This is a genomic window from Gottfriedia sp. NPDC057948 (assembly GCF_042887255.1).
In the GTDB taxonomy this organism is placed as follows: domain Bacteria; phylum Bacillota; class Bacilli; order Bacillales; family Bacillaceae_G; genus Gottfriedia.
Window position 1 is genome coordinate 205,241 of record NZ_JBHVPN010000003.1, and the last position, 57,157, is coordinate 262,397.

General features: G+C 31.2%; 63 protein-coding genes, 1 pseudogene and 1 riboswitch (2 of these 65 cut by a window edge). Of the genes and pseudogenes, 14 read left to right on the forward strand and 50 right to left on the reverse strand.

The window, feature by feature from the left end; all coding sequences use genetic code 11:
- The 9 genes from ACFVRR_RS07550 to ACFVRR_RS07590 form a co-directional block, all read right to left on the reverse strand.
- Positions 1–902, reverse strand: the 5' portion of a protein-coding gene (locus ACFVRR_RS07550; RefSeq protein ID WP_387326556.1) for an MFS transporter. 328 nt of this gene lie to the left of the window's left edge; the window shows 902 of its 1,230 coding nt (coding positions 1–902); its start codon is at positions 900–902; the stop codon falls past the left edge of the window.
- A gap of 235 nt (positions 903–1,137) precedes the next feature.
- Positions 1,138–1,752: a TetR/AcrR family transcriptional regulator gene (locus tag ACFVRR_RS07555; RefSeq protein ID WP_387326559.1), complete on the reverse strand. Its 615-nt coding sequence runs from the start codon at positions 1,750–1,752 to the stop codon at positions 1,138–1,140.
- Positions 1,753–1,925: 173 nt separating this feature from the next.
- A complete protein-coding gene (locus ACFVRR_RS07560; protein ID WP_387326562.1) occupies positions 1,926–2,237 on the reverse strand; it encodes an MTH1187 family thiamine-binding protein in 312 nt (103 codons plus the stop codon).
- 255 nt (positions 2,238–2,492) lie between these two features.
- Entirely contained in the window at positions 2,493–3,422 is a 930-nt protein-coding gene (locus ACFVRR_RS07565) for a D-2-hydroxyacid dehydrogenase (RefSeq protein WP_387326565.1), read from the reverse strand.
- 410 nt (positions 3,423–3,832) lie between these two features.
- Entirely contained in the window at positions 3,833–4,555 is a 723-nt protein-coding gene (locus ACFVRR_RS07570) for an amino acid ABC transporter ATP-binding protein (protein ID WP_098428921.1), read from the reverse strand.
- Positions 4,552–5,208, reverse strand: coding sequence for an amino acid ABC transporter permease (locus tag ACFVRR_RS07575; protein WP_387326569.1), 657 nt, complete (start codon positions 5,206–5,208; stop codon positions 4,552–4,554). Before ACFVRR_RS07575 ends, ACFVRR_RS07570 begins: the two co-directional genes overlap by 4 nt.
- A gap of 63 nt (positions 5,209–5,271) precedes the next feature.
- Positions 5,272–6,081, reverse strand: a complete 810-nt coding sequence (locus ACFVRR_RS07580; RefSeq protein ID WP_387326572.1) for a basic amino acid ABC transporter substrate-binding protein — start codon at positions 6,079–6,081, stop codon at positions 5,272–5,274.
- Positions 6,082–6,387: 306 nt separating this feature from the next.
- Positions 6,388–9,468 carry an AAA family ATPase gene (locus tag ACFVRR_RS07585; RefSeq protein WP_387326575.1) on the reverse strand — a complete coding sequence of 1,027 codons (3,081 nt, stop codon included), beginning with the start codon at positions 9,466–9,468 and terminating at the stop codon, positions 6,388–6,390.
- Positions 9,469–9,470: 2 nt separating this feature from the next.
- A complete protein-coding gene (locus ACFVRR_RS07590) occupies positions 9,471–10,625 on the reverse strand; it encodes an exonuclease SbcCD subunit D (RefSeq protein ID WP_387326578.1) in 1,155 nt (384 codons plus the stop codon).
- A gap of 203 nt (positions 10,626–10,828) precedes the next feature.
- On the opposite strand from ACFVRR_RS07590, the gene ACFVRR_RS07595 reads away from it, so the two are divergent.
- On the forward strand, positions 10,829–11,146 hold the full coding sequence (locus tag ACFVRR_RS07595; protein WP_097978597.1) for a thioredoxin family protein: 318 nt from the start codon (positions 10,829–10,831) through the stop codon (positions 11,144–11,146).
- A gap of 285 nt (positions 11,147–11,431) precedes the next feature.
- On the opposite strand, the gene ACFVRR_RS07600 is transcribed toward ACFVRR_RS07595, so the two are convergent.
- The gene (locus tag ACFVRR_RS07600; RefSeq protein ID WP_387326582.1) at positions 11,432–12,055 is read right to left on the reverse strand and encodes a phosphatase PAP2 family protein; all 624 of its coding nucleotides are present in this window, start codon (positions 12,053–12,055) and stop codon (positions 11,432–11,434) included.
- Positions 12,056–12,154: 99 nt separating this feature from the next.
- The gene (locus ACFVRR_RS07605; RefSeq protein WP_069032035.1) at positions 12,155–12,331 is read right to left on the reverse strand and encodes a YozD family protein; all 177 of its coding nucleotides are present in this window, start codon (positions 12,329–12,331) and stop codon (positions 12,155–12,157) included.
- A 153-nt stretch (positions 12,332–12,484) separates the two neighbouring features.
- Here ACFVRR_RS07605 and ACFVRR_RS07610 point away from each other — a divergent pair, with 153 nt between their 5' ends.
- Complete coding sequence (locus ACFVRR_RS07610) at positions 12,485–12,640, forward strand: hypothetical protein (protein ID WP_176522653.1); 156 nt, start codon at positions 12,485–12,487, stop codon at positions 12,638–12,640.
- A 13-nt stretch (positions 12,641–12,653) separates the two neighbouring features.
- On the opposite strand, the gene ACFVRR_RS07615 is transcribed toward ACFVRR_RS07610, so the two are convergent.
- The 4 genes from ACFVRR_RS07615 to phaQ all read right to left on the reverse strand — a co-directional run bounded on the left by ACFVRR_RS07615 (position 12,654) and on the right by phaQ (position 14,585).
- Positions 12,654–13,229, reverse strand: coding sequence for a hypothetical protein (locus ACFVRR_RS07615; protein WP_069032034.1), 576 nt, complete (start codon positions 13,227–13,229; stop codon positions 12,654–12,656).
- A gap of 64 nt (positions 13,230–13,293) precedes the next feature.
- Positions 13,294–13,425: a hypothetical protein gene (locus tag ACFVRR_RS07620; protein ID WP_387326587.1), complete on the reverse strand. Its 132-nt coding sequence runs from the start codon at positions 13,423–13,425 to the stop codon at positions 13,294–13,296.
- 168 nt (positions 13,426–13,593) lie between these two features.
- The gene (locus ACFVRR_RS07625; RefSeq protein ID WP_387326589.1) at positions 13,594–14,166 is read right to left on the reverse strand and encodes a hypothetical protein; all 573 of its coding nucleotides are present in this window, start codon (positions 14,164–14,166) and stop codon (positions 13,594–13,596) included.
- Positions 14,163–14,585, reverse strand: a complete 423-nt coding sequence (gene phaQ, locus ACFVRR_RS07630; protein WP_387326592.1) for a poly-beta-hydroxybutyrate-responsive repressor — start codon at positions 14,583–14,585, stop codon at positions 14,163–14,165. The genes ACFVRR_RS07625 and phaQ overlap by 4 nt, the downstream gene beginning before the upstream one ends.
- A gap of 159 nt (positions 14,586–14,744) precedes the next feature.
- On the opposite strand from phaQ, the gene ACFVRR_RS07635 reads away from it, so the two are divergent.
- Both ACFVRR_RS07635 and ACFVRR_RS07640 read left to right on the forward strand, forming a co-directional pair.
- The gene (locus ACFVRR_RS07635) at positions 14,745–15,527 is read left to right on the forward strand and encodes an alpha/beta fold hydrolase (RefSeq protein WP_387326595.1); all 783 of its coding nucleotides are present in this window, start codon (positions 14,745–14,747) and stop codon (positions 15,525–15,527) included.
- Positions 15,528–15,683: 156 nt separating this feature from the next.
- Complete coding sequence (locus ACFVRR_RS07640; protein WP_387326597.1) at positions 15,684–16,307, forward strand: hypothetical protein; 624 nt, start codon at positions 15,684–15,686, stop codon at positions 16,305–16,307.
- Positions 16,308–16,448: 141 nt separating this feature from the next.
- Here ACFVRR_RS07640 and ACFVRR_RS07645 read toward each other — a convergent pair whose 3' ends face one another.
- The 7 genes from ACFVRR_RS07645 to ACFVRR_RS07675 form a co-directional block, all read right to left on the reverse strand.
- Complete coding sequence (locus tag ACFVRR_RS07645) at positions 16,449–17,918, reverse strand: recombinase family protein (RefSeq protein WP_387326600.1); 1,470 nt, start codon at positions 17,916–17,918, stop codon at positions 16,449–16,451.
- A complete protein-coding gene (locus ACFVRR_RS07650; protein WP_176527956.1) occupies positions 17,912–18,067 on the reverse strand; it encodes a hypothetical protein in 156 nt (51 codons plus the stop codon). The genes ACFVRR_RS07645 and ACFVRR_RS07650 overlap by 7 nt, the downstream gene beginning before the upstream one ends.
- A 222-nt stretch (positions 18,068–18,289) precedes the next feature.
- Entirely contained in the window at positions 18,290–18,508 is a 219-nt protein-coding gene (locus ACFVRR_RS07655) for a YozE family protein (protein ID WP_025671848.1), read from the reverse strand.
- Positions 18,509–18,619: 111 nt separating this feature from the next.
- Positions 18,620–18,910 carry a YokU family protein gene (locus tag ACFVRR_RS07660; RefSeq protein ID WP_387326604.1) on the reverse strand — a complete coding sequence of 97 codons (291 nt, stop codon included), beginning with the start codon at positions 18,908–18,910 and terminating at the stop codon, positions 18,620–18,622.
- Positions 18,903–20,312, reverse strand: coding sequence for a lysine 2,3-aminomutase (gene kamA, locus ACFVRR_RS07665; RefSeq protein ID WP_387326607.1), 1,410 nt, complete (start codon positions 20,310–20,312; stop codon positions 18,903–18,905). The genes ACFVRR_RS07660 and kamA overlap by 8 nt, the downstream gene beginning before the upstream one ends.
- 203 nt (positions 20,313–20,515) lie before the next feature.
- A complete protein-coding gene (locus ACFVRR_RS07670; protein WP_387326610.1) occupies positions 20,516–20,644 on the reverse strand; it encodes a YjcZ family sporulation protein in 129 nt (42 codons plus the stop codon).
- A 235-nt stretch (positions 20,645–20,879) separates the two neighbouring features.
- Complete coding sequence (locus tag ACFVRR_RS07675; protein ID WP_387326613.1) at positions 20,880–22,451, reverse strand: L-lactate permease; 1,572 nt, start codon at positions 22,449–22,451, stop codon at positions 20,880–20,882.
- 403 nt (positions 22,452–22,854) lie between these two features.
- Between ACFVRR_RS07675 and ACFVRR_RS07680 the strand changes: the two genes are divergently transcribed.
- Positions 22,855–23,814: an LCP family protein gene (locus tag ACFVRR_RS07680; protein ID WP_387326615.1), complete on the forward strand. Its 960-nt coding sequence runs from the start codon at positions 22,855–22,857 to the stop codon at positions 23,812–23,814.
- A gap of 111 nt (positions 23,815–23,925) precedes the next feature.
- Here ACFVRR_RS07680 and ACFVRR_RS07685 read toward each other — a convergent pair whose 3' ends face one another.
- From ACFVRR_RS07685 to ACFVRR_RS07695, 3 genes are all read right to left on the reverse strand, one after another.
- A complete protein-coding gene (locus ACFVRR_RS07685) occupies positions 23,926–24,576 on the reverse strand; it encodes a histidine phosphatase family protein (protein ID WP_387326618.1) in 651 nt (216 codons plus the stop codon).
- A 30-nt stretch (positions 24,577–24,606) separates the two neighbouring features.
- A complete protein-coding gene (locus ACFVRR_RS07690) occupies positions 24,607–25,968 on the reverse strand; it encodes an NAD(P)/FAD-dependent oxidoreductase (protein ID WP_387326621.1) in 1,362 nt (453 codons plus the stop codon).
- A 310-nt stretch (positions 25,969–26,278) separates the two neighbouring features.
- Positions 26,279–26,377 carry a putative holin-like toxin gene (locus ACFVRR_RS07695; protein WP_387326928.1) on the reverse strand — a complete coding sequence of 33 codons (99 nt, stop codon included), beginning with the start codon at positions 26,375–26,377 and terminating at the stop codon, positions 26,279–26,281.
- A 212-nt stretch (positions 26,378–26,589) separates the two neighbouring features.
- On the opposite strand from ACFVRR_RS07695, the gene ACFVRR_RS07700 reads away from it, so the two are divergent.
- Positions 26,590–26,820 (forward strand): hypothetical protein, encoded by a 231-nt coding sequence (locus ACFVRR_RS07700; RefSeq protein WP_387326624.1) that lies wholly within the window; start codon positions 26,590–26,592, stop codon positions 26,818–26,820.
- 193 nt (positions 26,821–27,013) lie between these two features.
- Positions 27,014–27,238, forward strand: coding sequence for a hypothetical protein (locus ACFVRR_RS07705; protein ID WP_097977280.1), 225 nt, complete (start codon positions 27,014–27,016; stop codon positions 27,236–27,238).
- Between the two features lie 235 nt (positions 27,239–27,473).
- Here ACFVRR_RS07705 and ACFVRR_RS07710 read toward each other — a convergent pair whose 3' ends face one another.
- From ACFVRR_RS07710 to ade, 6 genes are all read right to left on the reverse strand, one after another.
- On the reverse strand, positions 27,474–27,701 hold the full coding sequence (locus ACFVRR_RS07710; RefSeq protein WP_097977278.1) for a hypothetical protein: 228 nt from the start codon (positions 27,699–27,701) through the stop codon (positions 27,474–27,476).
- Between the two features lie 444 nt (positions 27,702–28,145).
- On the reverse strand, positions 28,146–29,324 hold the full coding sequence (locus ACFVRR_RS07715; protein ID WP_387326629.1) for a NupC/NupG family nucleoside CNT transporter: 1,179 nt from the start codon (positions 29,322–29,324) through the stop codon (positions 28,146–28,148).
- A gap of 22 nt (positions 29,325–29,346) precedes the next feature.
- Positions 29,347–29,532: a hypothetical protein gene (locus ACFVRR_RS07720; RefSeq protein ID WP_387326632.1), complete on the reverse strand. Its 186-nt coding sequence runs from the start codon at positions 29,530–29,532 to the stop codon at positions 29,347–29,349.
- Between the two features lie 12 nt (positions 29,533–29,544).
- A complete protein-coding gene (locus ACFVRR_RS07725; RefSeq protein ID WP_387326635.1) occupies positions 29,545–29,700 on the reverse strand; it encodes a XapX domain-containing protein in 156 nt (51 codons plus the stop codon).
- Positions 29,701–30,686: 986 nt separating this feature from the next.
- On the reverse strand, positions 30,687–30,926 hold the full coding sequence (locus ACFVRR_RS07730; protein WP_387326637.1) for a cyclic nucleotide-binding domain-containing protein: 240 nt from the start codon (positions 30,924–30,926) through the stop codon (positions 30,687–30,689).
- Positions 30,927–31,043: 117 nt separating this feature from the next.
- A complete protein-coding gene (ade, locus tag ACFVRR_RS07735; protein WP_387326640.1) occupies positions 31,044–32,765 on the reverse strand; it encodes an adenine deaminase in 1,722 nt (573 codons plus the stop codon).
- A 32-nt stretch (positions 32,766–32,797) separates the two neighbouring features.
- Positions 32,798–32,900: riboswitch (purine riboswitch) on the reverse strand.
- Between the two features lie 232 nt (positions 32,901–33,132).
- On the opposite strand from ade, the gene ACFVRR_RS07740 reads away from it, so the two are divergent.
- Positions 33,133–33,891, forward strand: coding sequence for a DUF4397 domain-containing protein (locus ACFVRR_RS07740; protein WP_387326643.1), 759 nt, complete (start codon positions 33,133–33,135; stop codon positions 33,889–33,891).
- A gap of 64 nt (positions 33,892–33,955) precedes the next feature.
- On the opposite strand, the gene ACFVRR_RS07745 is transcribed toward ACFVRR_RS07740, so the two are convergent.
- Positions 33,956–35,059 (reverse strand): histidine kinase N-terminal domain-containing protein, encoded by a 1,104-nt coding sequence (locus ACFVRR_RS07745; protein ID WP_335480822.1) that lies wholly within the window; start codon positions 35,057–35,059, stop codon positions 33,956–33,958.
- 311 nt (positions 35,060–35,370) lie between these two features.
- Between ACFVRR_RS07745 and ACFVRR_RS07750 the strand changes: the two genes are divergently transcribed.
- Complete coding sequence (locus ACFVRR_RS07750; protein WP_387326646.1) at positions 35,371–35,760, forward strand: YueI family protein; 390 nt, start codon at positions 35,371–35,373, stop codon at positions 35,758–35,760.
- Between the two features lie 63 nt (positions 35,761–35,823).
- Here ACFVRR_RS07750 and ACFVRR_RS07755 read toward each other — a convergent pair whose 3' ends face one another.
- Complete coding sequence (locus ACFVRR_RS07755) at positions 35,824–37,173, reverse strand: hemolysin family protein (protein WP_387326649.1); 1,350 nt, start codon at positions 37,171–37,173, stop codon at positions 35,824–35,826.
- A gap of 493 nt (positions 37,174–37,666) precedes the next feature.
- Between ACFVRR_RS07755 and ACFVRR_RS07760 the strand changes: the two genes are divergently transcribed.
- Entirely contained in the window at positions 37,667–38,128 is a 462-nt protein-coding gene (locus ACFVRR_RS07760; RefSeq protein WP_387326652.1) for a MerR family transcriptional regulator, read from the forward strand.
- A 128-nt stretch (positions 38,129–38,256) separates the two neighbouring features.
- Positions 38,257–38,448 carry a hypothetical protein gene (locus tag ACFVRR_RS07765; RefSeq protein ID WP_098948676.1) on the forward strand — a complete coding sequence of 64 codons (192 nt, stop codon included), beginning with the start codon at positions 38,257–38,259 and terminating at the stop codon, positions 38,446–38,448.
- 44 nt (positions 38,449–38,492) lie between these two features.
- Here ACFVRR_RS07765 and ACFVRR_RS07770 read toward each other — a convergent pair whose 3' ends face one another.
- The 4 genes from ACFVRR_RS07770 to ACFVRR_RS07785 form a co-directional block, all read right to left on the reverse strand.
- On the reverse strand, positions 38,493–39,050 hold the full coding sequence (locus ACFVRR_RS07770) for a hypothetical protein (protein WP_387326656.1): 558 nt from the start codon (positions 39,048–39,050) through the stop codon (positions 38,493–38,495).
- Positions 39,051–39,494: 444 nt separating this feature from the next.
- Entirely contained in the window at positions 39,495–41,366 is a 1,872-nt protein-coding gene (locus tag ACFVRR_RS07775; RefSeq protein ID WP_387326659.1) for a hypothetical protein, read from the reverse strand.
- Positions 41,356–43,269 carry a hypothetical protein gene (locus ACFVRR_RS07780; RefSeq protein ID WP_387326662.1) on the reverse strand — a complete coding sequence of 638 codons (1,914 nt, stop codon included), beginning with the start codon at positions 43,267–43,269 and terminating at the stop codon, positions 41,356–41,358. The genes ACFVRR_RS07775 and ACFVRR_RS07780 overlap by 11 nt, the downstream gene beginning before the upstream one ends.
- Before the next feature lie 333 nt (positions 43,270–43,602).
- Complete coding sequence (locus tag ACFVRR_RS07785; RefSeq protein ID WP_387326665.1) at positions 43,603–44,088, reverse strand: GNAT family N-acetyltransferase; 486 nt, start codon at positions 44,086–44,088, stop codon at positions 43,603–43,605.
- Positions 44,089–44,243: 155 nt separating this feature from the next.
- Here ACFVRR_RS07785 and ACFVRR_RS07790 point away from each other — a divergent pair, with 155 nt between their 5' ends.
- On the forward strand, positions 44,244–44,729 hold the full coding sequence (locus tag ACFVRR_RS07790) for an Hsp20/alpha crystallin family protein (protein ID WP_176522583.1): 486 nt from the start codon (positions 44,244–44,246) through the stop codon (positions 44,727–44,729).
- A gap of 115 nt (positions 44,730–44,844) precedes the next feature.
- Here ACFVRR_RS07790 and ACFVRR_RS07795 read toward each other — a convergent pair whose 3' ends face one another.
- Positions 44,845–45,429 carry an SCO family protein gene (locus ACFVRR_RS07795; RefSeq protein ID WP_387326670.1) on the reverse strand — a complete coding sequence of 195 codons (585 nt, stop codon included), beginning with the start codon at positions 45,427–45,429 and terminating at the stop codon, positions 44,845–44,847.
- A 171-nt stretch (positions 45,430–45,600) separates the two neighbouring features.
- Between ACFVRR_RS07795 and ACFVRR_RS07800 the strand changes: the two genes are divergently transcribed.
- Positions 45,601–46,554, forward strand: a complete 954-nt coding sequence (locus ACFVRR_RS07800; RefSeq protein ID WP_387326673.1) for an MBL fold metallo-hydrolase — start codon at positions 45,601–45,603, stop codon at positions 46,552–46,554.
- A gap of 45 nt (positions 46,555–46,599) precedes the next feature.
- Here the strand turns inward: ACFVRR_RS07800 and ACFVRR_RS07805 are convergent, their stop codons facing one another.
- The 4 genes from ACFVRR_RS07805 to iadA all read right to left on the reverse strand — a co-directional run bounded on the left by ACFVRR_RS07805 (position 46,600) and on the right by iadA (position 50,528).
- Positions 46,600–47,442 (reverse strand): DegV family protein, encoded by an 843-nt coding sequence (locus ACFVRR_RS07805; RefSeq protein WP_387326676.1) that lies wholly within the window; start codon positions 47,440–47,442, stop codon positions 46,600–46,602.
- A gap of 223 nt (positions 47,443–47,665) precedes the next feature.
- On the reverse strand, positions 47,666–47,851 hold the full coding sequence (locus ACFVRR_RS07810) for a twin-arginine translocase TatA/TatE family subunit (RefSeq protein WP_088072957.1): 186 nt from the start codon (positions 47,849–47,851) through the stop codon (positions 47,666–47,668).
- Between the two features lie 171 nt (positions 47,852–48,022).
- On the reverse strand, positions 48,023–49,069 hold the full coding sequence (locus ACFVRR_RS07815; protein WP_387326679.1) for a BMP family lipoprotein: 1,047 nt from the start codon (positions 49,067–49,069) through the stop codon (positions 48,023–48,025).
- 292 nt (positions 49,070–49,361) lie between these two features.
- Entirely contained in the window at positions 49,362–50,528 is a 1,167-nt protein-coding gene (gene iadA, locus ACFVRR_RS07820; RefSeq protein ID WP_387326681.1) for a beta-aspartyl-peptidase, read from the reverse strand.
- 205 nt (positions 50,529–50,733) lie between these two features.
- Between iadA and trhA the strand changes: the two genes are divergently transcribed.
- Complete coding sequence (gene trhA, locus ACFVRR_RS07825) at positions 50,734–51,360, forward strand: PAQR family membrane homeostasis protein TrhA (RefSeq protein WP_387326683.1); 627 nt, start codon at positions 50,734–50,736, stop codon at positions 51,358–51,360.
- 38 nt (positions 51,361–51,398) lie between these two features.
- Here the strand turns inward: trhA and ACFVRR_RS07830 are convergent, their stop codons facing one another.
- The 8 genes and pseudogenes from ACFVRR_RS07830 to ACFVRR_RS07865 form a co-directional block, all read right to left on the reverse strand.
- Positions 51,399–52,103, reverse strand: a complete 705-nt coding sequence (locus ACFVRR_RS07830) for a lysophospholipid acyltransferase family protein (protein ID WP_097979338.1) — start codon at positions 52,101–52,103, stop codon at positions 51,399–51,401.
- Between the two features lie 147 nt (positions 52,104–52,250).
- Positions 52,251–52,907, reverse strand: coding sequence for an FMN-dependent NADH-azoreductase (locus ACFVRR_RS07835; RefSeq protein WP_387326685.1), 657 nt, complete (start codon positions 52,905–52,907; stop codon positions 52,251–52,253).
- Between the two features lie 110 nt (positions 52,908–53,017).
- Positions 53,018–53,500, reverse strand: a complete 483-nt coding sequence (locus tag ACFVRR_RS07840; protein WP_387326687.1) for a dihydrofolate reductase — start codon at positions 53,498–53,500, stop codon at positions 53,018–53,020.
- On the reverse strand, positions 53,497–53,796 hold the full coding sequence (gene thyA, locus ACFVRR_RS07845) for a thymidylate synthase (protein ID WP_387326690.1): 300 nt from the start codon (positions 53,794–53,796) through the stop codon (positions 53,497–53,499). Before thyA (ACFVRR_RS07845) ends, ACFVRR_RS07840 begins: the two co-directional genes overlap by 4 nt.
- Before the next feature lie 317 nt (positions 53,797–54,113).
- Positions 54,114–54,611 (reverse strand): annotated as a pseudogene (gene thyA, locus ACFVRR_RS07850) (thymidylate synthase); the annotation flags it as partial.
- A gap of 29 nt (positions 54,612–54,640) precedes the next feature.
- Positions 54,641–55,426, reverse strand: coding sequence for a class I SAM-dependent methyltransferase (locus ACFVRR_RS07855; protein WP_387326692.1), 786 nt, complete (start codon positions 55,424–55,426; stop codon positions 54,641–54,643).
- Between the two features lie 226 nt (positions 55,427–55,652).
- Positions 55,653–56,081 carry a BrxA/BrxB family bacilliredoxin gene (locus ACFVRR_RS07860; protein WP_097979342.1) on the reverse strand — a complete coding sequence of 143 codons (429 nt, stop codon included), beginning with the start codon at positions 56,079–56,081 and terminating at the stop codon, positions 55,653–55,655.
- Positions 56,081–57,157 carry the 3' portion of a conserved virulence factor C family protein gene (locus tag ACFVRR_RS07865; protein WP_387326695.1) on the reverse strand. 78 nt of this gene lie beyond the right edge of the window, so 1,077 of the gene's 1,155 nt are visible here — the last part of the coding sequence; the start codon falls outside the window, past its right edge; it ends in the stop codon at positions 56,081–56,083. The genes ACFVRR_RS07860 and ACFVRR_RS07865 overlap by 1 nt, the downstream gene beginning before the upstream one ends.

Here is a 57,157-nt window from a genome sequence, read left to right on the forward strand (position 1 = left end):
ATCCATAAAATTTGATTCGATAAAAATAAAATGAAGCCGATTGATGTTAAAACTGAAGTTCCGTAATACATAAATAGATAATGTTTTTTTAACCAAGATACCTTAGGAATTAACCAAGTGGAAAGGATTCCTCCAATACCCCAAGTTCCCCAAATAAGTCCTTGGTAAAATGTTGCATGTTCTGTGCTAATTTTTTCTGCTAATATTGGTACTCCGACATTATGAGAGCTTGCTGAGAATGTTTGAAATAGAAATACAATGAATACAAATACTAATAGCGGTTTGATTAGCACATAAGTTTTTACTTCTTTCAAATCATTAAATAGTTGTTTCCATTGATTGTTATCACCTTTTTTAACCGTATTTTCCCATTTATAAAAGATTAGAACAAAAGCGGATAAGAAATAGGAAAGGGCATCTATTCCAATGATTACACGATAATCTACAACCGTTGATAAGAATGCTGATCCTAAAAATCCAATAACCATACTAATTGCAGCAAGGCGTGAAATAAAAGCATTTATTTTTAAAATATTTTCTTCACCAAATATTTGAGGTAAATCTGCACTAAAGCTGACTGAAAAAAAGCTTCCTAATGCACCAATGATAAATGCTACAGTTGCAAACATTAAAGGTGAAGGGAAAATACATAAGGTAAGAATACTTATTCCTCTAGTAATATCGCTAAATATCATTAGCTTTCTTCTATTATATCGATCGGCAAATACACCAGAAAATAAACTTGTTAAAATCCCTCCACAAACTCGAAGGGCTAAAACCGCAGCCAGCCATGATGTACTTTTCGTCATCGAGTAGATCACTGCATTCATTACTACTAATTCCATCATACTACCAATATCCGAGAACGCCTTTGTATATAAAAAATAGACTTTCTTTCCCATTATAATCCCTTCATTCTACCAAAATAAAAAAATTACATACTTATTAATACATAGACAAACAAATAATTCTAATTTGGACGGAATTCATCGTGATTCCTCCTTTCCAATTAAAACTGACTATTAAGTTTATTTTATTCTATGATTAGTGTATGTTGTTTGCTTTATTTTTAACATAAAAAATTTTCTGAATTTAAAGTTTTAGGTAGGAAAGTTTTCACCTTCACTACCATAAGCTTTAATTTTGAACTATATAAGACATAATCATTTCTTCTGCGGCTTTAAATTGTGCTTTGTAAATTTCATCTTCTTCTACAACTGAATAATGTAAGCAAATGCCATCTATATTAGCCCAAAACAAACTCGAAATAATATCAGGATCGATTGTTTTCTTAAACTCACCAGATGCTATTCCTTGTTTAATAATTTCACTTAAAAATAACCGGTATTGATCTTTGTACCTTTCAATCATAATGGCTTGTAGATTTTCATGCCTAGCTGAATTAATCCAAAACTCCATATGGACCCTAATCATATTTCGCCATTTTTCTGTTAAAGAAATTTCACTATACATTTGAAATAACTCTTTTAACTTATCTTTTGATGAACTAATATTTTGAAATCGTTGATTAATTTTTTCAAATGTTTGGACTGTTCTTTCTTGCATTAACGTTAAATAGAGCTCTTCTTTACTTTTAAAATAATTATAAATTAGCCCTTTACTCGTTTTAGAATATGCAACTATATCATCCATTGTTGTCGTATGATATCCCTTTTCTCCAAAACATTTTAAAGCACTTTCAAGAAGACTCTCTCTTTTGCGTTCTTTGTAATCATCTGAGACTTTTGGCATTGAACACATTCCTTTACTCAATAAATATATTTAAACTGACTGATTAGTTTAGTTTATCAACTAAATTTTGGAATTTCAAGAAAATATTCGAAATAATCACACGATTATTTTCAAATCACAAAAAAAGTGACGATAAGTCGTTATACTTATCAAGTCACTTTATCAAGTCAATATTAGTTTTGTTCAAGTCTTGCTTGAACAGAAGCTAACTTACCTTCCATTGTACTCTTCTTATCGCGACGATCATCAATTCGAATAGTCGTTGCAACTCTTGAAATTCCATTTTCAAATGGTACCTCATGCATTTCTTGTACAACTTTTAATAATAACGGTAATTCGCCTTCAATAATTGTATTCATAGGTGTAAGTTGGAATTTCACTTCGCCATTATACTTTTCTAAAACTTTATGTATATTTGCTACATATGCACTTACACTAGGTGTTTCTGTGCCAATTGGTACGATTGAAACGTCAATAATTGCCATTTTTTGTATTCTCCTTATTTATCAATTTGTTACTTGTCTATCCTAACATGTTTGTGATAATAATGAAAACTCGACGATTGGCGAGCTTTCAGGCGAAGACAGAGGCGTAGTTTCACTTATACTTAGTTCCTAAAATTTGCAGGCAACGTCGAGTTCCCTTCAGCAAATTTATAATTTCTAAATGTGAAATGATAAATTTAGCTATTCATCTCCTGGCAAGCCATAGGTAAATAATCCCCATTCTACATCATAAAATTAATATCCCTTTTCAATCTTCACTATATTTCTTAGTTTTTCGTTATTTTCTATTGTTGAAAGTGTATTGACAAAACACTTAACACCATCATTTGGTAAAGTAACTGCCGAAATATGTGGTGTTATTTTTACATTAGGCATTTGCCATAATTCAGAATCGGCTGGAAGTGGTTCAACAGCAAAAACATCTAAAATAGCTTTTCTAATATACCCATTATTCAAAGCTTCCTTTAAAGAGTCCTCACATACAGTTGCTCCTCTACCAACATTTATAAACCCTACATTATTTAACTGTTTAAATGTACTCATATCTAATATATTTTTAGTTTCATTCGTAGAGGGAAGAACACTAATAATCCATTCTGTATGATCTAAAATTGTAGATGCTTCTTGGAATGGTACTATTTTTTCAAAATATTGTTTTTGATTACCACTCATAGAAACTCCATACACCTTCATTCCTAAGCTTGATAAAACTTTACCAATATGTCCGCCAATTTCTCCTGTACCATAAATGACGACTTTTTGGTCTTCTAAAGATTTTGGGATATGAAATTCCCACTTATTTTCACTCTGTAAATTTGAAAATTGTTCATGTAATTGTGAATCCTGAAGTATGTAACTTAAACAATATTGACTCATTTTTGGACCAAAAACATCAATTGTTCGCGTTAAAAGCACATCATTTTTCCATTTAATTTTCATGAAACTATCTACGCCCGCTGCTAATGAATGGACCCACTTTATGTTTCCAAATTCAAAATTTGGTGTTGGACGAAAACCAACAAATGTATCAGCCCACTCATAATCCTCTTTTGTTACTTCATCTTCAGGTAAAAAACGAAACTCTTTTGATAGATTATGTGATTCAATTAGGTCTTTTAGCTTATGATGAATTCGGCTAGTCACTAGTATTCTTTGAATTTCCATTGTCCTACACTCCTTTTTTTGTCATAAATAAATTTTAGCATAATTTTCCGAAAAGAATGAAAAGAAAACACTTATAGTAATATAATAGATTTTCGTAACCTTTTCTCTCCAATCTAAAGGTGGTTCTAGATGACCTATTGGTTCTTTTCAACTCATAATTAGTTAGTTTTTATCAACTTTCTAAGTGATTTAGAAAGAATAAAACGATATTTGCTAGATTTCCATTTAAAATAATCTACTATAGTATAGAAACTACGTCTTAATACCCTAACTGGTACGGGTAATTTTTAACTTTATTTGCTGTTCACTTAGATTTCTTTGCAGCTCAGACTGAATACCAAATCTACTTTGACATAAAAAAAGAGGTTCCCTTAAAAAGTCGGGACAACCTCATCTGTTTACTATCTTCCTTATAATACTTTACTTAAGAAACTTTTCGTGCGCTCGTGTTTTGGGAAATCAAATATTTGCACGGGACTGTTTTCTTCTACTATGTAACCTTGATCCATAAAGATTACGCGATCACCAACTTCACGAGCAAATCCCATTTCGTGTGTAACAATGACCATTGTCATTCCTTCTTTAGCAAGTTGCTTCATAACCTCTAAAACTTCACCAACCATTTCGGGATCTAGAGCCGATGTAGGTTCGTCGAATAACATAATTTTTGGTTCCATTGCAAGTGCTCTTGCGATCGCAACACGTTGTTTTTGTCCTCCAGATAATGAGTCAGGATATACATTTGCTTTATCTGAAAGCCCTACTTTTTTTAATAGTTCAAGTGCTTTCGTTTTAGCAAAATCATTCGCTCGATTTCTTACTTTTTTAGGTGCTAGAGTAATATTTTCTAAAACTGTTAAATGTGGAAAGAGATTAAAATGTTGGAATACCATGCCTACTTCGGTACGAATTTTATTTATATTTGTTTTTTTATCTGTAAGATCGACGTCTTCGATAAAAACTTTACCCGCTGTTATTGTTTCTAACATATTTAAACATCGAAGAAAGGTTGACTTACCAGAACCAGAAGGACCGATTACAACGCATACTTCACGTGGTTGAATTGTAATGTTGATATCTTTCAATACTTCTAGCGAACCAAATGATTTTTTTAATTTTTCTACTTTAATCATCCCGTAGTCAACCTTCTTTCAATCCGATTTAATACAAAGCTTAATGTTAATGTTAAGATTAAATAGATTACTGCAGCAGAAATGTACGGCTCCCACACTTTATAATATTGCCCCTGCATTGCTCTACTCCAATACATAAGCTCAGGTGCAGCAATAATAGCTGCAATTGAAGATTCCTTAATTAAGACAATAAATTCGTTTCCAAGTGGAGGGATCATACGTTTTAAAGCTTGAGGTAAAATAACATGTTTCATAGCTTGTACATGCGTCATTCCTAAGGAACGAGAAGCCTCCATTTGCCCCTTATCGATTGATTGAATCCCAGCACGAAAGATTTCAGCAATATAAGCTGCTGCATTTAATGATAGTGCAATGATTGCTGCCGCTATTGCGTTTGTCTCTCCTATAAAATACGGAACTACCCCAAAGTGAATTAATAAAATTTGTACAAATAACGGTGTGCCTCTAAAAAAATTGATATACCAAACAAAAGGTAATGCTAACCATTTATTTGATTGCATTTTTCCTAATCCAATAAATAATCCAATTATTGTACCTAAAAATATTCCTGCAAAAGATAAGCCAATTGTTAATACAGTTCCTTTAAGGAAAAACGGTATGTATTCTTTTACAATTCCAAAATCAAATCCCATTTCTTTTCCCCCATTTAGATAAAATTGCGTAACACAAATGCCTGTTACGCAATTTTTAATTTCCTATTTATTTTCTTCTGCTTTTAATGTTTCAAGATCTGGCTCTGATCCAAAATGCTCTTTATAAATTTTTTCATAAGTACCATTGTTTACTACTTCTTTAATTGCTTTATCAAGTTTACCTTTTAATTTACTTCCATCTTGAAGTAATAGGCCATAGTATTCAGGTTCAAAGCTATTTTTATCATCAATAACAACTAGCTTTTTATCTGGATTATTTTTTGCATATGCTTCAAGAACACCATTGTCCGCAACTACTGCATCAGCTCCTCCACTAAGAAGCTCTAAAATTGCTAAATTGTTATTTTCGAATTTTTTAAGATTTTTATTGTTTTTACCAAACATTTTTTCAACAGCTTCTTGGCCTGTTGTACCATTTTGCACTGCTACAACCTTCCCCTTCAAATCTGCGGCTGATTTAATACTACTACCTTCTGGAACTAGAATTTTATTAATCGAAAGAAAATAAGGAGTTGTAAAATCATATGTTTTCTCACGATCTGCATTGATTGAAATAGAAGACATACCAATATCAGCAGTTTTGCCACCAATTTCAGCAAATAATGGGTCCCATCCAGTATTCACAATTTTGATATTTACCCCAGCTTCTTTCGCAACTGCATTTGTAAAATCAACATCGAATCCTACTATTTTACCGTTATCAAGATATTCAAAAGGCGCATAGGCAGCATCAGTAACAACTCGTAATGGTTTGTCTGCTGTTCCGCTTGTTTTCGTATCCTTACCACAACCCGATAAAATTAGAGCCGTCGTCACAGCAAATGCAAACGATAGTTTTTTAACCTTTTTCATTTTAATACCCCCAATTAATTTTGATTTATGTAAGTAAATTTCTGATTAGATTAAATATATTGAAAATTTAATATATTTAGATTTTTAATCATTATATCTATTCTTGTTTAAATATGCAATACTATGTCATTTTTTGCCAATTCCCTCCATTCAACAGGTTAATTCAAAGGATTATTAAAATAAGATATTATATTATTAATGTATTTATAGATAACTATATTTCATTCAAAAAAATTCTAGTCGAACTCTTTTTAGTAAAAATAAAAAACCGGAAACATTCGCTTAGTTTCCGGTTCTCTTACAGCTTTATTTAATTAAAATTGATAACTCTGAATATCCCTTGTTCGTTTTATGAACTTCAATTACTGCTGGCATTGCATCCTTTACATCTTGCACATGAGAAATAACGCCAATTAAACGTCCAGATTTCTGAAGTTGAATAAGTGTATCAATTGCTTTTGATAATAATTCATCATCTAGTGATCCAAATCCCTCATCTATAAACAACGTATCAATTGATACGCCACCTTTATGTGCTTGAATAATATCTGCCATTCCTAATGCTAAACAAAGTGATGCATTAAACTGCTCTCCACCAGATAATGTTTTTACATCCCTAGCAAGGCCCGTATAGGAATCATATACTTCCAATCCTAAACCACTTTGTTTCCTACCTTTTTCAACTGCATCTTTTCGTTGCAATTGAAATTGGCCATTTGATAAATGATCAAGTCGAATATTTGCCGATTCAATAATTTGCTCAAAATAATCCAATAAGACATATCGTTCAAACGAAATCATTTTATCATTATCGCCTTTTGTAACTTTATATAAATCAGTTAAACCTGCTAATTTTTGTTCAGTTTTTACAAAATCCTCTTGATAAATTTGTAGGTCAATTTTCAATTGACTTAATCGCTTATTTAATTCTTGAATACGAATCATCTCATTAACGATCGCGTCTAAATGCTGAGTAATTTCTTGTACCTTCATTTTAAGTTCACTTACTTCAATTTTTTCCATCGATTGAACTTGTTTTTCAAGCAACTCTTTTTCAGTACTTAATCTTTGAAGATTTTCTTCAAAAATTGATAAATCATTTCGATATTGATCAATCATTCGAATATAATCAATTGCACTTATAAACTCTGATTCACCATTAAACTCGTACTCAGCTATTTTTTCATGATAAAGAATCGTTGTTGAGCGGGTCTCTTCATTTAATTTTAAAACTTCTTTTTCGAGATGAGTACGAGTAGTCTCTTTAACCGTCTTCTGTTCAGTTAGGATTCTATATTCTTCTTCAATTTTTGAAATTTTTGCTTTTAATATTGCTATATTTTTTTCAATATCATTTTTTTCCAATTGCCATTTCTCAAGAGTTCTCAAAGATTCCGGTAATTTTGATTCAATTTGTACAATCTGAATTTTTAATTCATTTAATTCATTCGTAAACTTATTCATTGCTTCAGTTTTCTCAGTAACTTTTACGGTTAAATCCCTAATTAATTGTTCTTTTGTTTTTATTACATTATTAATCTTTTCGAAAGTAGCTTTTTTCTCAGTCAGATTTTTTAAGTTTGATTCATTTTCATTAAACTCATTAGCAAGAGCTTTAAGACCTTCATTTGTAAAATCAAATTGTCCATGCTCCTCAAAAAATGATTGTTCATCAATTTTTAATGAGTTTTCCTTACTTTTAATTTCCCCCTGAATTGTTGCTAGTTCAGTCTGGAATTGATTTACATGTATTTTCAATTTTTCTGCTTCTTCTTCATTAACAGTCCCATTAAATTTAGCAAGTGATGGGTGATGTGTGCTTCCACAAACTGGACAATGCTCTTGATCTTTTAAATCTTTCGCTAAAAAAGCGGCTTTTTGCTGATGCATTTCACTTTCAATTCTGTCCAATTCATTTTTTAGCTTAACATGGTCTAAATTTTTTATTTGATATTCATTTTGTTTTTGCTCTAATTCTTTTTTTGCAAAAAAGATTCGTTTAGCAAACCCACCTTTTAGTGAGATTTCCTTGTTTAATAAGGAGAGTTTTGCCCATTGATCATGAACACCTTCTAAATCATTTAGTTGTTGTTTTAATTGATTTAATTCTTCGTTCTCTTTCTTTAAACCCTCTTGTAATGTCTTTTCTTCATTTTCGAATAATAGGATCTGCTTTGACTTGTTTTGAAACGCTACTTTATGATTTTGAAATTGATCGATATCTTCTTTTAACACTAATAAATGACTCAATTGGCTTTCTAAGCTACCTAATTTTTTTTGCTCTTCAGGTAATGTAGCGACTTCCGCAGAGATTTTTTCAATTTTAATAAGTGTTTCTTTTAAACTTTCTATTTCGAATAATAATTTATCGTTCGTTACTTGAAGTGAATTTTTTAATTTCTCAAGTTCAGTTTTTATAGGCAATACTTTTTCAGCATTTGTGGCTAATTTTATTTTTACTTTTTTATCTTCTATTTCTACCTCTTGACCTTTTAACATGGTTAATAATTCAATTACTTCATGTAGTCGTTCAATATTTTTATTATGGGCCTCTGCTGAAAATAGCTTTTGCTGATTAACTTCTAATTGTGATTTTTGGATTTTCTCATTTTCTTCAAGTCTTTTTAAATCATCCATTATACTTACTATATGTTCAGTCAAAATCTCATTAACAATATGAAGATTAATTTGAGAATCGTCGGCAATTTGAATTCCTTTTTCGCTTAACAATTTTTCAATCACTTCTAATTTAATAACGATTTTCTGCTTTAAATTAGTAAATTTACTTTCAATGTTTTTTCGAGCTAAATTTAGAGTTTCAGTTACTTTTTCAAATAGTTCAGTTCTGAAAATTTTCCGCAAAATTTCTTCCTTTTCTTTTGTATCCGAAACTAATAATTTTCGAAATTCACCTTGAGGAAGTAATACAATTTGTTTGAATTGATCTGCATTAATCCCTAATAATTCTTCTACTTTTTTATTCACGATTGAAGTTTTGTTAAATTCCTGGCAATAAGGTACTTTTTCTTCATTCTCAATTTTATAAAACTCGATTTTATCGCCTGTAATACCTTTATTTTGTTTCTTTTGATGACCTTTTTGTCTAAAAATATTATAATGGTTTCCTTTTAATTCAAATGTTAATTCAACACTAGTATAAAGATCGTCATCTGCAAAATGACTTCGAAGCAATGTTTGGTCATTCCTATTTTCACCGCTCGCCTCACCAAAAAGAGCAAAACAAATCCCGTCAAATATTGTTGTTTTACCTGCACCGGTTGGACCAGTTATTGCAAATAGTCCTTTTTCGTTTAGTCGACTAAAGTCAACATTTACCTTATCCTTGTAAGGTCCAAAAGCGTGAAGTACTACTTTTAATGGCTTCAAATCTATTCCTCCCTTACAAAGATTTCTTGAATAATCTCTTTCATATATTGTTCATCTTCATTTTTCAAATCTTCATTTTTCATTTCTTTATAAAAAGATTGGAACAACTCAAGTTGATTTTTTGATTGTTTTTCCACTAAACTAAGTTGATTTGTTTTATCTGTTTGTAATGTTGTTCGCTTTCGACTAACATGCATCGCATTTGGATAAACTGTTCTGATTTGCTCCATCGGATGAACGACCATATGCTCATCAGTTAATTTTACAAATACATAATCATCATTTACAGAATGCTGTCTGATTTCCTCAATCGTTCCTTCGATCGATCTTAAATCTCGTTTTGGATGAAAATCTTTCTTAACTACTGATAGCTCACCGTCAGCTTTTAATTCAACAATTAAGCAGCCTTTTTTATGGTTTTCCTCGGAAAGTGAGTACTTTAAAGGTGATCCAGAATAGCGAATTGATTTGTTTCCTACAAAATGTGCTCGATGTAAATGTCCTAGGGCTGTATAGTTAAAATGTTTAAAATTATGATGTGATACATATTCAGCTCCACCAATAGAGAGTGTACGTTCACCTTCTGTCTCTTCATCTGAAGGCTCTCCATTATTTGTTACAAATGCATGTCCAACAAATACATTTCGTACTGATGGGTCTAATTCTTCATCTCTTATTTTATTTATGATTGCTTTCATAGCGTCATCATGTGAATGAATATCATCGTTTTGTAATATATAACGTACAATACTTGGTTCCGCATATGGAATTAAGTAAAAATGAACTTCACCATCATCATCATTCAATATAACTTTCTTAAATGGTGTTTGAAATTTCCCTACTAAATATAAGCCTTCTTTTTCCATAAAACGGCTACCAAATTCAATTCGTTCAGCACTATCATGATTTCCCGCAATCGCAAGGATGGGCGTATTACATTGAATTACAATTTTATGGAATACTTCATTTAATAGTTCAATCGCCTCAGTTGGAGATATACTTTTATCATATAAATCGCCTGCTATAACAACTGCATCTGGCTTTTCTTCTTTAATTATTGAAATGAATTCATCTAATATAAATCGTTGGTCTTCTGTCATATGTACACCATGTACAATTTTACCAAGGTGCCAATCTGCTGTATGAATAAACTTCATTAAATACACCTCATCATTTTTATTTACTTTCATTGTTACTACATTTATAGAACAACTTTTCTATCTTATATTTTACATCAACATACGAACGTTTGTATGCTTTTTAATCACATTAATTCTAAAAATGCATTATTAAGTTAAAATAATTGAAATACTAATTAATATGATTCAAAATAAACCTATCACAACTTTAGGAGGCAATTATGGAAAAAATAGAAGATGTAAAAAAATACGAGGAAATAATTAAAAGTGAAAAGCCAATCGTGGTGAAGTTTTATGCAACTTGGTGTCCTGATTGTACACGTTTAGATGCTTTTATCGGAGACGTAATTGAAGAGCACCCATCATTTACTTGGTACACAATGGATCGCGATGAATTTCCAGAAATCGCTAGTGAACAACAAGTAATGGGAATTCCAAGTTTACTTGTATTTAAAGATGGCGAAAAAATTGGACACTTACATAGCGCAAATTCAAAAACACCAGAATCAGTTGAAGAATTTTTATCAACTTTTGAGTAATATAAAGTTAGTAAATCTTTATGAGACTGGGATTATCCCTAAAATCTAAATAAAATAAATTAGACCACAAGGTAATTGAGCCTTGTGGTTTTTCATATGCATATCCTATTTTCTAGTTTACTTGTATTTCAATAGGCAATTTGGACTTGATTTATATCATATACATCTCATGAGGTGATGATTTATTGTGCTTAATTTCATTGAAGATGTTGTTCGCATTGCACCTGGAACCAAAAAGAAACACCTATATCATTTCGATTATAGGTGTCATTTTTTCATATTAAATTAAAGCTGTTTTCTTTCATGTAAATTTATAAATACATTTTTACAAATACTGTACCATGCATATCCTACTAACCAGCCAGCAATAATATCTGAGAAATGATGCACATGAAGGTAAATTCTGCTCATTGATATTAAAAATATCATTAATAGAACGATAAATTGAATCATCTTTTTGTGTTTCACCATTGCAGGTTGAATGACAATTAAAATAAAGCCTAATGTTAGAAAGAAGGATGTTGCCATAACTGCATGACCACTTGGGAAACTAAAGCCACTTTCCACATAGTACATTGAACTTGGTCTTGGTCTTTCATATAGATCTTTTAAAAAGGAAACAACCACTCTAGCTGTCAATAATGTAATCATTAATGATAAACCAGTCCAAATGCGCTTACGTATAATTGAATAAACTAAAACAATGACTGCAAATGTTAAATACATTTTTGAAGAACCAAAATCTCTTAAAAAATAACAATATGAATCTAGTGCATCTGTTCGAATGAATTCAAAGAATTTAAACGCTGAATTGTCCAAACTCCGAATCATGTTTGAATCATAAATAAGTCCTAAAATAACAAATAGAAAAATAGAAGTAAAAATTAGGATCCAATTATTTTTTTTCATATAATCCTCCAAAATATATTCCAGTTAATGCATCATAATTGCTTGTACTTTGGATACACAAAAGAAAAACGACGAGAGCTCCCGTCGCCACTTTCATGACTATTCTTCTTCCTCATCGATTTCATCAATCATACATTTTTCCAGTAAGTACTCAAAAGTAATATCCGCTAGTTCTTCAATTTCCTCTTCCTCAGGAACATAACCCCGCTGAATGAGCTGTTGATAGAAAAATTCTGCTATTTCTTCCGTATCAATAACTACCTCAATTTCTTTCACTAGCATCACCCCTTACTAGTTAATATGTTAAAAATGAGAAAATATGAAAAAAACCTTACCAAGCACAAAAAAATATTAATATGTAACCTTTAGCATAATACAACATTGACAAGCATATATTCAATTAAAACATGTTAAAGGAGCGAGATTCCAATGATAAAAATGGACAAGCTAGCTAATCTAAAAGAAATTATGGTTAATGATGAACTGTTTGAAAAAGCTGTTGAAAAACTAACGACAATTGCATTTTTTATTTTAATAGGGATAGGCATACCTTTTATGATTCATATAATTCTACAATTATTGTAGAATATCCTCTCTCTCAATTTGTTTTCTTCTCTGAGAATTTATTTAAATTTTTAAGCACTAGATCCATCACAATTTTATATTCTTCATCTTGGAAGATTGAATATAAAACAGCGTAATCATTATATATATCTAATAATCCATCAATTATTTCTTGTTTTGTGGTTTTATTTCTGTTTTTATTAAAATCATTCATTGAGCGAAGTTTTTCTAAGTCTAATTTTGTAATGCCATTTTTATCATTTCTTAGTTTTTTTAGAATTGCATTTGCAGTTTGTGCTGATGCAATTAAGGTTAAATCTGTTTCATCGGCTTCTAACCATTCTCCATCAGTAATACGCGCTAATTCGTAAATTGTATCTTCCCATGCGTCATTTTTATATCGCCAAACCTCTGTACGATACCCCACAATTCGAAAAATTTCTTTTTCATAGCCATTGACTTGAACAAGATCCCCGAAAGAAAATGAATAATTTACTTCTATCCATTCTTTTTCAAGTTTTTTCCCATCATATTCGTTGAGAAGTTGAAGAGTATTCTCAACATAAAGTCCGTCATGATTATTGACTTCATAAACAAAAACGCCGTCCATCAGTTTAATATTTATTAACTTTCTATTTTTATTGGCTATTTTAGACAAAAATACCACTCAAAGTTTAAGTGAGTGGCTTATCAGCTGGCTTTACTTTTATATCCTCATTTTTTATTTTTAAAGTTAATTTTAGTAATGCTTCTGCAGCGAGTTTTGCATTTAACGATCCAATTTCTTCATATTTAAACTGATTCATGAAGAAACACCCCTCTATAGACTATTCATTTGTCTTGTCTATAGTTCACTGAGGTATGTATTGTAACCGATTAAACTGGCTATAAGAAAAACTTATAAGGCATAAAAAAACAACTCTTCTGATTTTAAGGAGTTGTTTGGAGTATGAAGACAAATGTCTAAAATTTACTTATTTATTAACAGATCCAAACATTTTAAAGCTATCCTCAATTCGATGGTTAATGTTTGTATGTGCTGCTCTTAAGGATTTCAAGTAATGTTCATTTAATGATGACCATACTCGCTCTCTTTCCTTCAAACTCTCTATGTAGTACTTTCCTGTTTGTTCATATTGCTCTTCTACTCTTTCAATTAACTCAACTGAGGCTTTGAACGGAGTAGCTAATAACTCAGTAAATTTATTTACTTTTTCTTCAAATAGATTAACACTTGATTGAATTTCTGAAGATTCTTCTATTTTAATTCTTGTTGTATTTGCTTTTATATGATTATTAAAGTACTTTATTTCTTCAAATAAACCATTTACTACATTACGATATTCCTCATTAAATTTCCTTGTTTCTTTTAACACTTTAATAAACGAATTTAACCTTTGTTCTCGAGCGTCTCTTATGTATGTCAAATTACTTTCGTATTGATTCCAAAGTGTATTAAAAAAAGGATCCATTAAATATTCTTCTACTTTTTCGTCTTTAATTTTTTGAACTTCTGCCTTTGATTTTGAAGCTTTCTGTAACGTCAAACTTCTTCCTCCTCTTTTGGTTTCAAATGTTTCTCTATTTTATCCTCTCTTTGTATTGGAGGAATGTAGAGCTCAAGAAAACTAGTGTACATTTTGAAAAATTGATCAAGCATTGATTGATAAAGTTCGAGTTGTCTTGCGTTACCTGTTAAGAATGCCTTCCCAGCTTCTGTAATTGAATAACAGCGCTTAGCAGGTCCGCTTCCTTTCGTATCCCATTTTGATTGTACAAGATTTTCTTTCTCTAGTTGTCTTAATAATCGATATAAATTTCCTTGGTCAAGTGTTTGAAACCCGAATGCGTGGAGCTTTTGAATTAGATCATAGCCATGAAGTGTCATCCGACTAAGGAGTAGAAGAATAAAAGGCATAATAAAGTTTTTTGAAGGAGTAATATTTTTATCTTTATCATTGTTCATAGGTAACACCTCTATAAAAAATCTAATAGGTGTATTTTACACATATATGAATATAGGGTCAATACAGTAAATATAATTTATTATAAATTTTCAAAAAACTTCAAACCTAGCGTTTATTCGTTAAATATTTTAGTAAAAAAATACAAAGGAGTGATAAAGTTGTACGTTATAAAAACCGAAAGGATCAAACTGTATTATGACCGGTTAGGTACTGGAGAACCTCTCGTATTAATTCATGGTCTTGGAGAAGTAAAAGAAAGCTGGTTTAAACAATATGAACTAGCAAATGAATTCGATTTAATTATTCCTGATTTACGTGGCCATGGAGAAAATGATTTAACTGAAGGCATCTCAATTAAGAATTTCGCAAAAGATGTACTTGATTTATTGGATGAGTTAGGAATTGAAAGTGCGCATATTCTAGGCTTATCTATGGGTGGGACTGTTGCACAAGAGATGTACCGCCAAGCACCTGAACGATGTCGCTCTTTAATCTTAGTAAGTACATTTCATTTTGCTCCAAGATTACTAGGATTATGGTTTATTCATTATAAAGAGTTTCGTTCAAAAATTTTCACGCCCCAACAGATAAAAGAGATGACAGCAAGAACATGCCTTTTTTCATGGGAAACAGAGTCAATACAGCAATTTAAACAATATTATCGCCCAAATCCAGAAGGATATGACAAGTCAATGAGAGAATGTTTTAAGGTTGATAATAGAGAATTGTTACCAAAAATAAAGGTACCAACGCTTATTATTGGTGGTCAATATGATCCGATTACGCCAGTATGGCTCCAATTAGTAATGCATAAAAGTATCCCAAATTCAAAATTAGTTATTTTCAAAAATACTGGCCATGTAACAAAAATGGAAGCTTCAGAAAAATTTAATCAAACGATTCGCTCCTTTTTAAATAAACAAGAACCCGTTAAGATTTAAAATTAATTTCTAGCAAACTAGATGAACCTTTTTTTAGGTTGCTGATCAAGTTTTTAATAGATATCTAAAAAAATATGCTTTATCAACGTGTTGTATCTAAGTGTACTATTCTAAAAAAAGCCTCCATATAGTTTAACAAAAACGGGAGGTACCAATATGTACGAGAATTGGCTGGATACATTATCATCTAATGATTTATTTCTGACCTTTCTATCAATAATAATTGGTGCGATCGGTGGTTATGCCAATATATTATTAGCTAATGAGGGCTACATTAGAAGTTATCGGTTTAAAGATTCTGATGGTAGAGAGAGATATTCACTTGGTTCTAAGCGTGAAATAATTCTTGGAGCTATGGCAGGTTGTATTTCTTACCTAATTGCTGTTCTTACGACAGATAATCAAACTCCTGTATCTATTATCATTTATGCTTTTATTTGTGGAGTTAGCGGCGGTGCATATTTAGAAAAATTGGTTGATAAAAACGTTAATAACAAAATCATTGATTTTAGTTCAACGCTTGAAGAAATGGAAAAAGAGAAAAATGAGAACAAAAAGGCAAGTGCCACTTCCAATACCAATGGAAGTATGCATCAAACTGATGCTGGTGTTGTCGATGGAACAGAACAATATAATGAAGATGACAGCACGAATGATGTAACTAATGAAGAAGTTGATTTTCATTACAATATTTTAATGAAAAGGTTAAAATGTGCAAGAAGTACTAAGGAAGCTGAAAAATATTTTAATGAATTAGTTCGATTGATCAATAACAGATAAGTTTTTAAAAATTGCATCACAACAAAAAAAGTTCAGTTCAATCTTTTCGAAGAAGGTAAACTGAACTTTTTATTTTAACTTTAAGATTCTCAAAATCGAACATGGTTAGTTTTCTCGTTTCATAGAAAGATAATTGATGCATTAGATCCATTCTATTTTAATCGTGGCAATTTCCTTACTTCGAGTAGTATCATGACTTGAATCCATATTACTACTAAACCATATTTTGTTAATAAATGATTTTAAAAATTGATTACATATTTCAGAATCGATTCTTTCTAAATCGTCAAGCGTTTCAATGATCTTCTCAATTTTTTGACGATCATCGTATTTGTTTCTTAAATTCTCTATTTGGGTCTGATAGAGTTCAATTTGCTCGGTCATTTGATTCATTTGAGCGATTAGTTCATTTTTTAGTTCTTCATATTCCTCTTTCGTAATTTCTCCATCCATTCTCATTTCTCTTACGTTATTTTGTCGTTTTTTAATTTTTTCTTTTTGTTTAATCAATGAGACGAGCTCAGTCGTTAATCTTTGTTCTAATTCGATTGTTTTCTCAGAATCTAGCATTTTTAGCGCGTTCTCTAGCTCTGTTTTTTTTTCTTTAATGCTTTTTAAAACAAATTCTTCAACTAATTGATATTTATAGCCACGATCTTTGCATTGATTGTTTGATATTTTATAGGAACATGACTTTATAAAATCAATATTTGAACGATCTTTTTGAATATATCGCTTCCGCCCACAGCAATTGCAATATATTAAATTTTGTAATCTACGGATTGCTTTTCGATTTTGAAAATAAACATTTTTATTACTTTCTAATATAGTTTGGACGGCAAAAAATTGCTCCTTTGTTATGATCGCCTCATGAGCATTTTCAATAAAAACTTCATCAATAATTTTATTATGAATACGTCTTTTAGCCTGTATGGCCCCATAATAGACAGGATTCGTACGTAATTGGCTAATATGTGATGTAGTAAGGATTTTACCTTGCCTACTCCTCCAATTTAACCTATTTAATTGCCGTGCTATTTCATTTACTGAAACTCGTTCTAACGACTTATCGAATATTAGGCGAATAATCTTCGCTTCATCTTCAATGATTTCTAATTTTTTTTCCGAATTTTTACGATACCCAAGTGGGGTCTTATTACTCATTACCCATTTTCCTTGCTCCGCTGCTGCTAATCTCCCTCTTGATAACCGCTTTTTTATCTGCTTATATTCAAAATTTGCCAATACTGCCTGAAATGAAAATAACATTTCATTCGTTTCCTGGGATAAATCTATTTTACCTTGTGGGGTTAATATTTTAGTATCATTTAAGATTAATACTTGTTTGATTTGTTCCGCATGTGCATTATCACGTGAAAGACGATCTATATCCATTATAATTAAATAATCAAATTCATGTATTTTCTTAAGCAATAAATTTAATTGTTCACGCTCTGTATTGACACCACTCGAAATTTCCTGATAAATGATATATTTTAAATTATGTTGATTGGCAAGCTTAACCAAAGCATTTTTATGATTAAGTAGAACTTCATCAACATCTTTTTGCTCTTCATTTCTTGAGAGTCTGAGATAGATAGCTGCTAACATGTAATCACCTTAGCATTATGCATTTTACCTAAATGATCAATTCCCAATAAAAATAGAAAGTTTATATTTGTTATCTTACCGACAGTACCATATAACGTAATCACGACAATATCATCTACGTTATATTTTGGTTGTTTTTTCTTTGTCATACTTCTTACCTCCTTCTCCATACGTCGTGACTAATTCGTTTTTACTGTATACTATGCAACCAATAGATAATTGTCTGTCATTTTCATAGTAAATAATTAAAGGGATTAGCCTATTTTATAGGTAAGAAATAAATAGCTAGTTTCAAAAATGGTAGAATCAATAAATTAGTGGGATATTTTGCAATTAAAAAAAGATGCAACTTAGTTAAACTAAGTCACATCTTATTGATCTTCTAAATATAAGTTCCATGCTTCATCAAAAACGCTCATCGATTGATGGAAAGTTCCATCAAATTCTAAATACGAGCTAATTTCGTCATAGCTTGAAGAATGTTTTGGAAATGAGTGATCATTAAAAAGATGATCTGCCAATATTCCAATTTCATTAGGAATTTTATAGTTTCTATGCTTCATCATATAATGGTAAAATGACTTTCTCATGATTCTCCCTCAGTTTTATTATTTATTTTGTCTCTTTTTCTAAAAATATTGTTACTTTTGAATATGCTTTATACAATAACAGAGTTATTTTATATTTTAAAAATACCCGTTCTATGACGAGAAGTCAAAATAATTTCTTTTTAATAATCTCGGCTGCTTCATTAATTCATCATATGTGACGGTAACCGGAAGTAATTTTGTTGAAATGAGAAATAACTGATCTTCTATTGATTTGACCATATCTTCCTTCTGATAGGTAAATTTACACTGTTCACAATGGAATGATGGTACTCCTGTAATTGTGATTGCTCGGGAACCATCCGGTAACTCCCAATGTACAACTGCTTTTGTTTCCTGTACATTCTCCTCACCGCACCAATCACATTTTAAATTATTATTCATCTTTCTTTACACTTCCATCCATTTTCTGAATTTGTGATTGAAACTTTTTCTCTTTTAGTTCATCCCTTTTTTCTCGTTTATTTTTTAATGAACTATGTGTTGGATCTGTTTGATATTGTTCTCTCTTTTTCATTCTTTCTAAATCTGAAGGAATAAGACTTTGTACCTGATCATTCATGATACTAGCAATACCAACCTTAGCTGCCTTATTTAAATAATCAGGGTAAACTAGTGAAAAATAATCTTCTGCTGTATCCTCTTTATAGTTTTCAGGCTCTGGATAGGATGTGATGACACCCTCAAAATTCCTTAGTACGGTTTTTTTACTGCTTTGAGAGACGATATAGTTTGGTTGAAGTGAGATTTTACCTCCTCCTCCAGGTGCATCTACTACAAATGTAGGTACTGCATAACCAGAAGTATGCCCACGTAACCCCTCAATAATCTCCAACCCTTTTGCAACTGGTGCTCTAAAATGACCAATTCCTTCTGATAAATCACACTGATAAATATAATATGGTCTGACTCTTATTTTTACTAAGTCATGCATTAACTTTTTCATAATTGGTACGCTGTCATTAATCCCTGTTAAAATAACTGATTGGTTCCCAACTGGAACACCAGCATTTGCAAGCATTTCACACGCTTTTTTTGCTTCTTCAGTAACTTCAATGCTCGTATTGAAGTGTGTGTTTAACCATACAGGATGGTATTTTTTTAATATTTCACATAAGTTTTCAGTAATTCTTTGTGGGAATACCACGGGTGCTCTTGTGCCAATTCTAATAATTTCCACATGATCAATTGCTCTTAAATTTTTTAAAATATATTCCAAAATATTATCATTAATTAATAATCCGTCTCCACCTGAAATCAGTACGTCTCTTACTTCTTCATTTTCACGTATATAGGCAATTGCTTCATCTAATTGTTTTTTTGGAACTCCCATACCAATTTGGCCTGAAAATCGACGTCTTGTACAGTAGCGACAATACATTGAACATTGATTTGTAACTAAAAAAAGCACTCGATCTGGATATCGATGTGTTAATCCTGGAACTGGACTATCATCATCCTCTCCTAGTGGATCTTCTGAATCATATTTTGTTTTATTTAATTCTTTACTAATTGGAACAGATTGCATTCTAATGGGACAGCGTGAATCGGTTGGATTCATTAAAGAAGCATAGTAAGGCGTAATATTTAATGGAATTGTTTTCGTTGATATTCTTACCCCTTCTTCTTCATCTTTCGTTAAATCAATCACTTGTTTCAAGTCATCTAATGTTCTGACTGTATTCGTTAATTGCCATAACCAATCGTTCCATTGTTCATCCGTAACATCTTTCCATAGAGGAATATCTTTCCAATGTCTTTGAGGTTTATAAAGCTGATTTTTCATTTATGGTCCTCCTTGTTTAATAGGACAATTTAAATTTAATAAATTAAGTAAAAGTTTCTAGTTATATACCTACTTCTTTATATGCACTTAATAAAAAGTTGGTGAAAAGAGTATAGCTTAAAAAACAGTATGAATTCTGTGGAAAATGAAATAACCGACTAACTAATCGTTAGTCGGTATCTGTGGCTGACGCTCAATAGTTTTTAGACAGTTACAAAAGTTGCACCGATGATAATTAATAAAATAAACAATACAACGATTAACGCAAATCCTCCGCCGCATCCCCAGCCACAACCGTGGCCTCCGCCGTAGTATGGTGAATATCCTCCCATATAGATTGCCTCCTTCACTTAACTTTTAGAAATCACAATAAAGTATATGTAAGGTTTACAATCCTTGTTACATAGGCATTTGACCATATTTCTAGTGAAATTAAATAGATTTTTGGATCTAAACTTAACCTTATAGAGCCAAACTTTTAGGTATATGAATGAGTAATCATTTTTTAAAAATCAACTTTAAGAAATAAAAAAAGTCTTGAGAAAAATTCTCTCAAGACTCTAAAACTTAATAAATAAATGATAAAATATATGTCCAAATACAAACAAATGCTAGTAATCCAAAACTATATTTTAAAGTCATCTTAGTTAAATTTGATTCATTACCTGTTTCACCTACTGCAGCTGTTGCGATTGCAATTGACTGAGGTGAAACTAGTTTTGCTATTACCCCACCTGCAGTATTTGCTGATACTAATAACGAAGGATTTGCACCTAAAATATTACCAGCTGAAACTTGAATTGGAGCGAATAAAGTATTGTTATTTACAACAGAACCAGTCATAAATACACCAATCCATCCTAATATTGGAGATAAGAATGGAAATGCACCTCCAGTGTGTGCAACAGCTTGACTTAAAGCACTTGTTAATCCTCCATATGTCATCAATTTCGCGATACTAATAATTGCACAAATCATGATAATCGGTATCCAAAATTCTGAGATTGTTTTTTTAAGTAGAGCTATGCCTTTCCTTACATTTATTGATTTAGAAGAGAAAATAGTAACTAATCCTGCTAATAATATTGCAGTACCTGTTGCTCCGATTAGATCAATGCTGACATTTATTGTAGAACCTGGAACAACGAATTTTATTACGGTAGCAGCTAGTGCTCCTCCATCAGCGAATAAACCTTTAAATGATTTTAAGCTCCAAATTAATACGAAAATTGTTAGTAAATAAAATGGTGACCATGCTTTAATCACATCAGCCATTGAATAAGATTCAGTTTTAAACTCTTTTCCATTTAGTAAGAAAATATTTTTAGGTTGCCATTTTTTAAGAAATAATGCTAAAACACCCATTGTTAATAATGAAGGAATAATATCTGCTAACTCTGGTCCTAAAAAGATTGTCATAATAGCTTGAGAAACTGTATAAGTAATAGACGTTACTAAAATTGCCGGTAAAATTTCTTTAATTCCTTTAAATCCATCGATCAACCAAATTAACAGAAATGGAATCGTAAAATTAATAATCGGTAATGTTAGTGCAGTCATAATTGAAACTTTCATTGAAGTTACACCATGTAATCCAAATGTATCAATAATTCCCACTGGTATTCCAATTGCTCCAAATGCACCAGATGCACCATTCGCAATTAAACATAGCATAGCTGCTTGTAATGGTTTAAAACCAACTGAAACTAATAATACCGCACAAATTGCAATCGGTACACCAAAACCTGCTGCCCCTTCAAGAAATGCATTAAAACAAAATCCAATCAATAAAAACTGAATCCGTTGATCACTCGAAATACCAACTATACTGCTACGTAAAATATCAAACTTCCCAGATTCTACTGTTATTTTGTATAACCACACAGCCATTACAATGATATAACCAATTGGCCATAATCCTTGAATGGTTCCTTGGGTAACACTTCCAATTGATTCACCAATTGGTAATTTAAAAATTGTTAGTACAATTATAAACGTAATTCCAAGGTTTAATAACGCTGCATAAATACCTTTCATTTTTAACACTGTTAAGCATATAAGAAATAATAGAATCGGTACAGCCGCTATCAGTGCTGAAATTGCAAGATTATCAAATGGATTAAAACTATCTACTAACATTTAGTTTACTCCCTTGTTTAGGTTCTTAGATTTAAACTATAAAATCTAGCGTCCAACCTAATTATTTTATTAAATAACTTCACAAACTTTATTATCATTAATATTGCCTTATTAAATAATAAATATTTATTTCAAACCCTATATCTTTTGTGAAAAAATTCACATAAAGTGATAAAAAAATAAATATTTTACCTAATTTATCCGTTTTTATTTGTGAAGAATTTAACAAAGTAAAGTTTATACTATATATTATTACTTAACAATGAACAATTATTTCTATTTATGGAAAAATACGGTATATCTCTATTTTCCTTTTTTGTTATGTATTTTCAAAATATTAGAGGGGAAATATAAACTAAAATACATAAATAGACCAAAAACATATAGAAGGAGTAATAGATTCATGTCAAAGTTCTTGCGAATATGCCTTCTTTCTTTTCTTGTTTTCTTTTTGACCAGTTGTCAAATTAAACCAACAGATCATGGCCAAAGCCAATCAAATCCACTAAGTGAGCAAAAAATGAGCTTTAAAAATAAACTTTTAAAAAACTCATTATTTTTCCTTGTTATTGGAGTTGATTCTCGGGGCGAAAAAAACTCACGTTCAGATAGTATTGCAATAGTTCAATATAATGTTGAAGACCGAACTTTAAAAGTTGCCTCAATCTTAAGGGATTCATATGTTAAAATTAAAGGTTATAAGTATGGTTACGGAAAAATTAATCAGGCCTATTATTTAGGTGGAGAAAAACTACTAAAAGAAACAATTTATAATAATTTCGGGATTCCAATAGACCATACGGTTATAATTGATTTTAAAGGTTTTGTTGGGATTGTCGATACACTTGTTCCAGAAGGTATAACAGTTAATGTTAGTCAATCAATCATAAATGATATGAACTTAAAAATGAAACCTGGAAAAAACAAACTACATGGTGAGCAGCTCTTAAAATACGTACGTTTTAGACATGATCATGATAATGATTTTGGAAGAGTTCAACGACAGCAAGAAGTATTGTTAAAAGTCGTAAGTGCCGTTAAAGAAAAGTTAAATACTTTTGGTGGAATCGCTAGAGTACCTCTTTTATTAGACGAAACAACAAAATATGTTTCAACTGACTTAAAATTTGATGAAATACTTTCGCTTGCTTCCATTGCCTTTTCTCAACCAATTGAAAAAATTGATCGCTTGAGTATTCCTGTTGATGCTGGCTTTACAAACGAAACTGTTGAACATTCAGGGGCAGTACTAAAATTAAACTTTTCTAAGAACAGACAAACAATTAAGCAATTTTTTAAAGCTCCTGCCCCAGTAATAAATAGTAAAAATAGTAATGGTAATAAAAAGTTGAAAAATAAATGATAGATTGACTTCACAAAAAAGAGAAGGTTTTAATCCTTCTCTTTTTTAGTGTGTCAAAATTAACGGTCTCTAGGGAAAAAAAATTAAGTGGAAGATTATTGAGTTAAAATTTCATTGATTAAATGAAATCACCTTATAAGTATCAGATGAGTATTCCAAGATTGTGATACTAGCGTTTTTTATTTCTAGTTCAATATTAAATTCCTCTGAAAACTTTTTTACAATATTACGAATCGTATTGCCATGAGTGACAATTAATACATTCTCATCGTTTTTATTATTTTCGATAATTAGTTCATTTAGCCCTTTTTCAATTCGCTCCCATAGCTCGAAATAACTCTCTGCATGATGGTATGGATCAGATTCTTTTATAAAATTTGTAATATCTTCTAGGGATCGATTTCTTAATAGTTCTCTAAAGGAAGAAAAACCATGATCATTTGCAACTTTACCTAAGGCAACTGCTGAGAATTCTCCTTCAAAACTACCAAAAAAGGATTCTCGGAAGGCTTTTGTTTTTCTAATTACAGGAATTTCGTAACTGTTTTGCTGTAAAATTATTTCTGCCGTTTCAACAGTTCTACCAGAATCGCTAGTATATACACGGTCAAACTGGATATCTGATAATCTATTTCCACATTCAATGGCTACTAGTTTTCCTTCTTCTGTTAATGGACTGTCGGCCCATCCTTGCATTCTTTTATAACGATTTAAATAAGTTTCACCATGTCTAATTAAATATAAATGAATTCTATTTTTCATCTAATCACCCACAATGTGAATTTTTCAAATCTAGTTAAAACAAGTTAAATATTGATCCTTATTTGCCAAAATCTTACCTAAATAAATCCCACTAGCCGCTGCTTGGGATAACGAGTGGGTAACTCCAGAGCAATCTCCAATTACAAATAATCCTTCTATACTCGTTTGAAAGTTTGAATTGGTTTCTATAATCGGTGAATAAAACTTTCCATCCATTCCGTAAAGAAGTGTATCCTCATCAATTGTCTCTCCAATAAATTCTTCCAATTGATTCAAAAATCCTTGTAAAATATTCAAATATAAATGTGGAACTTCATTTTTAAGGTCACCGCAATCGGCATCTAATGTCGGCTTTATACTATTTTTTTCCATTTTGACATTAGTTGTAGGCTCACCATTTAGTAAATCACCGAATCGTTGAACGACGATACGATCTAAGCCATTATTTATTTTTCCTATAATTTGATTAGCGTAAAGATTTGCTTCTTTCAGTGATGGAAAATATTTAGGTGTGAATAACGTAAAATTTAAATTAGTTGTTCCTGATTCTTTTTCCTTAAAATTTTGTCCATCAGGCATAACTAATCCTTCTTGAAACTTTCGAACGATTCTACCTTTTGGATTCATACAATATGTAGTTGAAATCAATTCATCATATTCAAAAGCGAGTTTCGTTTCGAATGTATCTTGTAAAATTGAACGTAGCTGCTGTTCTTTCATTTCAACTCTAATCCCTAAATCTAAACGAGTTCTACCTTGTTTAACTCCAAGTGAAGCACACTGATCATTTACCCATTCTGTTCCGGATCTGCCTGTTGCAAATACTACATTTTTAGATTCGAATTTTTCTAAGTTAGTATCCAAATAGAATTGATTGTTCTCCTTTTTAATATCTAGAACATCAACTTCAAAGCGAATATCAATCCTACTAGATAATTCGTGATATAGTCGTTTGAATATTTCTGTTGAAAGACGCGTCCCGAGATGTCTAACTTCAGTGGTTAACATATGTAAATTGCAATCCTCGGCTTTTATAGCCAAATTTGCATTTACAGTCGAATATTTTTGTACAGAACCTCCCCCAAAAAGGCATAATAGATCGTCAACCTCTTTCATTAATTGCTCAAGATTTTCTCTGCCTACCTTTTGAGCTAATTCTCCTCCAAAATCACATGAATAGTTAAATTTGCCTTCTGATTTACCAAGTCCTGCAAAGCCATAATATTTACCACAAACATCGCATTTGCATATTCCCCCATTGTCTATAGCACAGGCCCTTTCCTCTAAAGACTTTCCTTTTTCAAGAATTAATACTTTTTGATCTGATTGTAATAATGTATATGCTAAAAAAATGCTACTTACACCTGAACCGATAATTGTAATATCATACATCTTTTTTCACCTTCTTGATTTTTTCACTTATTCTAATTGTACAATAGTTACTATACTTAAGTGAAATCCTCAAATTATAATTGGTAGATATTATCTTTAGTAAAAAAAAACACGCCTTATTTGGCGTGTCAGTGTGTAGACAAAGTACATAAAACTTGAGTTTCAGACTGATTGCAAGCGCTTGTCTTTCGAGGCGCGAAGCCTAGTGAGGAGTGGAGTTACCCTAGACGGTAATGAGCACCGCAGACAGGCGAAGCAACGAAGAAAGCGAGCGTTTGGTGGGCAGTCTGACACGCCTTATTTGGCGTGTTCAAGAATTTTTATTCTTATCCTTATCTTTAAACTCTAAAATGGCGATCACAAACATACCAAAGCTAATCATCAGTGATAAAACTTCGAAAGTAATAATACTAACCGCCTCCTTACTTTTAAGCTTCCCGGAACCAAGTTTGTCCTATACATTCAACTATTTTTTTTATTTTAATTTTAAAAAATTATCTTTAAATAGAAGGATTAACATACGGTTCTTCAATGCTGCAGTTAATCCAATTTCTTCCACAAACTTTTTAAGGTCTATTTTTTGTTAAAAATTGGAACAATATCACCATAGGAGGAATACAAATGGATCATTTCGAAGCATTTTTGAATAGTAAGAATTGGATTGATAATGATTTAGATGCAAGGTATATAAACATAAACCACCCCTATGCAATCTTAATTTCTGGAGAAGAAGGACAAATTACTTTAAGAGGAAACACCGGTGTTGATAACGGTCAAAACGGAGAAGAAATTTTCTCCTTTACATCATTAAAAGAGCTACAAGAGTGGTTTGAAGATAATATTGGGGAATGAATTAGTTGTATTTAATAAATAATCCTACTCATGCCAAAATTTAAATTTATTGGCTGAGTTTTTTTATTTTATTGCATTGTAAAACCCTCAAAAACATTCAATTAATCTAGTCGATTGTAAAAATTAATTTTTATGAATACATAAAGGATATTGAAGCATTTGCAACGAATAATTTTCTTTGGAGGTGTTTGATATGAGCAATAAAAATAATGTATTGAACGGTAATAAAGAAGATTTGTATCTTGAGGTAATCAACGAGATGAAAGGAATACAAATTCATTTATTAGAAGAGATCAATCGGTTAAACAGCGAAGTTAATTTTCTGATATCAGTTGTTCTACCAAATATAGATCGAGATAATTTAAATAATGATCAATTGGCCATGTTCGGAGAGATTGTATTGAATAAAAGAAGTTAACTAAAATAGTTAGAATTAAATACTATCAAATGAAAAATTAATAAGTCTCTTAAGCAATCAAATCAAATTATGTTTTGCAAATTACTTCCTTTTACCTCTTATAACTTTTACCACTTAAGATTGATTGTTAGATTGATGAATCAGAATCCATTGGTGTAAAAACATTTAAAGTAATAAAAATTATTTCAATTTATTTCTGTATTTAATTCATCAAAATTCAAAAGCAATTACCGTTTTACTCTTCAATCTTTTTAGAAAAAACTTTACCGTTATTCAATTGACACCAGTCCAAATCTGTCGTGTCACTGTATTTTGAGTTAAATTCATCTATAGAAAGGAAAACTTCAATATTCCCTTTTTCAAGCTCTAAAAGAAGCGTATATGGTGTTAAACCGTAAACATTAGAAACAGCAATTAATTCACCTATATGTATCTTTTCTGAAAAATCAATTTTATCTTCCATTTATATCTCTCCTTACCCTTTGGAATTGGTAGTCATAAATACTTTTATATACTTCCCTTAATACAAATATATCTTCAAAAATTCTTCAATATAAAATTTTTAAAATTAACCAATCTTCATTACAAATTCAATATAGTAAAAATGACTCAAGTATTTTTCTTGAGTCATTTTATTGTTGGCTTTACTTACTGAAATAATTGTATTAATAGTATTATTTAGAGTCGGTACAAAAGGCGAAACTCATCACAACGTTCCACGCCACAACAGATGTGAATTTGATTTCATATACGAGCAGCGGTCTTTTAGTTACATTTCTTACGGTTCAACTTTTTTTAGATAGAAACTCAATTTTAAACTAACTTTACGATTAACGCATAAAAGGAGCCGATCATCATCGACTCCTGAATTCGTTCAGCTATTACACGATGGTTATTTTGATTTATCTTATAAGAATAACCCCACGATTGTTCCTGTCATGACTGAACCCATTGTTGCCACTAATAGCACTTTTAACCCCATTTTAGCCATTACTTTCGATTGCTTGGCATCGATTGCTTGTAAGCAACCTAAGATAATTCCGATGGAAGAGAAGTTTGCGAACGATACTAAGAATGCTGACACGATCCCGACTGTTTTATGATCCAATCTAGGAATCATCTTCATGAAGTCTAACATGGCCACAAATTCATTTGCAGAAACTTTCGTCCCCATGACTGAACCCGCTTTTAAGACTTCCGAATGGTCAATACCCATCATGTAAGCGATTGGTGCAAATACATAACCGATAATTTCTTGGAATGTCATACCGACTGTTGCATTTAAGATGTAGTTGATACCAGCTAGTAAGCCGATATAAGTGATTAACATTGCACCTACAATTAAAGCTGTCTTCCCCCCTAATAATGCCCAGTTTCCAATTGCCTCGAATAATGATTTTTCAGGAATCATTTCTTTGATGTCAATTTCGTCTTCTTTTCCTTCCACTTTAACTGGTGCTACGATTGAACTCATAATTAATCCAGAGAATACGTTGATTGGTAGTGCGACTAAAACGAATTCTGCAGGAATCATTTGCATGTAAGCCCCTAAGATTGAGCAAGATACTGCTACTAGTGAAGATGTTACGATGACAAATAATCGGTTTGGTGATAATTTGTGAACTTGAGATTGCACTGAAAGAATAGCTGTTGTATCACCGAACACCATCGAGTTAACTGCTACAAATGATTCGATTTTTGGTAGACCAGTAATTTTTGAAACAAATCCACCGATGTATTTAATTGCTAAAGGAAGGATTTTCGTGTAAGTTGCGATACCGAGTAATGCTGTTACGAAGATGATCATCATTAAAACGTTTACAAAGAAATAACCTTTTGTCGATAAATCACCGAAAACAAATGAGATCCCTTCATGTCCGAAAGATAGAATTTTGTTAAAAAATTCAACCACATGTTTTAATACTTTTTGACCGATCGAAGTGTGTAACATGAACCAAGCAAGTCCGACCTGGATTCCAGCCATAACTGCTATTCCACGATAATTAATGTTTTTCTTGTCATTCGACATTAAGAATGCAACACCTAGTAATACGACGATTCCTAATATGGCGATTAGAATTGACATGTTGTTCCTCCTCTAAGTTGTTTTATCGTTGATATCTGATTTGTTCGTCTAATAATTCAACATGCTTTTCAATCAGTTTGATTAATGTTAAGAGTGCATAAACTTGTTCTTGATCATGATTTGTTTTCGCTCGTTTTAAAAGGTCTTGTAGTGTCCCTTTATGAGTGATGTTATTTTGTTTTATTTCATAAAGCGCTTTCTTGATCAATACTTGTTCTCCCTATATAAACAACTGAACTAATTTCATTCCACCATACACACCAACAATTCCGCAAATTGCGCTGAATACTGGCGGGGCTGGTATTGGTAATTTAAATAAGGTGAAAGCGATTCCGCAAATTAATCCAGCAACTAAACTCATTAAGATTTCTTGCATAGGTGTAATACCTCCTAGTTTGTAAAATATTTAATAAATTTTGACGGTAAAAGGAGCGCCAATTGCGAGCGGTTCAATTTGCGTTGCCTTTATTTTAATGACTAAGTAGTAGAGGACATCGGTATCTGTGAAATGGATATGTCAACATCTTCGGACTACCCGTTGATTGTTTGTGATATATTTCACATGATAGAGTAAATTTTATCCCCTTCTATGAGTATATAGTAAATCCAATTCGAACAAATGTAAACTGGTAAACGAAATATTGTTCAATTCAGTTTTTAGCACTTTGTTTCGTTTTCAAAAAAACAATAAGAAAAGATCGCGATTTCCAAGATCTTTTCGATTTCTTTACTTCCAAAACGGTTACTACAATACCTTGCCGACTAAGTTTGCATAGCCATTTTCATAGCGCTTCAAGAGTTTGATTGCTAGTTCATGTTGTAGTAACTCTTTCACCAAAATTAAAATCGGTACATATGGTCCGTCTAGTGTTTCAATGATTTCATCGCCATCGTCATCGAGCACAATGAAGTAAATCCTTATATTCGTCTACTAAGCCATTCCCATCTCAATCAATCATCCATATATTTTTAGAGCATGGTCGCGCGTAATTGGCATTATAAAGCCAGCAACTTTGGCTTCAGGATCGTAAGGCTTCCGTAATGATTGGTATCCACATTACTAACATCTTCATTACTATTTTCTGTTTTGTTTGCAGGTACTTTGTTTGATTTTGGTGGCTTACTGCTCGTACCTGTCGTCTTCCCTAAATTTTTCATAAAAGATCTGGATTTTTGATTTATATCACAAATTGACATCAATCTATTTGGTATTCTTTTTTTAGAAATACAAAACAACAAAAATCTTATGGAGGTATTAAAATGAATCAACGATTTAATGAGTTCTCTAAAATTAGTGAGATTGTTACTGAATTCCCAAAGGCAAGTGATCTATTTCGAAATAAACCAACATGAGGAAACATCTCACCAGTTCGTGGTACAAAAAACAATTTGTTCTCTACCCGACAGAGCAGATATATGTATTTTTATTTTTCCATAGTGTATAAAAAACACTCGATCAAGTTTTTCACCTTGCAAAAAGACAAATGATTTTGCTTTAAATAATCTCATATGTGAAATATCCACTATCGATTGAAGCTCTTCATCCGAAAGATCTTTAAAAAGTGGTTCTCTTTTAAAATGATTAAAAATCACATCTGACATTCAAAATACTCCTCTATAAAAAATTCCTTCTACTTCGTTAAATACAAGTATTTACCTATCGCCTTTATATAATTAACAAAAAAAGACCCCTGTACAAGAGTCTTCATTTTATTCTATTTATTCACCAGGAAAAACCGGAATAAATTTAAATTCATTTACATTAAATAATCCTTTAGTCGTTAGTTTTATACTCGGAATAACAGGTAGCGCTAGAAATGCTAATGTTAAGAAAGCATTAAATGAATTGTTTGGTCTAATTTTAAGTAATGATTTTTCAATTTGATGTAAACCTGCCTCTACTTCTTCAGCAGATTTATTACTCATTAAACCGCCAATCGGTAATGATAATTTGGCAATTACTTTTCCAGATGATACGACTACTATTCCACCGTTCATTTCTTCAATTGTTTTAGTGGCAAGGTACATATCATGATCATTCATACCGGCAACGATTAATTGATGTGAATCATGAGCAATGGTTGTAGCGATTGCTCCGTCAATTAAATTTAACCCTTTAACAATTCCTAGACCAATCTCTTTTTCAGAATGATAGCGATCTATTACTGCTATTTTACATAAGTTTTCGGCGACACTTGGAATAAAATGAGTATCTTCACTTGATAATTTTTCAATTAAATGGTTTGTTACGATACTATTCGGATTAATTTCAATTATATTTGCTAGCGTTTTAGAGTCTGTTTTTAATTCAAGATCTTCAATTTTTAGATCTCCTAAGCTTACTTTAGAATCAATTAAATTTGACTCTTCATTTTTAATAACTTTACTTATTTGTTTGTTTTTAACGATAAACTCATTTTTACACCAAACATCCGCAATTTCTACTAATTCTAAATCGTTTAAAAATACAAAGCTTGCTTCATACCCAGGAGCAATTGCACCCTTTTGTTTTAAACCATAGCATGTTGCTGGATTTAATGTTGCCATTGAATAGGCAGTCACTGGGTCAACTCCATATTTGATTGCTGTTCGAATACAAAAATCAATCGAACCCTCTTTCATGATATCGTCTAAATGTTTATCATCAGTGCAATACATAATTCGCTGTGCATTTCGATCATTTACTGCGGGTAATAAATCCTTTAGATTTCTTGCAGCGGATCCTTCTCTAAATGCTACATATAACCCTGCTCTAAGTCTATCCATTACTTCATGAACATTTGTACATTCATGATCTGTTGAAATACCTGCATATGAATATGTGTTTATTTCATTTTTAGTTAGTCCAGCTAAATGACCATCGATCGGCTTTTGATAAGCGTGAGCTAATTTTAATTTATCGATCATTTGTTTTTCCATCGACATAACTGCAGGATAATCCATTACTTCAGCTAATCCAAGTACTCTAGGATGTGTCATAAAAGGCTCCAAATGTTCTGCATAGAGTATGGCTCCCCCACGCTCTAAAGAGGTTGCAGGTACACAGGACGGTAACATAACTCTAACGTCTAACGGAATATTTTCTGATGCGTCTAACATAATTTTTATTCCATCAACTCCAGCAACATTTGCGATTTCATGTGGATCGCAAATAACAGTCGTTACACCATGTGGTAGCACAGTTCTCGCATATTCACTAGGTAAAACCATCGATGATTCGATATGAACATGGGAATCAATAAAGCCTGGTGATATATATTTACCTTCTGCATTTATTACTACATTAGCTTCATAATCACCTATTCCAACTATTATTCCATTTGTAATTGCGATTGAATCTTCTATAATTTCTTTCGTAAAAACATTTACTATTTTCCCATTTATGATTAAAAAATCAGCCTTTTCAGCTTTTGTTGACGTTTTCATTTCATGTAAGTTCATGTTTGTTTCCTCCTAAATATTTAGGAGAGAATATGCTATGTCATATCTCTCGTAGTCAAACTATATCGGCAGCTTGGTAGATACTCTTGGACCGGTAATTTCCAAAATTATACGAGCGTATTAAGAATCTCTTTATTTTTTAGTGATTCAGACTTTCTTCACACTGAATCATTTAATTTAAAGTAAATGAACTTAATTAGCTACTATTTAATTGTAAAAAACTATATTGATAGTATTCTATTAAATTTTGACACTAAAAAGCAATAACTATTTTAAGGGTTTTAAATATAAAATAATTCATAATATTCTCGTTAATGAATACTATTTTAAAGGGATCGTAGGATGGTAATCGTAGGAGGTATGTAGTTTGAACAAAGTCGTACAAAAAAATCGAATAAACCCGAATATTTTTAATCATTTTTCATCCTATTCAAAAAAAGAGGACAATTTGTTTCAAGTTAATTTTAACCGATTTGATTCGTTCCAAAGGCTAATAAATAATAATTCACCAATAAGTTTTAAACAGGACAAAATAATAAAGCAAAATTTAGCTTTTATAAGACTCCTTAATGTTTTACCTAAAAAAATAAGCTTAGACATTTATATTAATCGTACTAAATTTATTTCGAATTTAACTTTTAAAGAATCAACTCAATATTTAACTTTACCTTCGGGGGAGCACTTAGTTGAAATTTTTAAAAAGAATGATCAATCAAAACCAATTCATTCAGAACAAATATCTTTACATGCTGAGCAAAATTATACGATTGCTATTGGTCAAAATTTTGATCAAATCTCGCTGTTTTCTTATATGGATAATCACTCCTTGCCTCAAGGAGAAGCTAAAATCCGTTTTATTAATTTATCTCCTAATTCACCAAATTTAGATTTTGCAGTAAAGGCTGGTGAAGGCGACGTTGTTTTCCCAAATGTCCCATACCGAATAGCCTCAGAATATCTGCCTATATCGCCTATGACAGTTAATTTGGAAATAAGATTATCAGGTACGAAAACGATCATATTTCCTCTCTATAAATCAAAGTTTAAAGAAAATATAGTATATGATTTAATTTCAGTAGGGTGTGTTGAAGAGAACCCCAAATTTGAAGTTATTACATTATTTTAGTCGGTTCATAAGAAAAGTAACTTTTATACAAAATAAAAAACTCGGACTTATCATCCGAGTTTTTTTATGCCTCTTTAGGCAACGTTATGTAAAATGCTGTCCATTCATCATCAGAAAAACATTTAATATTGCCATCATGTTTTTCAATGATTTGTTTACATACAAATAAGCCAATTCCAGTACCATGATTTTTTGTCGTAACAAATGGTTCAAAAATTGTCCGTATGCTTTCTTCACTAATTTTAGGTCCATTATTTCTTATTTGAATTTCAATCTTATCCTCTAAATCTGAAACTTGATAATGAATCGTTTTTTGACCATCGTTTTCAGCCAAGGCATCGATTGAATTCATTAATATATTAAGTAAAACTTGACGTAGTTCATTTCTGAAACCTGGTATGTATATTTTTTGAGATATTCCTTCTTGTAAAATGACATTCGAATTTACAATACTTGGATATAAGAATTCAGTGATTTCTTTAAATAAATCATTAATTAAAAAGGATTCCACTATCTGATCATGATCCTTTTTCGAGACATGAAGAAATTGATCAATTCTAAAATTTAATTGATGCAATTCATGATCTATGATGTCTAAATATTTTAATTGCGGATGATCTCCTTTAAGTAATTTTACAAATCCAATAATTGAAGTAAGTGGATTTCTGAATTCATGAACGAAACTAGCAGACATTTGTCCTAAGATTGTAAGTCTCTCTTTGTGAGTCTCATCAATAAATTGTTTTTTCTCTTCAATATCTTGTGTAATAAGATATGAATACTGCTTTACAGTAAAATAAATAAATTGGTCAAAAACATAATTAATTTTATTAATGAGTGGCTGAAGTAGACTAATACTTTCTTCAAATTCTGACAAATGTTTAAATAGTTCACTTCTACCTATATTTGAGTTATACACAAAATCTCCGATGTTAGCACTTGCTTTAGCTCGTTCAAGGGCTATTTTATGTGCCAAATCCTTAACTTGATCTTCATTTATTTTGCCCTCAATAAATAATAATGTAAAGTCAATCAATCTAGTTCCATTAATGATAATCTCGGATTTAAATGGATCATTATCGCTTATTACCGCTTGAGCGACCCAATTCTTTGTTAATGTAGGCATACTTTCCTTTATGAAAGTGCTATACCTACTCTCTATTGACATATCAATAAGGAACACCTCCAATAAAAAATCTATTAATTAAATAGTAACAAATTTTTAAATATTCGTTAAGTAAAAAAATAAAAATTTGTCGAATTTATTACAACAAAGTAATATTTTTTACAATATTCTGTTAAATTGTAAATTAAAATTATGAATATTTCTTTCATTTCACTCAGCACCTGAACTTTTACGATTGTCACTAGTTCTAGTAATAATAAAACTAAAAGTATACAAAAATGTCAATAATATAGTGTGTAGAATAGAATAAAGTTAGATACAATTAAATTATTAAACTGAAGGTAGGTATTTTAATGGCTGGAAATAAAGTTGAAGATTATTTAATTAAAGGTATCTATGGCGAAAAGCAAATAAAAATTGAAGAGCGAAATATTTTTTTAGGAACTATTCGCGAAAGAATTGAAATTGCGTTAACTACAAGTCAAGTGATGGCAAATTCAATTTATCCAATCGTTGAAAAATCAATCAATATAAAAAATGTTACTTTATTATTAAATGGTACACTGCCATATAATACAATTTCAAAATATCTTTTAATGGCAAAGAAAAAAAATATTCCCTTTTCACTAGTCAATAATTTACCCGTCCCTACTCCGATCGGGCTTGTCGTTACGCATAATGACGCAATTGATAAAAATGAAATATTTATTAAAGATGAGCTTTATAAATCAACTAATTTCTAACTAGTTCGGCATGTGAAATTTCTTATAATGTGGATAAAAGCGCAGCTCAATTGTTTTTACAATTTAAGTTGCGCTTTCTTCTTCAAGTTCAGGTTTTTTTACCGGTTCCCGTGTTAATTCAATTGATTTTATATAATGTCCGTCTAACCTAAGCACTTTAAATGTACAGTTATCATATTTAATCGAGTCTCCTTCTTGCACATCAAAATTTTCAGTTAAAATCCACCCACCAATTGTATCAACATCTGTATCATCAATGTCTAAGCTAAAAACATCATTAATTTCACCAATTAAAACTTTACCTGCAATGATGAATTTATTTTCGTTTACTTTACTTATATCCTCTTTCTCATCAACGTCAAACTCATCTCGAATTTCCCCAACAATTTCTTCTAAAATATCTTCAACTGTTACTAAGCCAGAAGTACCTCCGTACTCATCAACTAATATCGACATATGTATATGTTCTCTTTGCATTTTAACAAGTAAATCATGAACTGATATTGATTCAATAACTTGAATGATTGGTCTAATATATTGTTCAAGTGTTTTTACCTCTGCTTCCCCTTTATGAAGAACAAAATCAGTAAAAACGTCTTTAAAATTTATTAAACCAACGACATGGTCCTTATCTCCATCTACAACAGGAAAACGCGTATATTTTTCTGTACTCATAAAGTGAATATTCTCATGAAAAGCTTCACTTAAATCAATTGCAACCATTTCCGTTCGAGGAACCATAATTTCTTTTGCTACTCGCATATTGAAATCAAATATATTGTTCACATACTTAAATTCAGATTGATTAATTTCACCACTTTTATAGCTTTCAGAAAGTAGAATTCTTAATTCCTCCTCTGAATGAGCAACTTCATGTTCTGATGCAGGAGGAAGTCCAAATATTTTTAAGACCATCCTTGCTGAATTATTAAACAACCAAATGAACGGATAGGTAATCTTGTAAAAAAGAATCAAAGCTGGAGAAAACTTTAATGTAATCTGTTCAGCCTTTTGAATAGCGATTGTTTTAGGAGCTAATTCACCAACTACAACATGAATAAATGTAATAATTCCAAAGGATAGTAAAAAAGAGATTGTGCCACTTACTGCAGTAGGTAAATGCAAATCGTCAAGTAATGGATGCAATAATTCATCGACAGCTGGTTCACCTAACCAACCTAAACCTAAACTTGTAACGGTAATACCAAGTTGACAAGCTGAAAGATATTCATCGAGATGCGTTATTACTCGTTTTACAGCTCTCGCTTTTTTATTTCCCTCGCCAATTAACTGATCAATTCTAGAACTTCTAATTTTTACGATTGCAAATTCTGATGCAACAAAAAAGGCAGTAAATGCAATTAAAACAACAACTAATAATAACTTAGTACCAATTCCCAACAATTGAGTCATCCCTCCAATTGGAAGTGAAGGCTATCTTCATAATTAATATTTTTAAATTAGGCTTATCTTAGTATATTCAGTTAAATAATTTGTTATCAAAATTTTTTTTTAGGCATTCTTAAATCAGGATCGAAATGATTTTAGAAAGGTTTTGGATTTCCTGTTTTAACACTCAATATGACTTCTCCTTATTACCATTCTTTACCTTATTTCAAATTTCCTTCCTCAATCAGTGTCTTGCATTATATGCTATTTATCTACTTTATATTCTAAAATTAGTAGAATATTTTGCTAAAAACACCGTAATTATCCGAGTTTCGATAAAAATCAATACAAAAGTAATTAAGTTTACATTTTCAGCCATTTTGAATGTTTAGATCCTATTTATTCTAAGTATTTTAAGAACTTTTGCCGAGTCAACACTAGTTTTGTCAACCTCAAAGGAATGTGCAATTTAATAAAGAATTTTTAATATATAAATTATTTGGAGGAGGAATAGCGTATGTATACAACTTCTCAAGTGGCAGAACAACTGCAATTAACAAATAAAAAAGTATTGTTTTTTTTAAAAAAAGGAAATTTAAAAGTAGAGAAAACTCATAATGGATATTTATTTACTGAGGAACAAATCGAACAAATTAAAGAAATTTATGAAGCTTCGATGCAAACGATTGAACCAAAACAAAATGAAACTGATCAGAATGACATTATTAAAGAATTAACTCAAAAATTAATAATACTTGAAGAAAAAGTTGAAACAAAAGCAAATGAAGTCGTTTCAGTTCAAATTTTGGAACATCGATGTGAAATTGAAGATTTAAAGAAAGTAGTTGTTCAACTTGAAAATCAAGTTGAACAATTAAATGAACAAGTTGCCTTATTAAAAGCGGATTTAGAGGATCAGAAAAAGATTATTACATTTAAACCGAAAAAAAGATTTGCAATTTTATCGATATTCGGATAAAACAAAGCCTTACAAGGTAATTAAGCATGCGTGCATTTAAAAACGTAGAAGAATTTTCTTCTACGTTTTTTTTGCATACTAAAATGAATGTTGGTCAAAAATAAATTTGTATGAAAGGAGGAATTTCCATGCAAAAAAATGCGCGACAATATACCCAGGATGCAACTACTGAACTTAAACACGCAATTGAATGTCTTCAATCTGCATTAGAAACCGTTGAAAAACCACAAAACCACGAAAGAATTGAGCAAGCGCTTCAAGCTTGTCAAACAGCTTATAATCAAACGAATCAGGCAGTAGGTATTCTCGAACAAGAATAGTATGGAAATTGAAAAACTCAGGTCAATCCCTGAGTTTTTCGTACTTACTTATCATAATACATTAATATTTCTTTAAATTCATCTGAGTATTTTAATAACTTAATAGCATGCTTAATATCCAACAAAAATGGTACAGCAATAATATCATCACTAATTTCAAAATATTCATCAATCGGTAAAATTTTAAACCCTGCACTTCTAGCAAACATATATAGTCTTTTATTTATTGTACCAATATACCAATCAGCGTTAGTCTGTTTGGCATGATCATAACACGCAAGTAAAATTTGCTTAAAAAATCCTTTACCTCTATTTTCCCTTGTAATTAATAATTTACCAATCTCATAGATTTCTTCATTTTGAATATATTTAATATATTTGTTTTCGGAAAAATTATAATAATATTTATTTTGATCCTCATTTTCAATATTAAATTTACTAAATTCGAGGGTACCAATTAACTTTTTATCCGGATTACAAATTCCATAACGAGTAACTTCATTACTTCTTACTAAGAAAGGTATTTCGTTTTCTTCACAAAAATCTCCCCAAAGCTCGTTAAATAAATTATTCTCTTCTTTTGTATGAATAACACGAAACACTCTCACTCACCCCTATAATTCCTATATAAATATTCTTATCTTACGTCTATAAACCAACGTTTATACCAAATTTTAATATTGTCTCTTTAATTCTATTTAGTTATTTTGTTAAAAAAATATTTTATTGGCCTGTTTATATATGGCTCTATTGTATGGTAAATTTTAGCTTTTGGCAACGCTTACATATCTAATTATGTATAATTTGTGAAATCAAAATTATCTCATAATTAGTTTTCTAGTATAGATTAATACGATATTGTAAGTTTTCAACCGAAGTATTATTTCGTAATTTATCATATAAACAATGTATCAAAATGTAAAAAACATCTTCGAATAAAAAAATTATGCCCTATGCCATCGATTGGTAAAGGGCACATTAATCTTGTTTTATGGCTTTCTAAATTCAGTTACTATTACAATCGAACCGCAAAGTACTTTTTGGGATTATTTAAGTTCTTCAAGTGTTCTGTTTATTATTTCTACTAACTCCCTTTCACCTACTAGTTCATAAAAATCCTCGCCCTTTTTCTTAGGATAAAACTGAATATAAGTGCCACAACCCGCTTCAAGAACTTTACGATGAACATTACTACCCGGATATAAACAAATCACTTCGTTGATTGGTTTACGCACATAGGTCATTTTTCCATTAACACGTTCAACATACTTTAGTCCCCAGTATTTATACATTTGTTCCATTGCCTTTGTATTCCCTACTGGTTGATAAATATTAAACATTGGACTATATTTAATTTCAAAAATGATCGAAGCAACGTATTCTTTATTATTTTTCCGATAAAAATCTAGTCTTATATCCGGTTTTTTCGACTCTTCACCACTAAAAAAGTTTGTTCCTTTTAACAGTGATACTTGCGGACTTCCCTCGATAATTTCGTTATAAACTAAATTAATGATCCAACTTTTATTTTCAAGAGACACAAATGCTCCATCCATTAACTCATCGTCTTTTATATGCATTAAAATCTGTTCAGCTAATGGTTCAGAATCATTTTTAAATTTTAACTTTAAGAAAATATCGCATAATGAGAAAAAGACAAAGTATTCATATAGTAAAAAAGTTGGCTTATATACAGGTAAAAGCATTTGTTTTTTCCCGTATTCCTTTACTTTTTTATCAAACAAGCTTAAGGAATGAATAAAATTTAAAAATACTTTCGATGGACTAGTTGGATATTTTGAAGTATCAGTATCCGTCGCTATACGAAAGATTCCAATTGTATATTCTCTAAAATAGACTTCATAAAGTTTCTCCAAAGAATTTGTAATTCGTTCTTTTTCTGAAACACTTTTCTTTAATTTTTCTAATTCTAGCTCTTTTAACATTTTTGACTGTCTATATTTAGCTTTTTCTCGATCAGTAATTGAGCCGTTCCCAACTACATTTTGCATCATTTTTTCTATATCCTTCACTTGAAAATCGATTTGATCCATTTTATTTTTGTCTTTTACTAGTTCATATTTTACAAAGGTTAGTAATGTTTCAATTGTAAGTAGAAATTTACGAACTTTATTTTTAGCATATTTTATCTCATCGATATAATTTTCTTCTTGAACAACTGGTTGCATTGTTAAATTAGTTGCATTTGAAATGGCTGGATGCATTAAAGTCCATCTAATTGTATTAAAATCTAATTTTTTTACCTGCCTTTTTAATTCATATTCCTTTTTTTGTTTCCGCTTCAATTTACTTATAAACTGCTGGATTGCAACTAGTAGTCTTTCTTCATTTGACTCGATAAATCGAATAATCGGCCAAAAATACATTGTTCCATTTTGAGTAAATGAAGCTGAAGATTTTTTAAAGTATTGCGAGTCATTCATTATTCCATTTATTTGTTGATTTAATGTTGAATGCATCCACTCTAATTGATCATAATCTAAATTTTTTGGTACTATTTTTATCATTCCATAAAATTGTTGTTCTTGATAAATAATACAAAATTCATAATATCCGCATCTCCAAGGATAAGCATTCTCGGTTTTACCATGTTCGTATATTAATATTTTTCTTTTTTCTGAAGTAAAAATAAACTGCTGATCATCCAGGTTTTCTTGTTGAAAATGATAAAGATTATTCCAAACGAACGTAATTTTACCGTCAAATTCACCATCGACTTGAAATAAAAATCTTTTTAATTCTTGTATTTCATAGGCAAATAAGTAAGCCTCTTTTGGGTTCATTGTAAGTGCATCAAGAGATATTTTTTCCTCTTTCCCCCTAGTTCCGACAAGAATTGCAATCGTAAATGGGAGATAAAGTGGCTCAAAAATTTCCGGACTATTATTAGTTGACATATCCATCAATCTCCAGCTGCTTTCTTTTCTTTTTCAATTCTTTAATAGAATACTCAAAGTCAGAAATTGATCTACCTAAATTAGATTTCATAACCATATTTAGTAGCCCTTCCTGCTCGTTCCCTTCACCTGTACCAATTAATTCTTCTAAATTAGCAAATAATCCCCTAACTTTCGTTAATACGCGTTGCTTAACAAAGAGATCGATCGCTTCTTTTCGTTCGAATTGATTATGGGAAGGTAGAGTAGGTATGTTAGCTAAATAATTTGATAAATCTTTAATCATACGTGGAGAGATGATTCGCTCACTTAGTGAATGTTCAACGATTTTATTAAACTCATCAAAAAACTTTAATTCATCACTTGTAAGCTCAGATGCACTTAAAGTTTTCTTTGTCCAATTACTATAGTTTTCTGCATTAATATATATTTGTGGTACAGTTTCATAAATATTTTCATTATTCATCTTTTCTGCATAATTTACGAATGAAGTTGACCTAAGTGAGATTATATTTACACGATCTAACAGTCTTAAAGAAAACTCACTTGATGTTTCATCAAAGTTAACGGTTCCAACAAAAATTATATTATTACCGATTTTTACTTTAGGCTTATAATATTGATTAATGACTACGTTATGATCATGGAAAAGAGTAATCACTCTCTTATCCTGAGGCATTTCTAAAATTGATAGAAATTTACTAAACCAATGTTCAATTTGAGAAAGATTCATTTCATCAAAGATCACCATATACATCCTATGTGGAAATTGTTCAGCCTCAATCAATAATTTCGTTAATCCAGTCTCAGAGTCTATATAAATCCCAGTAGTCGGATTTAAATAACCTAATAAATCATAATGTTCGCGATAAGATGGTGAAATTGGAACAAATAATAACTCCTTACCAAATTCAAGCCCCAAAGTTTCGCCATAAATACGTGCTAATTGAGATTTCCCAGTACCACTTACACCACCTAAAATTGTTAGAGCCTGAAATTTACAACATATATGAAAATTAATAATATCTTTTTTTTCGTATAACAAGCCTTGCTGCAAACAATTTTGGTAAAATCGTTCAATAAAAGCATTTTCAGTATCATTTCTCCATTCAATTGGAAAAGCCTGTTTCTCAGTAAAATCTTGCGTATAAATTAGTTCTTTGCATTCTTTTTTAAAGTTTTTACACAACTCTTCCCACTGTTTTTCGGGAATAAAATAAATTAAATGATTTAAATGAATAAAGGACTTTTTAAGTTCATCTTCATCATAATCTTGAAATGTAACTTCATTTTGTTTTTCTAAATAACTAATATCATTCATCATCGATTTTAAAAACAAATTACCATATAGTCTATTTTCATAAAAGACAAATTCAGGTTGATCAAATTCATTAAAATATTTTGGCAGATGAATTGGCAAAGAACCTTTTATAAGTCGGTTTTCGACCTCTTCACGCTTTCCCTCTCCCCTAAGTTCAATGACAGGCAGTAGATGGTAAGATGTATCCCGTTTTCCATCAAAAAACTCAACTAGATCTGCTGTGACTACTTCATTTGCGTATTCAAGACGAAACATGACTAATTTAGAATCAAAAATTTTTTTTAATCCTTCAATTATGTCATCTTTTTTCTTACTTTTAATTAGTGGTTTTATTTTACTTTCATTATTTTTATTTGCAGTTGTACCCACAAACAAAACATCTTGAGTTGAAAAACTAGCTTTTAGCTTTGATGGAATTGGTGATAAGCACTCTACATAAAAACGAATATGATCCTCATCTTCATAGAAAAGTAAGCTCTGCTTCTCTTGGTCCACTACTCTTTCTGTAACAATTTTTCCAAGGAATAAAAAGTTGTGAATTTTTTTGGCTAATTTCTGGGTCAATGCGCGTTTTAATTTCAAAGTCATTTCCCCCACTTTCCGACATTTCTCCTACATTTTACGTTCATAGTATAGAAATTATGAATAATACGGCCTTTTTACAAATAAAAACACCCAGGTAAACCTGAGTGTTAAACTACCTGCCAGACGCTCGTTTTCTTCGTTACTTCGCCTATCTGAGTGCCCATTTTTCGTCTAAGGTAACTCCGCTCCTCACTAGGCTTCGCGCTGCGAGAGACAAGCGCTTGCAATTAGTTCGATCTTCAAGCATTTAGTACTTTATCTACAAGCTGACTGCCAGGTAAAATTGAGTGTTTTTTATTGCCGATATTTTTTTAAAGTTTTGTAATTGGGTTATAGCATTAATTGATAATATACAATATCCAGCCATTGATTAAATTTCTGGCCTACTTTATAAAAATGACCTACCTTTTTATATCCTAATTTCTCATGTAATCTTTCGCTTACTTCATTTCCGCTAGTAATACAAGAAATAATTGTAAAGTGACCTAATTTTTTGGCAATTTCAATCATCTCAGTCATTAATGCCTTCGCTAGTCCTTTTCGACGATGATCTGGATGAATATAGACAGATAGTTCAACCGTATGTTTATATGCATCTTTTTCCTTAAACTGTGTAAGTGAACAATATCCAGTTGCTTGACCATTTTCTTTGGAAACAATTACAGGGTAAAGCTCGTTATGGTTGGCAAACCACTTTTGCATTTCTTCTTCTGTTTTTATTTTCATATCAAATGTTGCTGTCGTGTTTAGAATTGCATCATTATATATTGTTACAATTTCTAGTACATCTTCTTTTGTTGCAAACAGTATTTCCATTCTTCATCCTCTTCTCACGGTTTATCTTTCCATCCATTGTACATGACAAAAATTGATTTTCAACATTCGCATAAAAAAAACATTCCATCTAAACATGCACAGTGTTTAGGCTCCTTACATATACTGCGTTAGTCGGAATGATAGGAGGTATGAATATGAGTGAAAAAGAAAAAAACAACGCTCAAGATGAAAAACAAAGTCATTCATCTATTGATCTTCAACATTATTTAAAAAAGGTGGATGATCTAATAGATCAGTCGCCTATTAGAGGCCTTTTTGATGAGATTGATAAATTCTTTCATAAACATGGAGTTTTTTCCTCGATCGGTGTAGAGATTATTGAAAACGGTGAGGAATTAATCATTCAGGCAAGTATGCCAGGTGTAAGTAAAGAACAAATTTATATGGACCTTGAAGGAACAATCCTAACAATAGGCTTAAAAACTGATACGACTACTGAAGTACAAAACGATCAATCAAATTATTCCTATAAAAAATATTCTTATAGCCAATCTCAAAGAGTCGTAAAATTACCTTACCCAATTAATGCAACAACAGCTACTGCAACATACGAAAACGGTATGCTTGTCATAAAAGGTACAAAATCACCTGAATACCAAAAACAAATCTTTTTAGACTAAAAATTTACACTGCAGACAACACAATTAACTAAATTCAAATAAAAAACTGAGTATCTTTTAGAAACTCAGTTTTTTATTAAATAAATAGAAAATCTTTTTACTTAAAGAGCAAGCTTTATTTCCCTGTCAAAGTTTCAATATCAGATAAAATCTCATCAAATGGCACATTACTTACACCACTATAATCTTTAACGATTTTTCCGTTTTGATCAATTAAATAAAATTTAGTACCATGGATAACTTGTGAATTGTTTTCAGGTTTTTTAACAATCGTTTTAAAGTTTTCAGATGCAAATTTTTCAATGTGTTTTTGAGAATATCCAGTTAAGAAATTCCAATTACTAAAATCAGCATTAAATTTATTTGCGAATGTCGTTAATAATTGTGGCGTATCAACTTCAGGATCAATACTAAATGAGATGAAGTCTACATTTAACTTCTTCTCTGCAGCCTTTTGTTGAAGTTTTGCCATATTTGCTGTCATTGGCGGACAAACTGTTTCACAACTTGTAAATATAAAATCTGTTAGCCAGACTTTTCCTTTTAAATCTTTTGTCCCAAAAGTTTTACCGTCCTGGTTAGTGTATGTAAATTTTTCTAAATCCCAATTTAAAGGATTATCAATTTTATTTCCACAGCCACTTAATAATGCCAGACATAAAATCATTATTAATGTCACAAATACCATATTTCTCTTCATACTTATCCCCCTACGCAAGCATTGTACTTGTCCATTGTATCAAAAACAGATCGTTTCTTTCTAATAATTTAAACTAATTAACATATATATTTAAAATTTTTCAAATGATATTTTTACAAAGTAAAGTTAAACTAAACATATTGATAAAGAATCTTGAAAGGATGACTGATAATGGCAAATAAAAAATATGAAAATTTAGACACGAGTTATCGTAAAACTTTTAAAGATTTTATCAAATGTGGAATCGAAAGAAGTAAGACAAAAAAGGATTATAGTAGTGTAATTCAACAATGTAGTCATAAAAAAATCTCCTTTTTAAAGGAAAATCGTGATAAAACAACAATTACTTGGATTGGACACTCTACTTTTTTAATTCAAATAAAAGGAGTCAATATATTAACTGACCCTGTTTATGCTAATCAAATGGCTTTAAAAAAACGATTGTCAGAACCAGGAATTCTTATATCAGAATTACCTCCAATAGACATAATTTGTATTTCTCATGGTCACTATGATCATCTAGATTTTAATACATTGCGACATTTCCCTAAAAAAACACGATTCATTTTACCGATTGGCTTAAAACAAAAATTTGTTAGTAAAGGCTATAAAAATGTCCATGAAATGAAATGGTGGGAGTCAAAAGACTTTTTAGGGATCAATATTGCATTTGTACCTTCTCAGCACTGGACGAAAAGAACTTTATTTGACAGAAATAAATCACATTGGGGTGGATTTGTATTCAAAACGTCCAATGACTGTATATATCACGTTGGTGACAGTGCTTATTTTTCAGGATTCAAAGAAATCGGTAAAAGATTTAAAATTGATACAGCAATTATTCCAATCGGAGCATATGAACCTGAATGGTTTATGAAACACAACCATATGTCACCTGAAGAAGCTGTTCAAGCGTTTTTAGATTTAAACGCGAAGTTATTTATCCCAATGCATTACGGAACATTTAAACTTGCAGATGATACTCCTTTAGAGGCTCTAGAGCGATTATGTTCTGAATGGAAAAGGAAAAAAATAAAACCCGAAAAGCTTAAAATTTCATTACTTGGTGAAACAATTCATCCCTCAATCGTAGGAAATAAAAAAGAAGAAGCCATTACCTATTAAGCTTCTTCTTTCTTATGTTAAAAAATGAAATGTTGAATAGTAAATTTATTCAGCATAAAAAACGAACCCAATTGCACCTTTTCCTGTATGTGTACTAATTACTGGAGTTGTATAATCAGTTTCATCTAATTCAAGGTTCGTTAGCTGTTGTATTGATTTTCTAAGATTCTCTGCAAGCTCAGGTGCATCTGCGTGTGCAATTCCTACACCTTTTATCGTTTTTCCAAGTGTGTCTTGTTCAAAATATTTAGTTAATGTTTTTACTACTTGCTGGTGGCTACGCACTTTACCAACTGGAGAATAAACTCCACCTTCAAGTGATGCAATCGGTTTAATATTTAGTAAAGACCCAATGAAGGCTTTACCCTTTCCAATTCTTCCACCTTTAACTAAGTTTTCAAGCGTATCTACCATGATATATAAATACGTACTATTTTTAATTTCCGTAAGTCGGTTAACTATGTCTTCAACTGTGGATCCCTCTTCAGCCATTTGTGCTGCCTCAATGACTTGAAAAGCCATCGCTCTTGTAATAAAAGCTGAATCGATTACTGTTACATCACCTTCAACCATCCCTGCAGCTGCACATGCGGTTGAATAAGTACCACTTAAACCGCTGGATAAGTGAATTGAAATGACTCTACTTCCATCGGCTGTCAATTTTTCAAATGTTTCTACAAATGTTCCTACAGCTGGTTGTGATGTCTTTGGCAATTCAACTGATTGTTGCATTTCATCAATAAATTGCTTTGGAGATATATTAACCCCATCTAAATATGTTCCACCATTTATTTGAATTGTTAAAGGAATGACTGTTATATTTAAATTTTCAATTTCTTCTTTTAATAAGTCGGCCGTTGAGTCAGTTACAATCTTAATGTTTGCCAATCAATTCACATCTTTCTTCTCTAAAATTCTACAAAATTTGCAAAGCAAATTCATTATATCATTTTTACTATAAGTTAACAGTAAATATTAAAGTTCCATTAAAATTTCAAAAATTGTTTAAAAATCATATTGACATGAGGGGATTTTTCAGTTATAAGAGGGACAAGTTGAGGCTTTTGAATTCAAAAAAAAACCCGGTACTTTTACCGAGTCTTTTACTGATTTATTTGTTGTTCTTTTCGTCTTTGTCTTCTAAAAGATCATTTGTTAATCCTTGTGTAGAACGCTTAAATTCTCTAAGTGTATCACCAAATGCTCTTCCGATTTCAGGTAATTTTTTTGGTCCAAATATAATTAATGCTAAAATTAAAATTAAAATTAAACCTGGAAAGCCTATGTTAGCCATTATTTTCCCCCAACTTCCATCCACTATTAATAAGTAAGTACCAAACTTTCCTTATATAGTAATATTGTCAAAAATTTGTTCATTCGTCAAATAATTTCAAGGAATTTTAATAAATTTTAATAACTTATTTAGTTTTAGTTTACATAATAATATTATCAGTTCAATTTATTATTATTAAATTAATTTTTCTTTAAACTGTAAATACTCTTCTTTATTACTAGGTACTACTAAAGCACCACTTTGAATTTTATCTTTGTATTCATTAACCTTTACTAATATTGGGTCCTCAACATTATTATCCGCTAGTATTAATTTTATACCATCTTCATTTAAACCATAAATTAATGTTTTACCACCATGAAATTCATTCGATTTTGCTTGTTTAGCTAAATCATATACTGCCTGATCAATTTTTTTCACAAGTGAAATAAGAGTTACGTTTTCAGGTAAACCGTGTTTATACTCATTACGGTCAGCCCCTATTACCCATACTTCCCTTTGATTTGATCTCCTAATCTTTTTTGCAGTAGTAAAAACGCCTTTACTTGTTAAACCTGCTACAGGAAAAATTATATCAACGTCTTTCATAAAAAAGTCATTTGCTATTCTTGAACCTATTTTATAGTCATTAAAGGTATTTGAATAGGCTGTTACAACTTCAATTTCTTTATTTACTGATTTTACTCCAGAAATAAATCCATACTTATATCTGTTAATAATTTCATTGTCGTCTCCACCGATAAATCCAATTTTTTTTGTTTTTGTTTTCATTGCTGCTATTACACCTGCTAAAAAACTTCCGTCTTGTTCAGTAAAATTAATACTAATTACATTTGGTTGGTCAACTCTTGAATCAATCACACCAAATTTAGTACTTTTATTGTTTTCTGCAACTTTATTCAATACAGAAGATAAATTATTACCTATTCCAATAATCAAATCATAATTTGCATCAGCCAGTTTAGTAATTTTCTTCTCAAAACCTTTAGTACTACTTGTTGTAATGTATTTATAATTCTTATCTTTTTCTAAATTTTCCTCTTTTGCAAATTTAGTAATACCTTTCATAGCAATTGAGTTTACATAACTATTATTTTTACCGTTTGAATTTGAGACAATCCCAATTTTGAAAGTATTACTAGACTCTTGATTATTACTGCAAGCCGAAATGACGACTGCTATTATCGAAATTATGATTAATGCAGTCTTTTTTATATACAAATCATTCACCTCATTCGAATACAATTATTTCTAGTATGAATTTTCGATTATTGTTTTATTCGTTGAAAAGAAGAGGGATTAGGAAAATGAGGGTATTTGGATCTAAAATTTATAAAGCAGGAGGTACATATACCTCCTGCTTTCACATTGCAAAAAAAGCATTCTTATTATAATTTTAAAATTTTCGTAAAAGGAGTTAAGTGTTGTTGATTTCCACTACAGGATGCTCGCTTTCCAATCAGAAAAGCAGGAATACTTAGTAATTCCTGCTTTTCTACCAATTAGGCTATATTCATTCAAATGTTCCTTTTACTAATACTTCTTTATCTTGCATCATAATTTTTCCTTTAGAAATAACTGCTTCGATTTCTAGCGTGGATTTATTTAGGAAGACTAAATCTGCATCGTATCCATTTTTGATTTGTCCTTTTTGTAATTTTAATATATTGGCTGGGTTTTTAGTGATTACGCTAATTGCATCTTCAATCTTAATGCCTTCATTTATAATTGCGTCTTTTACTTCTTTATATAAACTGATTACTCTTCCAACCTTCATACCTCGGAGTATTCCTTTTTCATCAAAATCTGGTAGACTACCCTGTCCATCAGATGTAAATGTGATTTGTTCAATGCTTACACCTGAATTGAGCATTCTTTTCAATCCTACGCTACATTTGACTTCACCATTATTCAAAAAGTGTGGGATCGAGCTTGTTGTAAAGTCAACAAACCCTCCTTTTTTAGCAAAGTTAATTCCTGCTTCAAATAAATAGCTATTGCGGTTAATATGTGTTGGGTAAAATTGAGTAATTGGTAATTCGGTTTCTTCAACAATCTCCTCGATCATTGATAACATTTTTTTACTATCTCCAATATGTACATTCACGACGCCGGACTTTCCTGAAAGCAAGCCCCCATTTCGAGCTTGTGCAGCTATTCTTGCAAATTCTTCCTTTGTCGGTTGAGATGACCGATGGTCCGAAATCGCTATTTCTCCAACACCGATAATCTTATCAATCAGGATGATGTCTTCCTCAATCTTAGAAAATAACGTTTTGACAGGTGTTTGGTACGAGCCTGTATAGACAAATGAAGTAATTCCCTCTTCTTCTAATGCTCTACATTTTGCAAGTAGACTGGCCATTGTTCTTGTTGTTCCATCGGTACCAATTACTCCTACTACGGTGGTGATTCCTCCTTTAATACAATCAGACAACAATAATTCTGGTGTTCTTGTTTTAAAGCCACCTTCACCTCCGCCACCAATAAGATGCACATGAGCATCAATGAAGCCAGGCACAATATAGTAGGCAGATGCATCAAATATTTGTAAAGGAACCGAAGATGAGGTAATGTCTATTTCTTCATGAACATACTCAATTTTTTCATTCGATATTAAAATATCGTTTTTACCTATTGACTTTGGGGTAAAGATTTCGCCATTTTTTATGAGTAACATATATACCTCCGATTGGATCATATTGTTTAAATTCAGATTACCATATCTGTCTGTTTTATGATTCATTTTGCTTTTAGAGCAACTGTATAAAATGATCGATCAAAATATACATACAGCTATAAAATATTGAAAACATTAAATCTCTAGATTTGTTCATAATACTCTCATAGTTAAAAATGATTCAATTAAAATAGGAGGCATTTTTATGAGTAGAGCAATGAAAGAAGAATTAGCAAATGCTATTACTCATGGGATTGGTGCAATACTGAGCATCCCAGCACTATATTATTTAATTAATAAGGCTATGCATAAAGGGACACCCTGGCATTTTATTTCCTTTACAGTCTTTGGTTTGTCTATGTTACTACTTTATATTTGCTCAACATTGCTTCATAGCGTTAGAGACCCAAAGCTAATTAGGCTATTTACAATTTTAGATCACTCAGCAATTTATTTATTAATCGCAGGAACTTATACTCCATTTTTACTCGTAACTTTAAGGGGTAGGATTGGCTGGTCCTTATTTACAATTATTTGGGGCTTGGCAGTTTCAGGTGTAATCTTTAAATTTATATATGTTAATAGGTTTGAATTATTTTCGACCATTGTTTATTTAATTATGGGTTGGTTAATGATGTTTGCAATTAAGCCTATTTATGTAGGACTATCTGGAATAGGATTTTTCTACTTATTATTAGGAGGGCTATTTTATTCGATTGGCACAATTTTCTTTCTAGTCAAACGTTGGCCATATAGTCATGCAATTTGGCATTTATTTGTATTATTAGGTAGTGCATCTATGTATTTTTGTATATTTAAATTTGTTGTTTAAAAAAAGCGCTTCATTTTAAATGAGCGCTTTTAGTTTTATTATTCAATCATCTCTTTAATATAGTTCGTTAATTCTTTGGCATCTGTCATTCCTATTTGTTCAGGATAAATTGGTGGAAATACTTTAAGTGTAACATTTGCTGGTTTAATACGATTACCATTAGCTTCTAAAATATTATAAGTCCCTTCAATTCTTACAGGAATAACTGGAACCCCTGATTTCGTTGCTAAATGTAGGCTCCCTGATTTAAATTCACCCATTTGACTGCCCTTACTTCGAGTACCTTCTGGAAAAATAACTAATGAATGGCCATTTTTAAGTTTATCAACGCCTTCTTTTATAGCTTTAAGTGATTGTCTACGATCACTTCTGTCCATAAATACACTATGCATTTGTTCCATCCAGTCTGGTACAATCGGCAGTTTTTTTAATTCAACTTTTGCAATGAATCCAATAGGCTTATTTAAATATCCTAATAATAGTGGAATATCAAAATTACTTTGATGATTACTTACAAATAGGACTCCCTCGTCTCTAGGAATATTTTCAATCCCTTCAACCTTTACTTTACTACCAGTACAGCCAATCATCATTTTCCCGAAATAATCAGGAAATTGGTGCATTAGACGGTCTTGCTCATGTACAGGTAAATCTTTTGGTATTTTTTTTACTGATGATAATTTTAGCTTTGCTTCAATTACACCAACTACAATGCGTGTTGCAGCAAATATTGTGCGAAACATATTAATCCTCCGATAGTTGAGTATGTTAATTATTATACAAAATGCCCAACCACTTGAAAAGTATTATCCATCCTGATTATTTAATAAAACGAGAATCAAAAAAAAAGAATCGGCTTTTATTGGCCGATTCCTTATTATTGTGAATCTTTAGTTCGAAACTTTTGCTCCACTGAATTCTGCAGCAAGAACTTTAGCTTTTTCAATTGCATTAGCTTTAATTTCTTGTGCTTTATCTGGCATTGCAGCCATACCTTCTACGAATAATGTAGTTACATCAGTAACACCTACAAAGTTTAAGATACTTGTTAAGTATGGGCTAGAGAAGTTAATTCCAGCTGCAGGACCTTCTGAATAAACGCCACCGCTTGCTTGGATGTGTAATGCTTTTTTATTCTCAAGTAAACCAACTGGACCATTTTCAGTATATTTAAATGTTTTACCAGCAATTGAGATATTATCTATAAAGTTTTTTACAACTGATGGGAAACTAAAGTTCCAGAATGGTGTAACAAATACATACTCATCAGCTTGTGTGAAAATTTCTAAGTTACGATTCATAGCAGCTAAAGTAGCTTGTTGATCAGCACTTAATTCTTCAAAAGCAGTACCGTTTCCTAATTTGCCCCATGCATCAAATACATTTCCATCTAACATAGGAACATTTTCTTTAAATAAATCAAAATGAACAACTTCATTTTCAGGATTTGCCTTTTTGTATTCAGTAATAAATGCTTCCCCTACAGATAGACCAAATGAATTTTCAATTGCATTTGGGTTTGCAGTAATATAAAGTAATTTTTTCATCTTAAACATCTTCCTCTCAGTTTCGTTTATCTTTAATTCGAGATTTATTTTCAAAAATCAAGGGATAATCAAATCCCTTAACCTCATAATAATATCTTTAATTCAAGATGTCAATACTTTTTTTCATAAACAAAATATCTAAATTTAATTTTTGATTTTTCATCGACTTGTACATCAGAAACAGATTTAACATTCCATTCTTCCTTTGAAAAATTCGGGAAAAAAGTGTCGCCTTCAAAGTTATGTTCAATTTCAGTAATATAAAGTGTATCTAAATAAGGGAATGTTAAATTAAAAATTTCAGCCCCACCAATAATAAATAAATCTTTATTTTTATTTTCTTCAACATAACTTTTAACGTCATTAATAACTGTAACGCCTTCAGCTTGAAAATCCTTTTGTCTTGTCACAACGATATTTTCTCGGTTTGGAAGTGGTCTACCAATCGAATCAAAGGTTTTTCTTCCCATAATAATTGTATACCCAGTAGTTACTTTCTTAAAATAAGCAAGCTCCTGTGGAAGATGCCACGGCATCTTATTATTAAAGCCGATTACATTGTTTTCTGACATCGCAACCAATGCAGCAATCATACACTTACTACCCCTTTGATCGCAGGATGGCACTCATAATCTTCTAATGTAAAATCCTCATATTTGAATTCAAAAATGTCTTTGATTTCAGGGTTTATCTTCATTTTTGGTAATTTATGAGGCTCTCTTGTTAGTTGTAGGTTAATTTGATCAAGATGATTTGTATAAATATGAGCATCTCCAAATGTATGTACAAAATCACCTAATTCTAAATCACATACTTGAGCAATCATCATTGTTAATAGTGCATAAGATGCGATGTTAAATGGAACTCCTAGGAAAATGTCAGCTGACAAAATCTTCAACCAAGTTCGTTACGCTTGGCCCGTTCTTAAAAAGAACTGCTACATGTCACCATGCAGATGAGACTATATCACGACCTCATAAAGGTCCCTTGCATTTCGGGTGCCAATTACTTGCACCCTACTCCATAATTGGATAGTCGTTAGGCATTTATTATTCTTTGTAATTATGAAATATTTTAAAAACCTCAGACATATTTCATAAAACCACCTACAAAGAATAAATTTAGCACGGGATTGTCTTTATTTAAGAGTTTCCCCGTTTAGCAAGGTTTTCGGTACAGATTACTCTGTAAAGGCGCTCAGAATTAACGCTGATAAAGCTGACAAGAAAGTTTTCCATCATTCACATAGAACTGGAAAAAACAATGACACGGTGCTAATGCCATCTTATCAAGTTCTCCAACATTCCACGCAGAAACAATCATTCTTCGAGAATCTGGATTTGTTTTTATTTGATTAATTACTTCAGAAATTTGATCAATTGTTGAGCCGTCAGCAGCTTTCCATGATCTCCATTGTTCACCATATACAGGGCCCAAGTTACCATTTTCATCTGCCCACTCATTCCAAATACGAACACCATTTTCTTTTAAGTATTGTATATTAGTATCGCCTTTTAAAAACCATAGTAATTCATGAATGATTGATTTTAAATGGACTTTCTTTGTTGTTACTAAAGGAAAGCCATCTTGAAGATTAAATCGCATTTGATAACCGAATGTACTAATTGTTCCTGTTCCGGTACGGTCTGTCTTTGTCATGCCATTATCTAATACGTGTTTACATAAATCTAAGTATTGCTTCATATTGACCTCCTAATTATGTATTGTAATTCTTAATTATCTTCTTTAATTTCAATATAGCCAAAATGAAATTCTGAAGATTTACGAATTAATTGATTAAATCCATATTTTTTAAATCTTTCACTTCTAAAATGATCCTTCAAAACTATTCTTTTTTTGGCAACGCGCTTAGCATCGTTGATCACTTCATATGTAAGATCATCATAAGAAGCTAAATTTTTCAATGCTGCAATACCTGAAGAGGTTTCGATATTTTTTTCAAACATCGGATCAAAATAAACAATATCAAAAGAATGATCTGGAAGTGTCTTCAAATAAGTTTTATAATCTATATTTTTTACTTCAATTTTATTAATGATATTCGACCAATCTAAAATGTTCTGTTTATTTGTTTTTAAACCTTTCTTCGTTAGGTAAGCAATAATTTGGTTTTTCTCTAAGCCTAAAACTTTACCTTGGTCACCTACAACATAACTTGCAACAATACTATCTGAAGCCATTCCAAGTGTACAGTCTAGTAGAGAATCACCTTTTGTTAATAAACAAGCGTCACAAAATGGATCATGTTCACCCTTCATCAATCGTCTAATTCGAAAAACTGAGGAGTTTGGGTGAAAAAAATATGGAATTGCTTGATCATCCTCATACCATTCTAATCTATTTTTACCTAAAACAAGTATAGGTTTTTTAAATCTATCATAGATTTCTTCAATGCTAAATTCTTTCCGGAGAATTAGCTGTCCATTTAGGTCTGAAGCAATTTTCTCTGCATCCTTTTCTAAATAAACATCTGGTCTTAAGCAAGTTGTAATTATCATATGTCTCCTTAATTAAGAAAAAAAGAGGAAATATCCTCTTTTCAGCTGCCCGCCAAACGCTCGCTTTCTTAGTTACTTGGCCTGCCTGTGCGGAGCTCTTTACCGCTTAAGGGTAAACTCCGCTCCTCACCAGGCTTCGCGCCTTGAAAAACAAGCGCTAGCAAACTGTCTGAAAGTCAAATATTTGGATTTAGTCTATACACTGAAAAGAGGAAAAATCCTCTTTTTACATTTGTGCAAATATTGATTGAATTCTTGCTTTAATATCTTCAGGAGTTGAGCCTTCGATTTGTTCACGAGGAATAAATCCAACTACCTCTTTACCTTTAAATACTGCCATTGATGGTGAAGATGGTGGGAAGTCAGCTAAATATTCTCTTAATGTAGCAGTAGCTTCCTTGTCTTGTCCAGCAAACACTGTCATAACTTTAGCAGGTTTTTTCTCTGATTCAATAACAGCTTGAACTGCAGAAGGTCTAGCAAGTCCAGCAGCACAACCACAAACTGAATTGATTACAAAAAAAGCAGTATCATTTAATTCATTCATAAATGACTCGACTTCTTCCCCAGTAGTTAATTCTGTAAAACCATTTGAAGTTAATTCCTCTCTCATTGGCTTTACGATCCCTTTCATGTACTCATCATATGCATTCATTAGTTTGTTTCTCCTTTGTCATTTTCTACTTTATTACGCTCAGTCATTTGTTTCCAAACTGAACCTAGTGCTTCCTCACCATTCTCAATTCGATGCAAAGCAAGTTGAACTTGTAATTTTACTTCGAATTCTGGGTCTTCTAATGCAGCTTTTAATGCCGGAATTGCACTTTCATCACCTAGTTCAAAAAGAAACATTGCTGCACGCCATCTAACTAATTTACTAGGATCTTTTAATGCTTCAATCATAGCTGGCATGGCTTCTTCAAATCCTAAGTCTGATAGACAATCTCCAGCAATTCGTCTTACACCGACTGCCTTATCCTTTAAAGCCTCATATAAATAAGGTAACACTAATTCTGATTTTAACATACCTAAATAAGCTGTAGCTAATCTTCTTATTGAAACATGTTCATCTTTTAATGCGATTTCTAGTAAAGGTAGGTCTTCAAGGGTAGGATCGATTTTTACAAATCTCGCATATCTTTTTTTCCAATCTGTTTCTTCAAAAATATCTGCAGTAAATGGTTCAAATTTAGGAACTGCTTTTTTCACAGTATTAGATTCATCATTCGTCATCACTTCGTTGACGATATTCTTTATGTCGTTTTCAGTGTGAGTAGCCGTTAATTCATCAATAATTTCTTTCTCAATTGTTGCTAATTCACCATAACGAATTCCATAATCAATCCACTGTCTTTCAAATACTACATTTGATGCAGATGTTGTTAGTTTCATAATTGCTTCTTTATAGAATGGAGGTAAAGCTGCTCTTTGTTCTTCACCATTTACAATTAATTTCAACTGCATAGGTATATTATGATACATTTGAACAAATACTTGTACCTCTCCAAAATGATTATCAATTATCGTATCATTAGTAGCTTCATCATTTACTTCTTCACCAAATACATTTCTGACTTGAAGCAAAATGGTTTGCCAATTTGCATTTGACTTACGATCAATAGCAATAAAATCAGCTACATGATAGACACTTTTGATTCCTTCTATTCCTAATATTTCTTGAATTATTAATGGTGCCTTGTCAATATTATCAATAGAATAATGATTTCTACT

What these genes read in the sequence shown, in the direction of transcription:
- ACFVRR_RS07765 (WP_098948676.1), top strand. Translation starts at nt 38,257, where the DNA reads ATGCAAAAAAATGCGCGACAATATACCCAGGATGCAACTACTGAACTT.
- ACFVRR_RS07730 (WP_387326637.1), bottom strand. Translation starts at nt 30,926, where the DNA reads ATGTCAGATGTGATTTTTAATCATTTTAAAAGAGAACCACTTTTTAAA.
- ACFVRR_RS07655 (WP_025671848.1), bottom strand. Translation starts at nt 18,508, where the DNA reads ATGAGAAAGTCATTTTACCATTATATGATGAAGCATAGAAACTATAAA.
- ACFVRR_RS07795 (WP_387326670.1), bottom strand. Translation starts at nt 45,429, where the DNA reads ATGAAGAGAAATATGGTATTTGTGACATTAATAATGATTTTATGTCTG.
- ACFVRR_RS07725 (WP_387326635.1), bottom strand. Translation starts at nt 29,700, where the DNA reads ATGCAAGAAATCTTAATGAGTTTAGTTGCTGGATTAATTTGCGGAATC.
- ACFVRR_RS07595 (WP_097978597.1), top strand. Translation starts at nt 10,829, where the DNA reads ATGGAAAAAATAGAAGATGTAAAAAAATACGAGGAAATAATTAAAAGT.
- ACFVRR_RS07600 (WP_387326582.1), bottom strand. Translation starts at nt 12,055, where the DNA reads ATGAAAAAAAATAATTGGATCCTAATTTTTACTTCTATTTTTCTATTT.
- ACFVRR_RS07840 (WP_387326687.1), bottom strand. Translation starts at nt 53,500, where the DNA reads ATGATTGCTGCATTGGTTGCGATGTCAGAAAACAATGTAATCGGCTTT.
- phaQ (WP_387326592.1), bottom strand. Translation starts at nt 14,585, where the DNA reads ATGAACAATGATAAAGATAAAAATATTACTCCTTCAAAAAACTTTATT.
- ACFVRR_RS07615 (WP_069032034.1), bottom strand. Translation starts at nt 13,229, where the DNA reads ATGGACGGCGTTTTTGTTTATGAAGTCAATAATCATGACGGACTTTAT.
- ACFVRR_RS07705 (WP_097977280.1), top strand. Translation starts at nt 27,014, where the DNA reads ATGAGCAATAAAAATAATGTATTGAACGGTAATAAAGAAGATTTGTAT.
- ACFVRR_RS07640 (WP_387326597.1), top strand. Translation starts at nt 15,684, where the DNA reads ATGTACGAGAATTGGCTGGATACATTATCATCTAATGATTTATTTCTG.
- ACFVRR_RS07570 (WP_098428921.1), bottom strand. Translation starts at nt 4,555, where the DNA reads ATGATTAAAGTAGAAAAATTAAAAAAATCATTTGGTTCGCTAGAAGTA.
- ACFVRR_RS07685 (WP_387326618.1), bottom strand. Translation starts at nt 24,576, where the DNA reads ATGAAAAATAGAATTCATTTATATTTAATTAGACATGGTGAAACTTAT.
- ACFVRR_RS07575 (WP_387326569.1), bottom strand. Translation starts at nt 5,208, where the DNA reads ATGGGATTTGATTTTGGAATTGTAAAAGAATACATACCGTTTTTCCTT.
- ACFVRR_RS07690 (WP_387326621.1), bottom strand. Translation starts at nt 25,968, where the DNA reads ATGTATGATATTACAATTATCGGTTCAGGTGTAAGTAGCATTTTTTTA.
- ade (WP_387326640.1), bottom strand. Translation starts at nt 32,765, where the DNA reads ATGAACTTACATGAAATGAAAACGTCAACAAAAGCTGAAAAGGCTGAT.
- ACFVRR_RS07785 (WP_387326665.1), bottom strand. Translation starts at nt 44,088, where the DNA reads ATGGAAATACTGTTTGCAACAAAAGAAGATGTACTAGAAATTGTAACA.
- ACFVRR_RS07610 (WP_176522653.1), top strand. Translation starts at nt 12,485, where the DNA reads ATGATAAAAATGGACAAGCTAGCTAATCTAAAAGAAATTATGGTTAAT.
- kamA (WP_387326607.1), bottom strand. Translation starts at nt 20,312, where the DNA reads ATGAAAAATCAGCTTTATAAACCTCAAAGACATTGGAAAGATATTCCT.
- ACFVRR_RS07745 (WP_335480822.1), bottom strand. Translation starts at nt 35,059, where the DNA reads ATGTCAATAGAGAGTAGGTATAGCACTTTCATAAAGGAAAGTATGCCT.
- ACFVRR_RS07750 (WP_387326646.1), top strand. Translation starts at nt 35,371, where the DNA reads ATGGCTGGAAATAAAGTTGAAGATTATTTAATTAAAGGTATCTATGGC.
- ACFVRR_RS07590 (WP_387326578.1), bottom strand. Translation starts at nt 10,625, where the DNA reads ATGAAGTTTATTCATACAGCAGATTGGCACCTTGGTAAAATTGTACAT.
- ACFVRR_RS07675 (WP_387326613.1), bottom strand. Translation starts at nt 22,451, where the DNA reads ATGTTAGTAGATAGTTTTAATCCATTTGATAATCTTGCAATTTCAGCA.
- ACFVRR_RS07680 (WP_387326615.1), top strand. Translation starts at nt 22,855, where the DNA reads ATGTCAAAGTTCTTGCGAATATGCCTTCTTTCTTTTCTTGTTTTCTTT.
- ACFVRR_RS07830 (WP_097979338.1), bottom strand. Translation starts at nt 52,103, where the DNA reads ATGTTTCGCACAATATTTGCTGCAACACGCATTGTAGTTGGTGTAATT.
- ACFVRR_RS07835 (WP_387326685.1), bottom strand. Translation starts at nt 52,907, where the DNA reads ATGAAAAAATTACTTTATATTACTGCAAACCCAAATGCAATTGAAAAT.
- ACFVRR_RS07565 (WP_387326565.1), bottom strand. Translation starts at nt 3,422, where the DNA reads ATGGAAATTCAAAGAATACTAGTGACTAGCCGAATTCATCATAAGCTA.
- ACFVRR_RS07560 (WP_387326562.1), bottom strand. Translation starts at nt 2,237, where the DNA reads ATGGCAATTATTGACGTTTCAATCGTACCAATTGGCACAGAAACACCT.
- ACFVRR_RS07700 (WP_387326624.1), top strand. Translation starts at nt 26,590, where the DNA reads ATGGATCATTTCGAAGCATTTTTGAATAGTAAGAATTGGATTGATAAT.
- ACFVRR_RS07650 (WP_176527956.1), bottom strand. Translation starts at nt 18,067, where the DNA reads ATGACAAAGAAAAAACAACCAAAATATAACGTAGATGATATTGTCGTG.
- ACFVRR_RS07775 (WP_387326659.1), bottom strand. Translation starts at nt 41,366, where the DNA reads ATGTCAACTAATAATAGTCCGGAAATTTTTGAGCCACTTTATCTCCCA.
- ACFVRR_RS07790 (WP_176522583.1), top strand. Translation starts at nt 44,244, where the DNA reads ATGAGTGAAAAAGAAAAAAACAACGCTCAAGATGAAAAACAAAGTCAT.
- ACFVRR_RS07715 (WP_387326629.1), bottom strand. Translation starts at nt 29,324, where the DNA reads ATGTCAATTCTAATCGCCATATTAGGAATCGTCGTATTACTAGGTGTT.
- ACFVRR_RS07860 (WP_097979342.1), bottom strand. Translation starts at nt 56,081, where the DNA reads ATGAATGCATATGATGAGTACATGAAAGGGATCGTAAAGCCAATGAGA.
- ACFVRR_RS07755 (WP_387326649.1), bottom strand. Translation starts at nt 37,173, where the DNA reads ATGACTCAATTGTTGGGAATTGGTACTAAGTTATTATTAGTTGTTGTT.
- ACFVRR_RS07660 (WP_387326604.1), bottom strand. Translation starts at nt 18,910, where the DNA reads ATGAATAATAATTTAAAATGTGATTGGTGCGGTGAGGAGAATGTACAG.
- iadA (WP_387326681.1), bottom strand. Translation starts at nt 50,528, where the DNA reads ATGTTACTCATAAAAAATGGCGAAATCTTTACCCCAAAGTCAATAGGT.
- ACFVRR_RS07580 (WP_387326572.1), bottom strand. Translation starts at nt 6,081, where the DNA reads ATGAAAAAGGTTAAAAAACTATCGTTTGCATTTGCTGTGACGACGGCT.
- ACFVRR_RS07645 (WP_387326600.1), bottom strand. Translation starts at nt 17,918, where the DNA reads ATGTTAGCAGCTATCTATCTCAGACTCTCAAGAAATGAAGAGCAAAAA.
- ACFVRR_RS07855 (WP_387326692.1), bottom strand. Translation starts at nt 55,426, where the DNA reads ATGATAATTACAACTTGCTTAAGACCAGATGTTTATTTAGAAAAGGAT.
- ACFVRR_RS07760 (WP_387326652.1), top strand. Translation starts at nt 37,667, where the DNA reads ATGTATACAACTTCTCAAGTGGCAGAACAACTGCAATTAACAAATAAA.
- ACFVRR_RS07800 (WP_387326673.1), top strand. Translation starts at nt 45,601, where the DNA reads ATGGCAAATAAAAAATATGAAAATTTAGACACGAGTTATCGTAAAACT.
- ACFVRR_RS07670 (WP_387326610.1), bottom strand. Translation starts at nt 20,644, where the DNA reads ATGGGAGGATATTCACCATACTACGGCGGAGGCCACGGTTGTGGCTGG.
- ACFVRR_RS07555 (WP_387326559.1), bottom strand. Translation starts at nt 1,752, where the DNA reads ATGCCAAAAGTCTCAGATGATTACAAAGAACGCAAAAGAGAGAGTCTT.
- ACFVRR_RS07710 (WP_097977278.1), bottom strand. Translation starts at nt 27,701, where the DNA reads ATGGAAGATAAAATTGATTTTTCAGAAAAGATACATATAGGTGAATTA.
- ACFVRR_RS07620 (WP_387326587.1), bottom strand. Translation starts at nt 13,425, where the DNA reads ATGAATCAGTTTAAATATGAAGAAATTGGATCGTTAAATGCAAAACTC.
- trhA (WP_387326683.1), top strand. Translation starts at nt 50,734, where the DNA reads ATGAGTAGAGCAATGAAAGAAGAATTAGCAAATGCTATTACTCATGGG.